Origin of the sequence: Arthrobacter sp. NPDC056493 (assembly GCF_042795115.1) — a bacterium.
Lineage (GTDB): Bacteria > Actinomycetota > Actinomycetes > Actinomycetales > Micrococcaceae > Arthrobacter.
In genome coordinates this window covers 1-55,247 of sequence record NZ_JBHTSL010000026.1, presented here as the reverse complement: position 1 = coordinate 55,247, position 55,247 = coordinate 1, and the positions used below count along the sequence as shown (strand labels likewise).

The following is a 55,247-nucleotide window of genomic DNA, read 5'->3' as shown; positions in this document are numbered from 1 at the left end:
GCAAGATCGCCACCTTTGAGTCCACCGGCGAGGTAGTCGAGTAGCATGCCTATTGCAACCCCCGATACTTATGCCGAGATGATCGATTCCGCCAAGGCGGGCGGCTTCGCGTTTCCGGCGGTCAACGTCACCTCCTCCCAGACCTTGAACGCGGCTCTGCGCGGCTTCGCGGAGGCCGAGTCTGACGGCATCGTGCAGGTTTCCACCGGCGGTGCGGCGTACTGGTCCGGCGCGTCCACGAAGGACATGGTTGCCGGTTCGCTGGGCTTCGCCGCGTTCGCCCGCGAGGTGGCCAAGAACTACGGCGTCAACATCGCCCTGCACACCGACCACTGCCCGAAGGACAAGCTGGACGGTTTCGTGCTGCCGCTGCTGGCCGCCTCGGAGGCCGAGGTCAAGGCCGGCCGGAACCCGCTGTTCAACTCGCACATGTGGGACGGCTCGGCCGAGACGCTGGGCGAGAACCTGCGGATCGCCCGTGAACTGCTGGCACGCACCGCCGCGGCGAAGATGATCCTCGAGGTCGAGATCGGCACGGTCGGCGGCGAGGAAGACGGCGTCGAGCACGAGATCAACGAGAAGCTCTACACCACCGTCGATGACGCCCTGGCCACGATCGACGCCCTGGGCGCCGGCGAGAACGGCCGCTACATCACGGCCCTGACGTTCGGGAACGTGCACGGGGTGTACAAGCCGGGCGGGGTGAAGCTGCGCCCTGAGATCCTGAAGGACATCCAGGCCCAGGTGGGCGCGAAGATCGGCAAGGAGAACCCGTTCGACCTGGTGTTCCATGGCGGTTCGGGTTCCTCGGACCAGGAGATCGCGGACGCGGTGTCCTACGGCACCATCAAGATGAACATCGACACGGACACCCAGTACGCGTACACCCGTCCGGTGGTGGACCACATGTTCCGCAACTACGACGGCGTCCTGAAGGTCGACGGCGAGGTCGGCAACAAGAAGACGTACGATCCCCGCGTCTGGGGCGCCTCCGCCGAAGCCGGCCTCGCCGCCCGGATCGTGGAAGCAACCCAGCAGCTCGGCTCCGCAGGAAAGACCCTGTAACTGTCGGACCAGAACACCTTGAAAGCGATCACATGAGCACTGCACCATCATCAATCAATGGGCGCGAAGCCGGGCCTGCCTATCGGGTCCACATAGGCACCGATCACGCAGGCCTCGATTTGAGCCGGACACTGCAACAGGAACTCACCAGCCTGGGGTTTGACGTGGTGGACCACGGGCCCAGCGAGTACGACGCGCAGGATGACTACCCGGCATTCTGCATCAGCGCGGCCGAGGGCGTCGCCCTCGACCTCCACAACAACCGGCCAAGCCTTGGAATCGTCATCGGCGGCTCGGGCAACGGCGAACAGATCGCCGCGAACAAGGTCAGGGGGATTCGCGCCGCGTTGGTCTGGAACGAGTCAACTGCACGCCTGGCCCGGCAGCACAACGACGCGAACGTCATCGCCCTCGGCGCCCGCGAACACACGCCGGAGGAATGCCTCAAACTCGCTGTCTTCTTCCTCCAGGAGCCCTTCACGCAGGACTCACGGCACAGGCGGCGCATCGCGCAGATCGCCGACTACGAAACCTGCCTCACACCCCTGGCATGCGAGGCCAGCCGAAGGGACGCACTGGCACGGATGGACCGCAACGCCGGAGCCCAGAACGCGATTTAGCTGGCCGATACCCGGTAGTGAAACCCCAGCCGCTCTTCACAGGCCCAGGCTTCGTAGGACGCCGCCTTCTCGAAAAGGCGGCGTCCTTCTATCGTTGAGCGGATCCATAGGATCCCGCCGTCGTCCGTGACGTCGTCGACCATCCCGTTGCAGACGGGAACGCCATGCGCGCGAATCTCCACGCTGGCGCCGCTAAGGAGGCCCCAGTCGTCAATGCGCCGAAGGTCCATGCCGGTACTCCGGTTGTAGGAAAGGTTGGAAGAGAACGACGACGGCGGTCACCGCACGTAGTCGGCTCCCGTGATGTCGATGGTCGCTCCGGTCGTGTGGCGGGAGCGGCCCGACGCCAGGAAGGTGATCACCTCGGCGACGTCCTCCGGCGGGGTGACCTCGCCCAGCGGCAGGCCGCTGAGCATGGGATCGTCGGGGGAGATGTGCGCGGAGATGTCCGTCGCCACCCAGCCCGGCGCAACGGCGAAGGCGAGGATGTTCTCCCGGCCGTAGCCGCGGGCAATGCCTTTGGTGAGGGCGAGCAGCCCGCCCTTGGCGGCGCCGTAGGCGAGGTGTTCGGCGTCGTCGCCGCGGTGCGATGAGCGGCTGGCGACGTTCACGATGATGCCCCCGCCCCGTTTCCGGAACCCGAGGATGGCTTCGCGGCAGAGGTCGGCGGGGGCCAGCAGGTTCAGCTCATAATTCGCCTGCCAGCCTTGCTGCCAGGTGCCGCCGTCCTCGATCTCGGATGCCAGCCACGCCCCGGCGTTGTTGACCAGGACGTCGATGCCGCCGCGCCACTCAGCGGCCTCGGCCCAGACCCTGCGCCGCGCGTCGGGGTCACTAAGGTCGCCCTGCACCAGCTTCACGCGCGCGCCGAGCCGGTCAGCTGTTGCCTGGGCAGAGTCCTTGTCGTTGCCGTAGTGGAGGACCACGTGGCCACCCTCCCGGTGCATCGCCTCGACGGTGGCGCGGCCGATGCCACGGGACCCGCCGGTGACGAGGACAGTCTTCCCGGCCAGCATCCCTGCGCCGGTAAACACGCTCACGCCACGGCCTGCGCGCCGGTGATCTCGATGACAGAGCCGCAGATGTACGGCGCCTCGTCCGAGGCGAGGAAGGCCACGAGCGCGGCGACTTCCTCGGGCTTGCCGATGCGCCCGAAGGGCACGAGTGCGTCCAGGTCGGCCACCGTGCGGCCGTTGCGGGTCAGACCGGATTCGAGCATGGGCGTGTGCACCTCGCCGGGGGCGACGGCGTTGACCCGGATGTTGTTCGGGGCGTAGTCGCGGGCCAGGTTCTTGGTGAAGGCCACGACGGCAGCCTTGGACACGTTGTAGGCGATGTGTGCCGGTGCGGGGTAGAGGCCCCACTGCGATGCGGTGTTCACGATGGCGCCGCCGCCGGCTTCGATCATGTGGGGGAGGACAGCCCGGCACAGGTGGAAGAGCGAGTCGACGTTCACGGCGAAGGAGAGGTCCCAGTCGTTCTCCGTGAGTGAAAGAAGGTCCCCGCGCCGGTTGACGCCGGCGTTGTTGACCAGGACGTCGAGCCGGCCGCGGGCTTCGATGATCTTCTGTACGGCAGCTTTCGAGGCCTCGGGGTCGAGGAGGTCAAAGACCAGCGGCTCCGCGGAAAGGCCTTCGGCCACGAGGGCGTCGGCCACGTCTTTGGCGGCGCCCTCATTGACATCGCAGACGAAAACATGGGCGCCTTCGGCGGCCAGGCGGCGGCCGATGGCCGAGCCGATGCCTCCGCCTGCCCCGGTGACCAGTGCGGTCTTGCCGTCAAAGCGTCCGGTGAGTGCCGCCGTCGTCATTAGTTCTGTCCTTCCAAAGTGAAGATGGTGCGGTGCCAGTCTTTGGCTTTTTCACCCGTGAGGTCGAACATGACGTGCTTGACCACGGTGTATTCATCCAAAGAGTACGTCGACATGTCTTTGCCGAAGCCGGACTGCTTCAAGCCGCCGTGGGGCATTTCGCTGATGATCGGGATGTGGTCGTTGACCCAGACTGCTCCCGCGCGGATTTCGCGGGTGGCGCGCAGGGCACGGTAGACGTCCTTGGTCCAGGCGGAGGCGGCGAGGCCGTAGGGGGTGTCGTTGGCCAGGGCGATGGCTTCGTCGTCGGTGTCGAACGGGGTGACGGCCAGGACGGGGCCGAAGACCTCGTCGCGGAAGATTTCGCTGTCCGGGGTGGCGTCGGCCACGAGGGTGGGCCGGTAGTAGGAACCGTCGGCTAGCTCGCCGTCGTGCTCCCTGTCGGGGATTCCGCCGCCGATGACGCGGGCGTAGCCGCGGGCCCGTTCGACCATTCCCGCCACGGTTTCCTGGTGCTTGCGGGAGACGAGCGGGCCGAGGTCGGTGGCGGGATCTGACGTGGCGCCGAGTTTCACCTTGGCGTAGAGGTCCGCGACACCTGCGATGAATTCCTCGTAGACGGAGCGGTGCACGATGGCGCGGGTTGCGGCGGTGCAGTCCTGGCCGGTGTTGATCAGGGACCCGGCGACGGCGCCGTGGATGGCGGCTTCGAGGTCGGCGTCATCGAAGACGACGAAGGGTGCCTTGCCGCCGAGTTCGAGGTGCAGGCGCTTGGCGGTGGTGGCGGCGGCTTCCAGGACTGTGCGGCCCACGACGGTGGAGCCGGTGAAGGAGAGCATGTCCACGTCGGGGTGGCGGAGGAGTTCGGCTCCGACGGTGGAGCCGCGGCCGGTGATGACGTTGATGACGCCGTCCGGTACGCCGGCTTCGGTGGCGACCTGGGCGAACAGCAGGGTGGTGAGCGGGGTGATTTCGGCGGGTTTGAGGACGATGGTGTTGCCGGCGGCGATGGCGGGCAGGATCTTCCACGCGGCCATCTGCAGGGGGTAGTTCCAGGGTGAGATGGAGCCGATGACGCCGATCGCCTCACGGCGGATGGAGGAGGTGTGGCCGGGGGAGTATTCGCCGGTGGCTTTGCCTTCGAGGTTGCGGGCGGCTCCGGCGAAGAAGGCGATGTTGTCAATGGTGCCGGGGACGTCGAATTCGCGGGTGAGGCGGATCGGTTTGCCGGCCTGGCGGGACTCGAGCTGGGCGAATTCCTCGGCGCGCTCTTCCATGAGCGCGGCGAACCTGGTGAGGACGGCCGAGCGTTCGGCCGGGGTGGCCCGGGACCAGGCCGGGAACGCGTCTTTGGCGGCCTGGACGGCGAGATTGACGTCGTCGCTGCCGGCGAGGGTGATGGTGTCCACGGTGGTTCCGTTGGACGGATCGATGACGTCCACGGTTTGTCCGGTGGTGCCGTCGACGAGCTTGCCGTTAATGAACTGGCTCACAACTCCTGCTTTCAGTTGTTTCGAAGATTTTGGTGCGCGAGGTGGCACTTGACGGCAATGTTGCGGGCGGACACTGCCATGAAATGCCATCTCGCGGGGGAGATTACGAACCCGGTGCCCAGATGTCGCCCACGGTGTAGCCGGCGGGGAAGGGGTCGGTGGGGTCCAGGACCCATTGCCCGCCGCCGGTGACCCAGCCCCGGCCCGTGACGGTGGGGAGGACCGCGTCCCGGCCGCCCACCGTGGTCGTGCCGGTGAGGCGGCCGATGAATTCGCTGCCGATGATGCTGTGGTGGGAGAAGTCTTCCCCGATCCCGAGCTGGCCGCGGGCGTGCAGCGCGGCCATCCGGGCGGACGTGCCGGTGCCGCAGGGGGAGCGGTCCAGCGCGCCGGTCCAAGTGGCGGGGTCGGACGGGACGAGCTTGCCGTTGGAGAGGACCACGGTGTTGCGGTCCTGCCGGCCGGGCACTCGGTCGCCGGTGTGCAGCATGACCAGGTTGACGCCGGCGATGAGCGGGTTCTCCGGGTGGCTGACCTGGATCTGCTCCAGCGCGGCCATCTTGATCAGCGCGCCGGCGCGGGCGAGTTCCTTGCCGTTGTCCGGGTGCAGGTCCAGCCCGACGTCGGCGGCCCGCGCCTGGGCGAAGAACTGGCCGCCGAACACGACGTCGACGGGAACCGTTCCGAGTTCGGGCACCCGGAGCGGAACGTCCAGTTCGACGACGAACGCCGGGACGTTCACGACCGTGACCGAGAGGACCTTGCCCTCATGCATCTTCGCGACCGCCTGCACGGTCCCGACCGCGGTGTCGATGGTGACCACTGTTTCCGGTCCGCGGACGGGGACGATGCCGGCCTCCAGCACCGCGGTGACGGCGCAGATGGTGTTGGACCCGGACATGGGGGTGAATCCGCCCTGTTCCAGGACGACGATGCCGAAATCGGAGCCTTCGTTCACGGCGGGCAGGATGATCACTGCGCAGAGGCCCGGGTAGCCGCGCGGCTCATGGAGCATGAGCCGGCGCAGCCAGTCCAGGTTTTCCTTGCAGTACTGCAGCCGCTCCACCATGGTGTCGCCCCGGACGAGGCCGGCGGCGTTGGTCAGGATCCGCCCGGGCTCGCCTTCCGCGTGGACCTCGATGGCGTCGAGGGCGAGCCTGCCGGTGGAGCGGGTGCTCATGCTGCTACTGCCGGGAGGACGCCGGCGTTCTGCAGGATGCCGGCGAAGCGTTCGCGCTCTTCGGCGGGCAGGGGAAGGATGGGCAGGCGGGCAGGTCCGACGGGCTGGCCGATGAGTTCCAGGCCTGCCTTGATGCCGGCGACATAGTTGACGGACTCGAGGAAGTCGCTGATGGCCCAGAGGTGCTTCCACAGTTCGCGGGCGCGGTCCAGGTCCTTCTGCTCGGCGAGGGCTTCCCAGAATTCGACGGCGAGTTCGGGCACCACGCCGGCGGTGCCCCAGACGGAGGCTTCGGCGCCGGAGGCGATGCCGAAGAACGTCAGGGTGTCCCAGCCGTTGAACGCTTTGATGCTGTCGGTGCGGGCGGCGAGGAGCTCGGCCAGGGCGATGGCGTCGTCGGAGGTGTTCTTGATGTAGTCCACGCCGTCGATGTCGCCCAGTTCGGCGAGTTCGGCGGCGGTGAGGCGGACTCCGGTGACGCCGGGGATGTTGTAGTACATCACCGGGATGGAGATGGAACCGGCCACCGCGGAGAGGAACGCCTTGAGGGTGGTGAGGTCCAGCGGGTCGTAGAACGGCGGGACGAGCATGATCGCGTCGGCCCCGACGGTTTCTGCGTGCTGGGCCAGGTCGATGGCGGCCTGCGTGGAGAGTGCGCCGATGCCTGCGACGACGGGGATGCGTCCGTCGGCGCCCTTGACATAGAGCTCGATCACGCGGCGGTACTCGTCAGCGGAGAGCGTGGTGAATTCACCGGTGGAGCCCGTGGGAACGAGTCCGTGGATGCCGGCCGAGACCAGGCGTTCCACCTGGTGCGCCAGCGCTGCTTCGTCGATGGCGGCCCCGTCCTCGGTGAACGGGGTGGTGACTGCTGCCAGGATGCCGCGGAGGTCCTTCTTGGTGCGTGACATGTTGTTCCTTTCGGGAAATTTTTTAGGTTTGGGGAGGCTTTAGGCCGCGTGGGTGCGGGGGAGGAAGCGTGCTGACGTGAAGGGCAGCAGGGCGGGGTTCTTCTTGCCCTGCAGGATGAGGTTGGTCAGGGCTGCGGCGCTGCCCGGGGCGAGGGTGACGCCGAGCATGCCGTGGCCGGTGGAGACGTAGGTGTTGGCCAGGCTGCCGAGCGCTCCGATGACGGGCATCCCGTCAGGGGTCATGGGGCGGATGCCGGCCCTTGGTGTCACCGGTTCCGTGGGCGGTTCCCAGCTCCTGAAGTAGGTGCGCGGTGCCCGCAGGATCGCATCGATGCGGACCTGGTTGATCTTCTCGTCCAGGCCGCCGAACTCCATGGTTCCGGCCAGCCGCAGCCGGGCGTTGAACGGGGTCACGGCCACCTTCGCATCGGAGAGGTTCACCGCGCCCTTGAGGCCGTAGGCGGGGACTTCGAGGCTGTAGCCCTTGCCCGGACGTACCGGGATGGGTGCCTTGAACAGTTTGGAGAGCGGCCCGGTCCAGGCGCCGGCGGCGAGAACGAACCGGTCGCCGTCGAACTTTTGCTCACCGCTGTGCACAGCGGTGACCGCGTTTCCGCGGAACGTGACCCGGTCGATGGGGGAGTTCTCGACGATCTGCACGCCCATCTCCACCAGCCGCTTGTGCAGGGCGGTGACCATGGCGCCCGGATCGACGTGCCGTTCCTGCGGGAAGTAGATGCCGCCGTAGACGGCGTCGGTGAGCAGCGGTTCGTGGTTGCGGACGTCGTCGCCCACCAGAACCTGCGGGTCCAGGTCGAAGGACTTGGGCAGGTCCAGGTTGTCCAGGTGGTGTTCGAGGTTTTCCTTCTGCGTGAAGGCCATCAGCAGGCCCTCGCTGTGCATTTCGAAGTCCATGCCGTCGGCACGGTACTCGTCGAAGGTCTCGATGGTGTGCTGCGCCAGGCGCAGGTGCCCCTCGAAGCCGGCGCGCTGGTCCTGGAAGTTGGACCGCCGCCACATGTTGAACATGAACTTCAAAAAGTCCGGCTGTACGGATGGCTTGATGTAGAGCGGGCTGTCCGGCCGCAGCATCCACTTCAGGGACTGAAGAACGACGCCGGGACCCGGCACGGGTGCCGCCTCCGCCGGGACGATCCACCCGGCATTGACCTCGGACGCGCCCAGGCCCGTGGCCCGGGCATCGATGACGGTGACGGTCTCGCCCTCCCGGGCGAGGTGGTAAGCCTGCGTCAGGCCGATAACGCCGCCGCCGATTACAACGGTATGCACTGTGATTCCTTTCTTGGTCCGCTTTTTAACCCAGCCAGGCTAGAAACGGACGGCGTCCACGAACTTCTTGAGGTCTTCGTTGTCACACTTGTCGAATGCGGCTTCCGGGGTGGCGTTGACGGCGATTTCACCGTTGTGGAAGAACACCACGCGGTCGGCGGCCTTGGAGGCAAACGCCATGTCATGGGTCACGAGCGCCACCGCAATGCCGTCCTCCTCCTTCAACCGGCGCAGCACATCCAGGACTTCGGCCGCGACGGGCGGGTCAAGGGCAGAGGTGATCTCGTCGCACAGCAGGAGTTTGGGCTTCATCATCAGGGCCCGGGCGATGGCGACGCGCTGCCGTTCACCGCCGGAAAGCTGGGTGGGCTTGCTGAGGATGTGGTGTGCCATGCCCACCTCGGCCAGCGCCGCTTCGGCCCGGTCCCGGGATTCCTTTGCTCCGGTCCCGCGGACCTTGCGCGGTGCCAGGACCAGGTTGTCCAGCACATTCATGTGCGGCCACAGCGTGTAGGTCTGGAAGACCATGCCGACTTCCGAGCGGACGCTGTCCCACTCCTTGGTGCGTTGCTGTTCGGTGAACACGGTCTTGCCGTCGACGACGATGTGGCCCTCGTCGGGGTCGGTGAGGCCGGCGAGGGCGCGCAGCAGGGTGGACTTGCCGGAGCCGGACTTGCCGATGATGACGGTAATGTCGCCCTTGTTCATCTCGAAGTCCACATTTTTGAGGATCTGCCGGGGGCCGAAGCTCTTCTGGAGGCCGCGGGCCTCCACCAGGACCTGCCCGCAGCCGGCGCGGCCTGCGGTCTGCTCCAGAGTTGTCACCGGGGTGCCCTTCTGTTCGCTTCCATCATTGTCCTTCTGCTGGCGGCTGGAAAGCTGCGTGCCGGGTGCGGAGTGGCTCATGCCGGCACCGCCGTCCGGTCGTCTGTAGTCCGCGGTTCTGCGGCCCGGGAGCCGGGCGTCCGGGAGCCCGGCATCATGCGTGAGACGAGTTTCCGGGGCGGCGGGGCGCCCATGCCGGAGCTGTTCTGCATTCGGCGTTCCAGTGCGCTGGTTGCCAGGGATACCGGGAAGGCGATCGCGAAGTAGACGAAGGCCGCCAGCGTGAAGACTTCCAGGGACCGGTACGTCTGCGAGGAGATGGTGTTGGAGATGAACATCAGGTCCGCGACGGCGATGGTGGAGACGAGCGCCGTGTCCTTGAACAGTGAGATGTTCAGCGAGAGGATCACCGGCAGCTGCTGGCGCAGGGCCTGGGGAACGATGATGTAGCGCAGCTGCTGGAAGCGGCTCAGCTGCAGCATCCGCCCGGCCTCGACCTGTTCCACGGGCACCGACTGGAATCCACTGCGGTAGGCCTCGGCCATGAAGGCCGTGAGATTGGCCGTCAGTGCGATGACTGCCGAGACCTCGCCGGGAAGGGTGACGCCGGTCAGCGCCGGCATGGCGTAGAAGATCCAGAACAGCTGGACCAGCAGCGGCGTGCAGCGGAAGATCTCGATGTAGGCCTGGGCGGCCCAGCGGATGACCTCGATTTTGGACATGCGTCCCACGGCCACGGGGACGGCGAGGACCATGCTGATGACGACGGTGATGAGGGTGATCTGGAGGGTGATTCCAAGGCCCTGCATCATTGCAGGCACTGCCCGGGCAACCACGTCCCAGTCGAAGTTGTAGTTCATGATGTCTTGGCTCCTTGCCGGGTGACTTCTTGCCAGATCATTTCTTGGCAGGTCACTACTTCTTCAGGTCGCCGAGGTTGTCCACCTCGAAGTAGTTGACCTTGGTGTAGGCCTGGGCGAGCTTGCCGCTCTTCTGTGCACGCTCGATGGCGATGTTGACGATCTGCATCGAGCGGGCGTCGACGCCGGCTGGCACACCGTACGCGGCGGTGCCCGAGTAGATCTCCGGATCCGGGACGACGATCTTCAGCGTCTTGTCTGCCTGGGCCTGCGATTCAGCGGTGGGAAGGTCCGTGAATTCGGCGACCGCGCGGCCGGCCTGGATGGCGGAGATGGCGTTCGAGTAGGAATCCATGGGCATGATCTTGGACGTCAGGCCCTTCAACGTGGCTTCCGGAGCTGCGCCCTGGGCGGTAGCGATCTGGCCGCCGCTCTGGATGATCTGGTCAGAGGTGGTGTGTGGCGAGGTGGCCTTCACCACGAACACGCCGGGGTACTCGTAGACGGGGTTCGTGAAGGAGATCGCCAGTGACCGCTCCACGGTGTAATCGAGGTTTGCTGCGAAGTCGTAGCGGTTGGCCTGCAGGCCGGCCACGATGTTCTTCCATTCCGCGGCAACAGGCACCAGCTTCACGCCGAGCTGCTTGGCCAGTTCCTCCAGCGGAATGAGGTTGGGTCCGCCCAGTGTGCCGTCGGCCTGCTGGACGGTCATGGGCGGAGCGATGGCAACGCCGACGCGGAGTTCGCCGCGCTTCTTGATTTCCTCGATGAACGTGCCCTGCGCCGAGCCGGTGGAAGCGGCGGCGCTGTTGCCGCGGAAGCCGCTGCCGAAGAAGCCTGCGGTTGCGGACAGTACGGCGATGTCGAGGACAGCAAGGACGATCTTGCTTGTTTTGGTCATTGTCTAAACCCTCTTTACGGGAATGGGGTTACCGGGCTGGCGGCGGCATCAAGGGGCCGTCCGCAGCTCGAAGGAATTTTTGTGGCCGGCGGCGGTGGGCTGCCGGTCGGGGAGGTGAGGGGCGGCGTGAGTTCCGGGCCGCCGTCGTGGTTTGGTTGTTTTATTGTCAAACAATCTGCGTGCTGGTTCAACAGTAGCGCTGTGACCCCGGCCACGTCCAGTACTTTTTTCGCGGGCCCTGAACCCGCAGCATTAAATGTCAGACCCTCCCCCTAGCCTGAAAGTGTCCGGTAGGAAGAAGTGCCGGCACTTCTTCCGGGAGGGGGAGAGGCGTGGAGGTCCAGGCATTCGTCACCGACGATGAGACGTGGATTCCGGCTGTCGACTTCACGGACCGGGAGGATTCACTGCTCGCCGGCACCGTGAGCGTTCCGCTCGCCTCCTTCCTCACCGCCGACGAAGCACTCGGCGTGGTGGAGTCGACCGACCGGCTCATCGCCTGGGCAACGGGCGTGAAAATGGGGGCCCTGGCGCGGGTCGAAGAAGCGATTGGCGAGGAATCGCCCCGGCGGCAAGAGAACCAGCCGGTACGGTTCGGTGGGGACGAAACGCATGCGCTTGCTGTCACGGAGGTGTCCACCGCCTGTGCCCTCTCGGAAGGCACGGCCGCGCGTTTCCTGAACGACGCAGCGGATCTGACCACGGCCCAGTGGGAGGTCCTTGAGGCGGTCCAGGCAGGCGAGATTACCGAAGCGCACGCCCGGGTTATCCTCGATCAGGCCCGCTCCCTCCCCGCAGAGCAGGCCGAAAAATTCGCTACGGTTGCCCTGCGGCGAACGCGGACACGGCAAGGCCGCCGCCGCACAACGTCCGAATTCCGCGCATGCCTGCGTCGGCTGCGGGAGAGCCTGCACCCCGAGAGCCTCGCGGCCCGTAAAGAGGCTGCCCAGCGTGAGCGCGGCGTTTGGTTCTCGGCCGAGCCGGACGGCATGTGCACGCTCTCCGCCTTCCTCACTGCGGACGTCGGGATGGCCATTTTCAATGGGCTCGACCGCGATGCGCGGCAGGCCAGCGTGCGGGCTGCAGAGCTCAGGGGCCTTCCCGGGCCGCGCCCTGATGCTGAACCCGGCACACTGTCGGAGCTCCGCGCTGATGCGCTGGCCTACCGCCTTTTTGGTGGGTCTGACGGGCTCTTGGGCGGATCCGGCGAGCTTCCAAACGGATCTGACGAGTCGGGAACCGGGGCATTTCGCGCCCAGGTCGTGCTGACCATTCCCGTCGGTTCCGTCCTTGCCGGCAACTTCGTTCCCGGTGACGGTGCTGTTCCCGGTGGCGGTGCCGAATCCGCCGACGCGGCCGTCGCTGCTGTCCTCGAATCGGCCCGTCTTGAATCGGCTGGATTTGAAGCGGCCGAATTCGGAATGGCGGAACTCGAAGGGTACGGCCCCATTGACGCTGCCACGGCCTGGCGCCTGGCGGCCTTGGCGCCCACATGGCAAACGCTCTTCACGGACTTCACCACCGGCCAGGCCTTGGGCGTTGGGCGTGCGTCCTATCGCCCGCCGAAGGCGCTGCGCCGGTATCTGCATTGCCGTGACGGGACCTGTCGGTTCCCGGGGTGCACCCGGCGGGCCGCCGCCTGCGAACCCGACCACACGATCGAGTGGCAGGACGGTGGCACCACCGACGCCGGCAACATGGCAATGCTCTGCCGAAGGCACCACGCGCTGAAGTCCATCGGCGCCTGGGGCTACCGGCAGTCGTCGCCAGCCGGAGACCTTGAATGGCATTCACCCCTGGGCCGGAATTACACGACTGAAGCTGCGAACGTTGGCAGTGCTGTCTACCCGCTCCAGCAGCCAGAACCACCGCCGTTCTAGGTGACGGCGGTTCTGAGTTGGCGATGGTTCGGGAGTGGCCCGGTCCAGGTGCGCCCCAAGTCAACGTGCGCCCCGGTCCGGCGTGGCTCAGTCCTGAATCGGCTCAGTCGAGTGCGAAGACCTGGCCGGTCTGGATGCCCTCAACGGACTTCACATAGGCGCGGCCAACCTCGTCGGCGGGCACCTGCGAGAATCCCGGGAAGAACTCGTGGTAGCCGGAAGCCTCGGCCAGGACCGTGGGGCTCACGGCGTTGATCCGGATTCCCCGGGGCAGTTCGGCGGCGGCAGCCATCACGAACGACTCGAGCGCGCCGTTGGCCAGTGAGGCTGCGGCGCCAGTAAGGATGGGCTCGCGGGCGAGGACTCCGCTGGTCAGCGTGAAGGAGCCGCCGTCGGAGATGTACTGCTCGCCGAGTTGCACCAGGTTGACCTGGCCGAGGACCTTGTCCTCGAAGCCGGACCGGAAGTCCTTGTCTGTGAGCTCGGCGAGAGGCTTGAACGGAACCGAGCCCGTGCAGGAGATCACGGCGTCCACTGTGCCTACCTGGTCGAACATGCGCCGGATCGAGTCAGGTTCGGCGAGGTCCACGCTGACGTCGCTCGAGCGGGAGGCCTCGATGACCTCGTGCCGTCCTTTGAGTGCTGCCACCGCGGCGGAGCCGAGCAGGCCGTTTGCGCCGACAATGAGGATCTTCATGGGTAGGTTCTCCTTCTGCTTCTGGTTGTCCAGCTACTTTTGCTTGTCCGGCTACTTTTGTTTGTCCAGCAGCGCGATGAGTTCCTTGGCGCTGTCTATCGTGTGCTCGGTGAAGGCCTTCCTGATGACCTCAAGGTCCTTGGTCCGGATGGCCCTCACCAGCTTCTCGTGAACGCGGTGGGCGCGGACGGGATCTGCGCGGGTGGCCTGGTCCTGGGCGAGGATGATGGTCACATGGGCCTCGGTGACGGGCCAGAGACGCAACAGAAGCGCGTTCTCGGATGCGGCCCATAGCTTGCGGTGGAAGGCCACGTGGCTTTCATGCCGCACCACCGGATCGGGGTCCATCTCCACGCGGCTGTACTCGGCCCAGCTTTCCTCAACCATTCGCATGCGGCGACCGGTACCGTCTTCGATGATCGCGGTGACCGCGAGCATGTCCAGGGCCATGCGGGTATTGGCGAGGTCCATGATGGCGGCCGTATCCAGGGAGGCCACGCGGAGCCCGCGGTACGGCTCCTGAATCAGGAGGCCCTCCTGTGCCATCTGGTTGAGTGCCTCGCGGACCGTGGGCCTGCTGACGTTGAGCCATTCGGACAGCTGGACTTCCGTCAGCTTTTCGCCGGGCTTGATGGTGCCCAGCACCACGGCGCGGCGGATTTCATTGACCACCCCGTCCCGCCGGGAAACGGAGGCCACGGGTGACATTCTCGCACGCAGGGATGTCGGCTCGGGTGACAGGTGCGTTTCCGACATGCGCTTCCCCAATTGCTAGGTTCTGGTCTGCCTTGTTTTGCAGATTGTCAGACAAGCCTAACCGCTAAACGCGCGCGCGTAAATGGGGTGGCGGGGTTATTGCGGCGCGGTTTTCAGCCACAGGGAGGGCGAGCCGCCGACCGCCGGCATGACGCTGCCCTGCCCCACAAACCTCGGGGCCGGCCCGGTTGCAGCCGACGTGGGTTCTGCAGGTCCGGCCCCGACCGAAGCGGACTGCAGTGGGTACCACCACCCGGTCTGCGGACAGTGTTCGCCGGTACGCACGGCGACTGCAGCCAACACGGAGGCGGCAATTGCTGTGGGCTGCGCGGCGGTGGCGGCGGCGGTGGCAGTGGTGGGGAAGCGTCGTTTCATGCGGACTCCTGGGTGGGCGTGCTGGTGACACTCACGGTAGGGCCGGGCACGCCGTCGTCGGGCCTGTACATATGTCGATGCGCAAGCGGCGAGCTTGACAAATGTTGGGCGCGGGACGCCGCGCGGTCCAATTACCGTGGCTAACAAGCCGCTCCGGCGCCCTGCCAATAAACGCCCCTGCCATCAAATCCTGAAAGCGAGAAGAAGCGTGTCAGAGAACAGCGTGTCCGAAAACCAGGAACTTCCCGTACTGTCCCACTGGATCGGGGGAGAAGAAGCCCTCTCCTCCGGTGACCGCACCGCGCCGGTCTTCGACCCCGCCAGGGGGATCGAAACCAAACGTGTAGCGCTGGCCAACGCCGCCGACATTGAAGCCGCGATCTCGTCGGCCCACAAGGCCTTTCCTGCGTGGCGGGACCTCTCCATCACCAAACGCCAGCAGATCATCTTCCGCTTCCGCGAGCTCCTGAACGAGCGCAAGGGCGAACTGGCCCAGATCATCACCGCCGAGCACGGCAAGGTGCTCTCCGACGCGCTCGGCGAAATCACCCGCGGCCAGGAAGTGGTGGAACTGGCCACCGGCTTCCCGCACCTGATCAAGGGCGAACACTCGGAGAACGTCTCCAGCGGCGTCGATGTCTACTCCACCAAGTCGCCGCTGGGCGTGGTCGGCATCATCAGCCCGTTCAACTTCCCCGCCATGGTGCCGCTGTGGTTCCTGCCGATCGCCATCGCCGCGGGCAACGCCGTGGTCCTCAAGCCCAGCGAAAAGGACCCGACGGCGGCCAACTGGCTCGCCGAGCTGTTCAGCGAGGCGGGGCTGCCGGACGGTGTCTTCAACGTCCTGCACGGCGACAAGGAAGCCGTCGACGGCCTCCTGGAGCACCCCGACGTGAAGGCCATCTCCTTCGTCGGCTCCACCCCGATCGCCCAGTACATCTATGAGACCGCGGCCCGGAACGGCAAGCGCGTCCAGGCCCTCGGCGGCGCCAAGAACCACATGCTGGTGCTGCCTGACGCCGACCTTGAGCTGACCGCCGACGCCGCCATCAACGCCGGCTTCGGTTCCGCCGGTGAGCGCTGCATGGCCATCAGTGTGGTGGTCGCCGTCGAGCCGGTCGCCGATGAACTGATCGAAAAGATCACCTCCCGCATGGCCACGCTCCGCATCGGCGACGGCCGCCGCAACTGTGACATGGGCCCGCTTGTCACCCGGCAACACCGCGACAAGGTGGCGTCCTACATCGACGTCGCGATCGAGGACGGCGCCAAGGTGGTGGTGGACGGCCGCGGCATCAACGTTGACGGCGACGAGAACGGCTTCTGGCTCGGCCCCACCCTCATCGACGACCTCCCGGTCACTTCCCGCGCCTACACGGAAGAGATCTTCGGCCCCGTCCTGGCCGTGGTCCGGGTCCGCAGCTACGAGGAGGGCCTGGACCTGATCAACTCCGGCGCCTTTGGCAACGGCACGGCGATCTTCACCAACGACGGCGGAGCGGCCCGCCGCTTCCAGAACGAGGTTGAGGTGGGCATGGTGGGCATCAACGTGCCCATCCCGGTCCCCGTGGCCTACTACTCCTTCGGCGGTTTCAAGGACTCGATCTTTGGCAGTTCCAAAGCCTACGGCCTGCAGGGCTTCCAGTTCTTCACCCGCGAGAAGGCCATCACCTCCCGCTGGCTCGACCCCAGCCACGGCGGCATCAACCTCGGCTTCCCGCAGAACTAACAAGTCGGCCAGGGAACTGAATAAAAGGACAGGGCTTCCGGCGCACATTCCGCGCCGGAGGCCCTGCCTCTTTCAAACCCTTCCTCAGGTCCTGTCGGGTTTCCCCAAACCCTTCCTCAGGTCCTGCCGTCAAACGACTAACCCTTCCGCGATTGGGTTTCTTCCAGGAACTGCACCGCGGCGAACAGCTCCAGCCGGTCGCGCATGCCATCCAGGTTCAGGCCCAGGATCCGGCCGGCGGCGTCTACCCTGTTCCGCAGCGTGTGCCGGTGGACGCCGAGGCGGCGGGCGGTCTTGTCCCAGACGCAGTCGTTGGCGAACCATTCCCGGACCGTGGCCAGCAGTTCCGTCTGCTCCGCCTGATCGTGCGCGACGAGCGGCTGCAGCAGTCCGCGCGCCACGGGCCCGGCCTTTTCCTCGCGCAGCAGACCCAGCACCCCGCCGTCGGACAGTTCGGAAAATTCGACGGCGGCCCTCCCCAATTCTGTAGCGCGCCGCAGCGCGCGGCTGGCTTCCTCCAGGGCGCCCGGCAGTCCGTCAATCGTCGTTTCGGAGGAGACGCCGCACGTGCCGTGGCGCTGCATCAGCTCCAGGACTTTGTCCTGGTGGGCGCGGCCCGAGAGGATCACCAACAACTCACCGCGCACGGCGTAAAAAACGGCACCGCGGTAGTCATCGGCCAGGAGTTCCAGCGCTTCGAGGAGGTTGGGAGCCGGATTCTCCTGCCGTGAGGCGGTCACGAACAGCGGATCCCGCGGCAACTGGCCCCACACCTGACGCGCCGTTTTAACGGCCACGTCGGTGCTGCCCGCCAGCAGCTGCTCGAAGACGCCGGCACGGAGGTGCCTGCGGGCAGTATCGAGGGTGCGGGCCTGCTCGAGTGCCAGGCTGGCCAGGCCGATCACGCTGTTGACGATGTCCGCCCGTGCCGGGTCCAAAGGCTCGATGGCTCCCAGGGCAAGCGCGCCGCGGAGGCTGCCCTTGCGGCCAAGGGTCTGCAGCGTCACCGACTGGCCCCCGATCTCCAGATACGAGGCGGAACGCGTCCCCAGGTCCAGGGCAGTGCGGACCTTCGCCGTGACGTCAGAGGCAATGTCGGAGGGAACCGGACGGTTTCGAGGCATCCGGACGTAGTTGCCGGCAGCGTCATAGAGTGCCACCCAGCTGTGCAGTTGGCGTTCCAGCTCCCCGAGAATCGAGGTCAGCCCGTCCGGGCGGAGGGCTGCGCGGGAGATGGCCCGCTGTGCCTGCAGCGACCATTCCGCCCGGGCATGTTCTTCTTTGGCCAGATAGTCGGCCACCATGCGGATGATCGCGATGAACGGTGTCCGGTCGGGGACTTCCAGCAGCGGCAGCCCGTGTTTCCGGCAGGCTTCTTCCAGTGCCGGCGGCAGCGTTCCGTGGATCACCTGCGTCGCGAACCCCAGGCCAGCGATGCCGTGCCCCACCAGACGCTCCACGTACTCGCCATAGACGGAGCCGGTTGGCACTGCCGGTGAGGGTCCCACGGTAGCCGCGTCCGCCGTCGTCGTCTCCGTCAGCATGGCGTCCACGGGGAACTGCGTGCCGTCGGTGAGCAGCAGCTGCCCGGCGTCGAGGAAAGGTGTGGGGTCCGCCAAATCGGAGCTGTGCACCCAGCTGATCGGGTCGTCGAGCTGGGGAGCCCCGGCGTCTGGCACCACGAGGCGGAGCTTCAGCGCACGGCTGCGGAGGAGGACGTTCAGGCTTGGCGGCATGCCGGACCCCTAGGGATGTGAAAACGTCGAACGGGCTTGTGCTGATTGTACAAAGGTATATGGGGCCGCGGCGGCCGGGAACCGGATGATGAAGGAAGTCCCCAAACCATCCATCGAGAGGAACCGTCATGGTCGCCAGCCAGGCAACACTGGACTCCGCAGTCACCAACGCCGCAGCCGCCAGCTCAGCCGTCAGCAGCGCTGTCTCCAACGCAGACGTCGTCGCCCTGGACCGGGCCAACGTCTTCCACTCCTGGTCGGCGCAGAAGTCCCTCAACCCGATGGCCATCGCCGGCGGATCCGGCAGCACGGTCTGGGACCACGACGGCAACACCTACCTGGACTTCTCCAGCCAGCTGGTCAACACCAATATCGGGCACCAGCACCCCAAGGTCATCGCGGCCATCGCGCAGCAGGCAACCAGCCTGGCCACGGTCGCCCCGGCCCACGCCAACCACGTCCGGGCCACTGCGGCTGCCAAAATCCTGTCGCACGCACCGGCCAATATGGAGAAGGTTTTCTTCACCAACGGCGGCGCGGACGCGAACGAGAACGCCATCCGCATGGCCCGCCTCCACACGGGCCGCGACAAAGTCATCTCGCGCTACCGCTCGTACCACGGCAACACCGGCTCGGCGATCGTGGCCACCGGCGACTGGCGCCGCATCCCCAACGAATACGCCCGCGGCCACGTCCACGTCTTCGGCCCGTACCTCTACCGCTCCGAGTTCTGGGCGGAGACACCGGAACAGGAAACCGAGCGCGCCCTGCACCACCTGCGCCGCGTCATCCAGGCCGAGGGCCCGCAGTCGGTCGCTGCCGTCCTGCTCGAAACCGTCCCGGGCACCGCCGGTATCCTCATCCCCACGCCCGGCTACCTCGAAGGCGTCCGGGCGCTGTGCGACGAGCACGGCATCGTGATGATCCTGGACGAGGTCATGGCCGGCTTCGGGCGCACCGGCGACTGGTTCGCGCTCGACGCGTTCAACGTCACCCCGGACCTCATCACCTTCGCGAAGGGCGTGAACTCGGGCTACGTCCCCGTGGGCGGCGTCATCATCTCCGGTGAAGTCGCGGCCACCTTCGACGAGCGCGTCTTCCCTGGCGGCCTCACCTACTCCGGCCACCCCCTCGCCGCGGCCTCCGTCGTGGCGTCGATCGAGGCCTTCGAGGAAGAGGACATCGTGGGCAACGCGGCCCGGATCGGCCGCGACCACCTTGAGCCTGGCCTCCGTGCGCTTGCCGAGCGGCATAGCGTCATCGGCGAGGTCCGCGGCCGTGGCGTCTTCTGGGCGCTGGAGCTGGTTCAGGACCGCGCCACCCGGACTCCGGTTCCCGCGGAATACATGGGTCGGCTCAAGGCCGAACTGCTGCGCCTTGGCCTGCTGCCCTTCATCGCGGACAACCGCATCCACGTCGTCCCGCCGGCCGTCGTGACGCCCGGGGAAGTGGCCACGGCCCTGGACATTTACGACCAGGCGCTCACCGCCGTCGTGCTCTAACCCTTGCGAGTTTTTGTCCAGATATCGCGACTTGCGGGCGGTTTAGAGCCCATTATCTGGACAAAAACTCCGCTAGCGGGAGTTGTTCGGGGCCTCGCGCCGCAGGGCCGCGGAGTATGCGTAGGCCGCGTTGCTCCAGACCACAAACACGAGAGGTGCGGGCGCCAGGGCCACACCCAGCACGGGCTGCAGGACGGCCGCCGACGCGATGATGCCGAGCAGCATCAGCATGGCCAGGCTGAGGTACCAGCGCTGGAGGCTGAGGTACAGGGACGCCCTGAGGATGCCTTTCAGCCCCGCGTCGGGCAAAAGTACGACGCCGGCAATCGCCGTCACTGCCAGGCTCACCGTCACGGCGGCTGCTACGACGATCAGAGGCACCAGCACGGCAGCCGCCGGCATGGCCTGGACAATCGCCAGATCCACGCCGAGGAACAGCAACACAGCTACGGCGCCCAAGCCGAGCGACGCGGCCCGCTTGAAACTGCGCCTGTATCCCAAGAGGAAGGCGGCAACCGGCGTGACCGCACCGCCGTCGTCGTTCAGTGAGCGGAAGGCCTCGAAGATGCCGGCGAGGGACGGCGCCACGGTGACCGAGAGCGCCAGGAAGAAGGGCCAGGCGGCCGCGGGGTCGGCCACCAGGGCGAGGCAGAGCACCAACGGCGCGTTGGCCACGGCCAGCAGGACGTTTCCGGCCAGGAAGGTGTAAACGAATCCGAATACGGTCCCGAAGGTATGGAATCCCGGTCCGGCCCAACGGCTTGACCGATGCTGGTCGGCCTTGTGCTGCTGCCCGCCCAAGGTGGTCATCCCTTCATCCCGCTCGTCGCGATTCCCTGGATGAAGTAGCGCTGGCCGATCAGGAAGATGATGAGGATCGGGATCACGGAGATCACAGAGCCGGTCATGATCATGGCGTATTCGGCGTCGAACTGGCCCACGAAGGACCGCAGCCCCAACTGGACCGTCCAGAGCCTGTTGCTGGTGAGGTAGATGAACGGGCCCATGTAGTCGTTCCACGTGTTGACGAACGTCAGCAGCGCCAGGCTGGCCAGCGCAGGCTTGGACAGCGGCAGGATCACCCGAGCCCAGATGCCATATTCGCTGAGGCCGTCGATCCGGGCGGCTTCGCAGAGCTCGTCCGGAATGGTCATGTAGTACTGGCGCATCAGGAACACGCCAAAGGCGCCGAACGCCTGCAGCAGGATGAGGGCATTGAAGCTGTTGGTCAGGCCCAGCTGCTGCATCATGATGTACTGCGGCACCATGTACGCCTGCCACGGCACGGCGATGGTGCCGATGTAACCCAGGAAGAGCACATCGCGGCCGGGAAACCGGACCTTGGAGAAGCCGTACGCCGCCAGGGACCCGGTGAGCACCTGCAGAACCGTGATGATCACGGACAGGTACAGCGAATTCTGCAGGTAGCCCAGCATGGGGATCCGGGACCAGATATCCGTGTAGTTGCTCCACACGAACTCAGAGGGGATCCACTGGATGGGAACCGTGAGGACCTGGTTGTTCTCCTTCAGCGAGGAGGAGACCATCCAGATGAACGGCACCATGAGCGCCAGGACCAGCACGGCGAGCACGCCGTAGATGATGGCGTTGGTGGTCCGGACCTTACGTTCCCGCCTGGAGCGGTTCGACCCTTTCATACGGGAACGACGGCGGTCCACCGGTTCCGGCGCCACGTTGCCCGCCGCGAACGGCGCCTCGGCTTTAAGGTCTTCGGCCGTGTTGGTCATCAGCGTTCCCTCCGCTGTTGGATCTTGAATTGCAGGACGGTGACCGTCAGGACGATGAGGAACAGGACCAGCGAGATTGCCGACGAGTAGCCGAACTTCCCTTCGCCGATGCCCTCCTGGTAGATGAGCTGCGAGAGGACGGTGGTGGACCGTCCGGGACCGCCGTTGGTCATGACGACGATGAGGTCGAACACCTTGAAACTCGAGACCGTCAGCATGACCACCACGAAGAAGGTGGTGGGCCGCAGCGACGGCAGGGTGACGTTCCAGAAGCGCTGCCAGGCGCTGGCGCCGTCCACTTCGGCTGCTTCATAGAGTTCGGCGGGGATGGCCTGCAGGCCGGCCAGGTACAGGACCATGTAGTAGCCCATGTCGCGCCAGACGCTGGTGATGATGACGGCGGGGAGGGCCCAGTCTGAGCTGGAGGTCCAACCCGGCGCTTCGGCTATGCCGATCGCGTGCAGGAACTGGTTGACGGGGCCACTGTCCGGGCTGAACAGCATGTTCCAGACGACGGCGACCGCCACCAGGGAAGTGATGTACGGGAAGAAGATGGCCACCCGGAAGAAGCCGATGCCCTTGAGCTTGCGGTTCAGCAGCATCGCGAGGACGAGGGCCAGGGCCATGGTGAGGGGCACGTGGCCGAGCGCGTAGACCACGGTGTTGCGCAGGGCCACCCAGAACGAGTCGCTGGCAACCATTCGCTCGAAGTTCTTCAGCCCCACCCACTTGGGGGCGCTGAACGAGGTCCATTCCATGAAGGACAGGGCAAACGCGGCGAGGACGGGAATGAGCGTGAAGGCCAGGAAGCCCAGGAAGTTCGGCAGGATGAACGTCCAGCCGATCAGCGTGTTGCGCCTGGCCTGCTTCCGGTTGCCGCGGCTCTGCACGGGGGCGGAAGCCCGGGTGATTGTTTCTGTAGTCATGGTTACTTCAGGACTTCGTCCTTGACGCGCTTGCCCATCTCAGCGATGCCGTCAGCGACGGAGCGCTCGCCGACCATGATGAGGTCGTGCTCCTGGTTGAGGATTTTGTCCGTGGCTGCGGACTTGTCGCTCACCGGCATTTCGAGGGTGGTCTGATCCGGCGTGAAGGCCTTCTTGGAGAGAGCGTCGGTGGGCAGGCCGTCCAGCTTGAAGTACTCCGCCGTTACTGCGTCGTTCTGAAGGGCCGGCACGACACCGATCTTGGAGATGGCCTTGGCGCCCTCTGCGCCGGCTGCCCACTCGATGAACTTCTTGGCCTCATCGGAGTGTGCCGCGTTCTTGTTCACCGCGAACGCGGTGGGGGAACCGAACGTGCTGACCTTGCCGTTGGCGTCCTTCTGCGGCAGCGGAGCCAGGCCCCAGTTGACGTTGGTCTTGCCGTCCTTTTTGGCCTGCAGGATGCCGGCGATGTACCAGGTCCCCATGGGCATCATGGCTGCCTGGCCGGTTTCGAACATGGTGCGGTAGCTGGTCTTCTGGCTCTTGGCCGTGCCGAAGTCCAGGGTGGCACCGCTCTTCTGCAGGTCCAGTGCGGTGTTGTACTGGTCCTCGAAGAAGCCGTAATCGCCGCTGATCTGGTCCCCGCCGTTCTGCGCAGCAGCGATGGCCTGGACCACTGACCGCCAGATGTGGTGGTAGGTGCCGTAGACTTTCTTGCCATCCGCCGTGCTGGTGAGTTTCTTGGCGATCTCCGAGTACTTCTCCCACGTCAGGTCCTTGGGATCGTCGATTCCGGCGGCCTTGAACAGGTCCTTGTTGTAGTACAGCAGCCAGAAGTCCTGCCGGTACGGTGCGGCAAAGTACTTGCCGTTCATGTCGAAGGCGTCCAGGCTGGCCAGGTGCTCCTTGCCCACCGCGTCCACCACGCTGCTGATCTCCTGCAACTGGCCGTTGTTCGCGTACCGGGCGTAGTCGATGACGTTCTTCATGGTCAGCACGTCAGTGGTGTCGCCGCCGGCCAGCATGGTGGTGACCTTCTGCGGGTAGTCGTCGGCCAGGATGTCGACGGGTTCGATGTCCACGTTCGGGTGGGACGCTTCATAGCCGTCAAACAATGCCTTGAACTCCGGCGTTCCCTCGTAGTTCCACACGGACACTGTGAGCTTGGTCTTGCCGTCCTGGCTGCCCGTTTCCGCGGGGCCGGCGGCGCCGGCGCATCCTGTCAGTCCAAGTCCGGCGGTGACGGCGAGGGCGATCGCCGCGAGGGTAGTGCGCTTCATTGCGGTTCTCCTAGGTAGGGGATGGTCCGCCGCTGCTGCGGCGAGGTCTTTCGGGTGGTTGGCTCAGGCGCTCAGGCCGAGGTCTTCGGATACCACCTCTGCCACCAGCGCCTGTCCGGTGAGGTAGCGTTCGAGGTCGTCCAGGGCGGCGTCCGACATCCTGCGGGTCTCTGTTCCCAACGATCCTGCGATATGCGGGGTGAGCACAACATTGGGCAGGTCATACAGCACTGATCCTGCGGGCAGGGGCTCGGGTTCGGTGACGTCGAGGATGGCATGCAGGCGCCCGGCGGCGCACGCTGCCTCCAGGGCCGCGGTGTCCACCAACGAGCCCCGGGCGGTGTTGATGAGGGTGGCGTGGTCCTTCATGGCTGCCAGCTCCCGGGCGCCGATCATGTTCCGCGTCTCCGGCAGGGCCGGTGCGTGGACGGTGACGACGTCCGACACCGGCAGCAACTCATCGAGGCTCACCAGCCGCCCGCCCGCGGCCGCCACTTCAAAGGGGTCCGCATGCGGATCAGACACCAGGCAGGTGACATCCTGCAGCTGCTGCACCAGCTGCACCACGCGGCGGCCGATGCGGGAAAAGCCGATAATCCCGATGGTGCGGCCAATGTTGCCGAGTTCGCCGCGGGACGTGGAATAGGACCAGTCCTCACGGGAGGCGCGGGCATCATTGGTGAGGAACTGCGCCTTCTTTCCCGCCAGCACAATGGACGCGAAGGTGAACTCTGCGACCGGGATGGCGTTGGCGTCGGCGCCGTTGGTGACCAGGATACCGCGTTCCCACAGTTCGTCGCTGACGAAACTGCGCACGGTACCGGCGCAGTGGAACACCGCGCGGAGCTGCGGCATGCGCCCGAGCCTTTCCCCGTCCAGCCGGGGCACGCCCCAGCTGGTGAGCAGGATTTCCACTTCGGACAGCTGCGCGGCGAGTTCCGGTGCGTCGAGGCTGTCGGTCCAGAGCTGTCCGTCGAGGTCCACCAGGCCGGCAAGCCGCTCCAGCCGCGAAGCATCGAACTGGTCCGCCATGGTTCCGCTATTCATGACCAGCAGTGCCTTGGGCTTGCGCGTCATTAGTGGGTTCTCCCTTCTTTTTCTCGTGCCAAAGGCCAGCTTTTTGCGCCGATCCCTATGGCTTGCATCACGTTCGATATTCATTAGATACTCATGAAAATAAGAACTCAATCAGGCAAATCATGCTTGATCACAAACGATCACATTCGATCATCACCCGCATTTGAAGTAGCCCAGCGGGGATCCCAGACCAAGGAGCAGGCATGGCGGCAGGACAGGAGAGGGCGGCTGTACCCGCTGGGGCGGGTGCTGCCAGCAGCGTGCAGGCTTTCCCCCTCGCCGGCGTTTGGGGGACAGCAGCTGAACCCTCCGGGCTTCGTCCGGCTCTGGATGGCGCGAAGGGCAGGCTGACTGTCAGGCCGTCCTCCGAACGCCATGCCTGGCTGGCCATCCCGGACGAGGCTGTCGCAAGCCTGGCCTCTCAGGCAACCGCCGAGCGGGGATCGCCCTGGCCGCAGCCCCTTGTCTCCCACTACGCGCGCTACTTCCGCGACGGCAACAGGACGGACTACGAAGGGCTGGTTGCTGCCAGGCAGCAGCGGCTCACGAGGGCCGTCATCATGGCCGCACTCGCCGATGGGGCATTAGGCGACGGGCCAGAGGTTGATGCGGCCCCGGACAGCCAGCCAGAGGGCAGCGTCGCGTGGCTCGATGAAGTCATCGACGGCGCCTACCTCCTGTGCGAACAGAGCTCCTGGAGCTGGGCGGCGCACGACGACGTCGGGGACCGCAGCGGGCACGTGGTGCCGGACCGTGGAATGCCCTTTCTGGATCTGGGGGCCGGGGAAGTGGCTGCCCAGCTTGCCTGGCTGGACCTGGTGCTGGGCGACGCCCTGGACGGGCGTGCCCCCGGCCTGCGGAAACGCATGAGGGAGGAAGTGCTGGAGCGGGTGGTCCAGCCATTCCTGGACAGGATGGACTGGCACTGGCTGGGCCTCGACGGGGACGTGCACAACTGGAACCCCTGGATCCACTCCAACATCCTGGCCGCGGCCGTCATCCTGGTTGAGGAACCGGGGCTGCGGGCGGCCACCGTGGCGCGCTGCATCGAAGGGCTGGACCGCTTCCTGGCTTCCGTGCCCGCGGACGGAGCCATCGACGAAGGCTTCGCCTACTGGTGGAACGGTGGAGGGCGTGCGCTGGAGGCGCTGGCACTCCTCGAGGAGGCCACCGGCGGAGCGCTGAACGCCGACATCCCGGTCATCCGGGGGCTCGCGGCGTTCCCGCACCGCATGCACCTGGGGCACCACTGGTTCCTCAACGTTGCCGACGGCCCGGCCCGGGCTCCCCGCAACCTCCCGTGGGACATGCTCGGCCGGTGGGCTGACCGGTTGGGCGATGCAGACGCGGCCCGCCACGCCCGCGCGTTCGAAACGACCCGGCCGGATGCGGCGTCTGGCCTGGGCAGGGTGCTGCATGCCCTGTTCCGCCTCGCCGCCGACGAGGCAGCCGCCGGAAAGACCCCTGCGGTGTCGCCGCCGCTGACAGGTTTCACCTACTTGGATTCCGTGCAGATCATGGTGGCCAGGGAAACGCCAGGCGCGCCCACGGGGCTGACGCTGGCGGCAAAGGGCGGCCACAACGGCGAACACCACAACCACCGTGACGTCGGTTCCGTGGTCGTCGCGGTCGACGGCGTTCCCCTCCTCGTCGACGCCGGCCAGCCCACCTACACCGCCGAAACGTTCGGTCCCAACCGCTACTCGATCCGGGCCATGCAAAGTTCCTGGCACAGTGTTCCCGCCCCCTTCGGCCTGGAACAGGGAACCGGGGCGGAATTCGCCGCAAGTGTCCTGCACCATCCCACCGCGGAGGAGCCCCGCCTGGTGCTGGACCTGGCGGAGGCGTACGGCATCGGCCCGGCCTCGAACTGGATCCGTTCCGGCGCGCTCGACCGGCCGGGATCACGGGCGGTGATCGCCGACAGCTGGTCGCTTGCGGACCCGCCTGCGTCCGGAACGCCCGACGTCGTCATCCACTATCTCCTGGCCGGAACCGTGCGCCTGGGGCCGCCGGGCACGGCGACCGTTTCGGCGTCGGGAATCCCGGACGCCGGCAGCCCGGACCCCGGCGCCCGGCGGGGAGCGAAGCTGACCTGGGACCCGGCGTCGGCCGCCGTGGAGGCAGACGAATGGGCCTTGGACGATCCCCTCCTGTCCGACGTCTGGGGCGCCCGCCTCACCCGGCTGCGGTTCAGCATGCCGGCCCAAAACCGCGCCGCAGGCGCATTCACCCTCACCGTGGAGGCAACACCATGAGCCCGGAGCAGGCCACCGAAGCCAACGGCAAAGCACTCTTCTCCCTGCAGCGGCGCGAGCGGCTCATGGAGGAACTGCGCGCACACGGCGCCATCACCGTCCGCGACGTGGCCGCCAGGCTGGGCGTCAGCGAACTCACCATCCGCCGGGACGTGAACATCCTCGCCGACGAAGGGCTCCTCTCCCGGGTGCACGGCGGCGCCACCCTGCCCAGCCCGCTGGACCGCACAGCTGCCGGGACCCGCCAGCACGCCAACCGGCACTGCATCGGCATGGTGGTGCCCTCGCTGGACTACTACTGGCCGCAGGTCATTGCCGGCGCCCGCGAGGCGGCGGATGACCTGCAGGTCCGGATCGCCGTGCGGGGTTCCACGTATGACGCCGCCGACAACCGGCGGCAGGTCCAGGCCCTGCTGGACACGCAGAACATCGACGGGCTGATCGTCGCACCGACGATGACCGGGCCGGCCGGCCAGGAACTGCTGCGCTGGCTCAACTCCCTGCCCATTCCCGTGGTCCTCGCCGAGCGGCGCTCGCCGGCCGAAATTCCCGCCCACCGCCTCGAATGGGTGGCAACCGACCACGCCTTCGGCGCCGGCATGGCCGTCCGCCACCTGTGGCAGGAGGGCCACCGGAAGATCGGCTGCATGACTGATTCGACCAGCCCCACCAGCTCGCATGTGGTGCGGGGGTGGCAGCAGGCCATGGCCGCCCTGAAAATTCCGGTCGAAGCCTCCGTCAGCGAGGATTCGGCGGGCATCCTGGGCGCCGACCGGGATGAGCACTTCGACAGGATCCTGCAGCTGTGCCGCGAGACCCAGACCACCGCCATGCTGGTCCATTCCGATACGCAGGCCGTGGCCTTCGTGCAGCACTGCGTGGACCGCGGCATTGACGTGCCCGGAAGCATGGCCGTGGTGGGGTACGACGACGAGGTAGCCTACCTCGCCGAGCCCGCGATCTCGGCCGTCCGCCCGCCCAAACGGTACGTGGGCCTGGTAGCCGTGCAGCTTGTCGCGTCGCGGCTCTCCGAGGGCCGGAACCGGCCTGTACACCGGATAGAGCTGAACCCGGACCTCATCGTGCGCGAATCCTCCGTAGGCGGTCCGCAGCTGGCGGGCGACTACGCACTGGAGGACTCGCTGTGAGCGGACCCGGCGCCGCCGGCCCCGATGGCAACCGGCCCGCCGCACTGCTGCTTACCGGAACCGGCCGCTACGCGGACCCCTGGCACCCCTTTCCGGAAACGACGGCGGCCCTCGCACGTTTGTTGACGGAGGCTGGCATCGAGGTGCGGGTGGCCGGCGACGTCGATGACGCCCTGGCGCGGCTGGACCCTGCCGACCTCTGGCCGGATCTGCTGGCGGTGAACGTGGGCCTGCCCAGGGACGGCCGGGCTTCCCCGGGAACGGCTGCCGCAATGCGCGGGCTGGAGCGGTGGGCGGCGGCCGGTCGGGCCCTTCTGGCCTGCCACGTCAGTGCGACGAGCTTTGTGGACTGCCCGGCCTGGGAGGACGCACTCGGCGGCCGCTGGGTCCGCGGCGTCTCCATGCACCCGGAGTACGGGGCCGCAAAAATCCTGGTCCAGCGCGATTCCGGTCCGCTTGCCGAGGGTATTCCGGACTTCGAGCTGGACGACGAACGCTACAGCTGGCTGCGAACGGGCGCGGACATCAACGTCCACGCCGTTCATTTACATGACGGCACGTCGCACCCGCTCCTCTGGTCCCGCGCGGCCGGCAGCTCTCGGACCTTCTACGACGCCCTCGGCCACGACGCCGCCTCCTTCAATTCACCCGAGCACCTGGAAATCTTGCGGCGAGCCATCGCCTGGCTCGTCCCGGATGCCGGCACACTTCAACCCCTTAGGACCCGATGATGCCTCCCAGCACCCTGGTGCTCCCTGCCCCGGACACCCGGCTCTCGCCCTACACTGGCCTCACCCGCGACCACTGGTGCAGCTACGCCGATTTCCTGCTCCGCTCCGCCCACCGCTACGCCACCGACAACCACGCGAACATCCACCTTCCCGGCCCCGGCAGCGCGTACGGGCCCCGCAGCGATTCGCTGGAGGCCTTTGCCCGCACGTTCCTGATGGCGTCCTTCCGGATGGCGGGCGATCCGGAGAACACGGGCTGGCTGGCCGAATGGTACGCGCGGGGCCTGGACGCCGGAACCAACCCCGCCTCGCCGGACCGCTGGCCCACGCCCGGGGAGCTGGACCAGGCCAAAGTCGAGGCAGCATCACTGGCCGTGGGCCTTGCCCTGACGCGGGAGATCCTCTGGGACAAGATGCCGCAGCGGGTCCAGGAACAGCTGGTGGCCTGGTTCGAAACGGTCATCGGCGAAGGGTATCCGCCCATCAACTGGGTCTGGTTCCAGATCGTCGTGGAAACGTTCCTGGCGAGCGTGGGAGGACGCTCTTCCGACGAGGACATCGACGCCGGCCTCGCGGTCCACGACTCCCTGTACCGCGGCCACGGGTGGTTCGCCGACGGGCCGGAGCGGGCCTACGACCACTACGTGGGCTGGGCCTTCCACGTGTACCCGCAGCTGTGGGCGCTCATGGCGCCGGAGGACCCGCGGGTAAAAGCCCGCCGGGCGCTGGACGGCGGCCGGCTGGCCGACTACCTCGACGACGCCGTGCACCTGGTCGGTGCCAACGGCTCACCGCTCATCCAGGGACGCAGCCTGATCTACCGGTTCGCTGCGGCGGCCCCGTTCTGGGTGGGCGAGCTGTCCGGGCACACGAGGCTCAGCCCCGGTGTCAGCCGCCGCGCAGCGTCCGGAATGCTGGACCACTTTGCGGGCCACGGCGCCATCACCGGCGACGGGCTCCTGTCCATCGGCTGGCACGGGGAATTCGCCGGCATGAAGCAGTCCTACTCCGGCGGCGGTTCACCCTACTGGGCCTCAAAGGGCATGCTGGGCCTGGCCCTGCCGGCAGACCACCGGGTCTGGACCGCGGCCGAGGAGCCGCTTCCGGTGGAAGTTGGCGATACCAGGAGGCTGATCGCGGTGCCGGGCTGGCAGGTGGACGGCACAGTATCCGACGGCGTGGTCCGGATCCGCAACCACGGCACCGACCACGCCAACGCCGGGGACACGGTCACCGACTCGCCGCTGTATGCCCGGCTCGGGTACTCCACCCACACCTTCCCGGACCTTGGGTCCGAATCCCTGGACAACGCCGTCGTACTGGTGGACGACGGCGGCCGGCTCACCCACCGCACGGGCTTCCGCGCCCTGGCGCTGTGCGACGCCGGGGGACTGCTCGTGGGCGCCTCCGGCGGTGCGTCGCACTGGATCAGCGTGGACGCCGACACCGGGGCCGACCACGGCAGCGGCGTCAGCGGAAATGCGGCACCAGGCCCGGAACTGACCGTGGTCTCGGTGACGCGCGGCCCCGTGGAGCTCCGGCTGGTCCGGGTGCGGGGAGCCGCGGCGGGCAGCACGGCGCGGCTGCGGATTGGCGGCTGGCCGGTCGACGACGTGAGTTCGCTGAGCAGCCGGGTGCGCGGCGTGCCGGGCTGGGGCTGCCCCCTCGATGAGGCGGGCACGGTGGTGCGCAACGAGCCGCACCCGCTGGGGCAGCGGTTCTCCGTCCCGTGGGTGGGCACCGCCGGCCCGGCGCTCGACGGCGACTATGCCGCCGTCGTCGGCCTCGGCGGTGACGGGACAACGGAGGCGCTGGACGGCGTCCGCTACGTGCCGGGCAGCGGAGGCGAAGACTCCGGCCGGTTCGACTTCGCCGGCGGTTTCTCGGTGGACGTTGCAGCCATCTGGCGCACAGCGGGCTGAGTTGGACCCCAGCAAGCGCGAACGGACACTTGACCCCCGGTAAATCCAGGGCTCAAGTGTCCGTTCGCGTGCAAGGGTGCGTGCAGCTACCGCGCGGGGGCTCAGCCGCCCGTCGGCAGCCCGTAGACGGAGACCTCCTGGAGGCCGCGCGCCCACGTTGCCCGCTGGTTGTGCACCACGTCCCAAACGTCAAAGACGTCCACCTTGACGTACCGGTAGGTGCCGGACAGGGCATGGCTCTTGAAGCCCACGAGGTTGTTCTGCCGGTTGTCCACCGCCTCGGTCCACGTCACGCCGTCGTTGCTGACCGAGACGGCGTAGCGGTGTGCGGCGTCGGAGCCGCCCACGGTCCGGGCCGAAATGTCGATCCGGTGCAGGTCATACGGCTGCTCAAGGTCAACGGTCCAGGAGAACGGCACCTTGTCGCTCTTGTAGTACTCGGAGACGCTGTCCCAGGGATCGAGGTCGTGCGAAACGCCGTCATTGGCCACGTCCGCGCCGTACCGCTGCGTGGCCGTCTGGACCTCCGACGTCACACCGCTGGAGGTCGCAGGTTTCCCAAGGGAGAGAAGCCGAGTGTTCGGGGCCTTGATCTTGCCAGCGCTGAGGTTGATGTCCAGTTCCGGCACGTAGGACAGGCTCATCTGGCCGTTAGTAATCGCCAGCGGAAGCCACACATAGTTTGACTGCACCAGGGCCTGCGGATTCCAGCGGTCGCCAAGGTAGACGTACTGGTGCTTGCCGTTCTTCCCGATATCGAGGATCTGGGTCGGCTGGCTATGGAAGGTGGTGTTGTCTCCAACCGGCTTCTGGTCCTCCCACTTACTGGGATCGGAGATGTCCGTGGTGCGCGTGTACATGGCCTGGTTCGGGTACCAGCCTGACTGCTTGGACGTGATCATGTACGTGTAGCCGCCCTCGCGGATCAGCGCAGGTGCCTCCCGGGACTGGCCCACGAACATCGGGTACTGCGTGGTGGGGATGACGTCGGTGTAGTCGGCGGTCAGCTGCCAGACGCGCAGGTAGATGTGGTCCTGGGCGGTGACGAGATAGGCCTTGCCGGTCACCGGATCCTGGTAGAGCGTGTAGTCGCGGGACCCGAAGCCCATGTTTTCGCCCGTCAGGAGCGGGTCGGGGTCCTTGCCGTCCTGCGTGTAGTGGATGGTGGTGCCGCTGCTGGTCGCGTACAGCCGGACCTGGCTGATTGGGTCAGGGTAGCTGCCGCCCGGAACGGAGATCACCGGCGGATAAACCGGAACCTCTTCGTCCGCCGCGGCAAGGCGGTAGCCGGCCGTGGTCACGGGACTCTTCTCGGAGCCGCGCACTGCGATGGCCTTCACCGTCTTGGCCTTGTCCAGGCGGATGGGCGTGCCGGGGGTGTAGGCGGCCGAAGCTGCCGGGTCCGGTTCGGTGCCGTCCGTGGTGTAGTAGACGGTGGCGTCCGTTGCGGGCGGGGTGATGAAGGCGTTGTCCTGGCCGTTGGGATTAACGACGGCGGCGCCCCCTCCGGTGGGCTGGGCGGGCCCGATGACGGGGGCCTTTAGTTCCGCCGCGCGGCTGGCCCCGATGTTGTATTCGGCAGTTGCCACCGGCGACTGCTGCTCCGTGGGGTAACCGTCCTTCATGACCACCGAGGTTGCCTTCAGGGTGGTGTCGAAGCTGACCTCGGACAGGTTCTTCACCGCCGCTCCGGAGGCCACTGTGGCCGGGTAGTCGGCTTTGGCGGGTGTGCCGTTGGGCTGCGTTTCGCCGACCACGGCGCCGACGCCGTCGGCATTTCCCGCTCCCGGGCGGAAGTGGCCCTTTGCGGTAACCGTGTACGGTCCCTCGATCTTGTCCGCGGTGGCGACGACCACTTCCGACGCCGCATAGCCGTCGAACATCTCGTAGTGGCCCCAGAGCACGAACTTCTTTGTGGCCTCGTTGTACAGCAGCTTGGGCCGCTCCACCTTGCAGTGTGCCAGCACCTTGTTTCCATTGGTGTCCAGCGTCTCCGGGCTCAGGGCCGCGCCCACGTACTCCCAGTTTTCCAGGTCCGTGGTCTTGTACATGTTGACGCCTTTGAAGGTGGCCCGGTTATGGGACTTGTCCTCCCCAACCCAGTAATAGACGCCCCCATGCTTGAGCGTGAACCCGCCGTGGGCATCGATGGGGTTGCCGTGGGTATCCAGGTACGGCTGCCCGTTCGGGATGGCTGAGTACATGTTCTTTTCCTGCGCCGTTGCCGGGGCGGCGGCCGCAGTGGCGCTGGCCGGCACGGTGCCGGTTGCGGCCGCTCCGGCCAGGAACGCTGCGGCGGTGGCGAGGCAGACCGCCCGCCCGATGGTCCTGCGTCTTTGCATGGTTCTCCTTTGATCGACCTGTGCTGGGGCTCAGGCCAGATTCTTAGGAAACGTCCGGCACGGCAACAAGATGGGCGTGCTTGGTCGGGCTTGATCAGGGTCGAACGCGCTGCGGAGGTGGTTGAGCCTGTCGAAACCCGGCGCGAACTGGCAGCTAATGCCCTCAAAACGGGGATTTGCGGGCGTTAGCTGCCAATTCGCGCTGCGGAGCGAGGCTTAAGTGCTCGTTCGCGCTGAGTGGGGTGCTTCGCCTAGGCCGTTGCCTGGTCTTCGTCGGGGTCAGCTTCCGCGTTGAGGCCAGCCTGGAGAGTGTGGTCGATCTGCGCGGCGTCGATGAGCTGCGTCATGGCCACGTGGATGTCCTCCGCCTGCGCGCGGGTGAGGCCGAGCTTGGCCAGCATGGTGCCGGGCACACCCAGGGCCTTATCGCGGAGAGCGGTTCCCTCGGGGGTCAGGCCCACGGCAAGGGAACGTTCATCCCCGGGGACGCGGCGGCGGGTTACGTAGCCGCAGGCCTCGAGACGCTTGAGCAGCGGTGAAAGTGTGGCCGGGACCAGCAGGAGGGCGTCGCTGATCTCCTTGACGGAACGCGGGCTCTTTTCCCACAGCGCCAGCATGACCAGATACTGCGGATGGGTCAGGTTGAGCTCCTGCAGCACGGGCCGGTAGGCGCTGATGACGGTGCGCGAAGCGACAGCCAGAGCGAAGCAGAGCTGCCGCTCGAGCAGGAGGTCTTCGTCGCTCCCAGAAGGGGAAGTCATGAAGCCATGATATCGAAGTGGCAAATCCGCTTACGGAAACATGGCGAGGAACAGGAACGCGGCGAACAGCACCAGGTGGATGGCCCCCTGCAGTCGGGTGGCGCGGCCTGGCACAACGGTGAGTGTTCCCACGATGACGGTCAGCAGGAACAGGACTATTTGCGTGCCGCCGAGCCCGAGCGTCAGAGGTCCCTGCAGCCAGATGCTGGCCACGGCGATGGCGGGAATCGTCAGGCCGATGCTGGCAATCGCCGAACCGTAGGCCAGGTTGAGGCTGATCTGGATTCTGTTCCGGGAGGCGGCCCGGGTGGCGGCGAGTCCCTCCGGCAGCAGCACCAGGAGCGCGATGACAACACCCACGAAGGACTCCGGGATCCCGGCCCGAGTGACGCCCGCTTCGATGACCGGGGATACGGTTTTGGCCAGTCCGACGACGGCGACCAGCGCCGCGCACAGCAGCGCGAGGCTTGTGTAGGTGGCCCGGTTGGTGGGGGTGGGGCCATGCCCGTCGTCCTCGCCGTCGTCGGGGGACACGACAGGAAGGAAAAAGTGGCGGTGGCGAACGGTCTGGGTCAGCACAAACACGCCGTAGAGGGCAAGCGACGCCACGGCCGCGAAGCCCAGTTGCAGGGGCGAAAACTCAGGTCCCGGCCGCGACGACGTGAAGGTCGGCAGGACCAGCGTCAGGGTAGCCAGTGTGGTGACCACTGCCAGGGCGGCGCCGGCTCCCTCCGGGTTGAACCGCGGAATGCCATACTTGCGGGCGCCAACGAGCAGGGCAATTCCCACGATGCCGTTGGCTGTGATCATGACGGCGGCGAAGACGGTGTCCCGGGCCAGGGAATGGCTTCCCTCGCCGCCGGAGGCGATCAGCGTGACGATGAGAGCCACTTCAATGATGGTCACGGCGACAGCCAGCACAAGCGATCCGAAGGGTTCACCGACGCGGTGCGCCACCACCTCGGCGTGATGCACGGCCGCCAGGACCGCACCTACCAGGACCACCGCGATGACGGTGGCCAACACCGGGCCGGGGGAAATTCCCCAAGTCACGGCCAGCACGATCAGGCCGACGACGGGAACGACGGCGGTCCAGGACGATCGGAGCCGGGCCAGCACAGCGCTATCTTCTCAGTGCTGGCCCTTCAGAGCTAGCCCTCTGGTACTAGCCTTCACACTCCGAGCAGTACTTCTTTCCGTCCTTTTCCCGCGCGAGCTGGCTGCGGTGGTGGACCAGGAAGCAGGACATGCAGGTGAACTCGTCTTCCTGCACCGGAACAACCTGGATCAGCAGCTCTTCGTGCGACAGGTCGGCGCCGGGAAGGTCGATGCCTTCGGCGGTGTCGGCTTCTTCCACGTCAAGCAGGGCAGTCTGGGATCCGCCCTGCCGGGACTGGATGGCCTCCAGGGATTCGTTGGCCGGCTGGTCCTCTTGGGCCACGCGAGGGGCGTCGTAGTCAGTTGCCATGGTTATTTCTCCTTCGACTGTGCGCCGGACGGCGCACATTTCGCAGGACTCAACGAGTGGGCGCCGCCAGGTATTCCCGGTAACCGGGGACGGGTTAAGGTCCCCAAAGTTTAGAGGATGATTTCGCGGGTCATGCCGAATGGAACCTTGTCGGATAGCGTGGCGGTGTAGCTCCCTGGCCTGTTGCGGGTGACCATGATCCCGTGTGTTCCGGTGAGAATGGCCGCCTCCTGAAGGCACCTGACGGCGGCATCGAGCCGCTCGTCAAGGACCTTGCGGTCGTGTACCTGGATATCGATCGTTTGGGTGGTGCTGGGCATGGGTGTCCTTTAGGCTGTTGAAAGTTTTGAGCTGTGCAGAGTTTTGGGCCGCTCGCGAATCGGCGGCAGGGCACTCCGGGCTGTCTGTGTATGCGGCGACTGCCGGATGCCAATATGTGCGGCCTGTAGGCCGCTGGTGCACCGCCCCCACGGGCTCTGATGTAAGCCTGTCCACGCGTACGGTTCGCGTGCATCATGTCGGTGCTCTGCGAAAAATTAGACCGTGCACCCAAAACTTTTGTCAAGAGACTCGGCAGCGGCCCGGGCGCGCTGATGGTTCCCATTCGGGTTAGGCTGTTCCGTGCTTCGTCTGAAACGCCTTGCGGTTCTCAGCCTTTTCGCGTTCTGCGCCATCACTGCGTGCGCCTTCTGGCTCCTCGGCGCGACCAGTGCGGGCGTTCCCGGGGCGGGGATGCGTGCTGCCCAGCCGGCGCCGCCGCAGGCAGCAGGCAAATTCGTGCCGCTGGCAGGCGGCAGCGCGCATGCCGTGAACATCACCAGGACTGTCGATTTGGGCTGGCTGGCCCGGACCGCCGCGCAGACGGGAATTCCTGCGCGGGCCCTTCGGGCGTACGTTGCCGCGGCCGGTATGGCGAATATCGCGGCGCCGGCGTGCAGAATCGGCTGGAACACGGTGGCCGCCGTCGGGTTTGTTGAATCCGCGCACGGCGCCCTCGGCGGTGGCCGCCTCACGGCCTCAGGTGAGGTGAGCGGGCCGATCGTCGGCCCCGGCCTCAACGGAAACGGCTTTGCCGCGATTGCCGACACCGACGGCGGCGCGCTCGATGGCGACCCGCTCTGGGACCGCGCCGTCGGTCCCATGCAGTTCATTCCCTCCACATGGAAGCTGGCGGGACAGGACGCCAACGGGGACGGCGTGGCTGATCCGCACAACATCGATGACGCTGCCCTCAGCGCGGCCGGCTACCTGTGCGCCGGCGGGCGGGACCTCACCACGGCCCAGGGGTGGAGCGACGCCATCTGGTCCTACAACCAGTCCGAGGCTTACCTCGGCCAAGTGGGCGGGAAGGCTGTTGAATACGCGGAGCAGGCCGGGCCTATTGAGTAGGCCCGGCCTGCCGCCGCAAATCGTGTTCAGTTCAGACGCGGTGCGGGGATCCCAGCTCCACAGGCTCCTCATCCATCAGATAGGCCGATTCGGAGTGCGCCGCGATGTCGATGCCACGGAGTTCGGCGGCCTCGTCGATGCGGAGACCGACCGTGATGTTGAGGACCTTGGCGATGACCCAGGTGACGGCAAAGGAATAGGCGAGAGTGGCCGCGGTTGCCACCGTCTGGATGCCCAGCAGGTCAAACCCTCCGCCGTAGAAGAGTCCGTTGACCTTGTTCGGTGCGGCGTCCGTGGCGAACAGCCCGATCAGCAGCGTTCCGATGATGCCGCCGATGAGGTGCACGCCGACGACATCGAGTGAGTCGTCGAAGCCGAGACGGAACTTCAGCTCAATGGCCAGGGAGCAGACTGCCCCGGCGATCCCTCCGATGGCCAGTGCGCCGAGGGGGCTCACCGCGCCGCACGCGGGGGTGATGGCCACCAGGGCCGAAATCAGCCCGGAAGCGGCGCCCATGCTGCTGGCGCTGCCGAGCCGGATTCGTTCCACGAGGGCCCAGGCGAGCAGGCCGGCAGCGCCGGCCACGGCGGTGTTCAGGAAGACCACCGACGCCGAGTGTCCGGCCGTGAGGGCGGAACCGGCGTTGAAGCCGAACCAGCCGGCCCAGAGCAGTCCTGCTCCGACCAGTACCAGCGGGCGGCTGTGCGGCTTGACGTGCTCGCTCTTGGGCCAGCCGGCGCTGCGTCCCAGGACCAGGGCGAGGGCGAGGGCTGCGATTCCGGCGTTCATGTGCACGGCTGTTCCGCCGGCGAAGTCGACTGCCTTGAGGTTGTTGACGATCCAGCCGCCGATCACGGAACCGTTCGCCGAGCTGAAGGCGAAGACCCAGTGGGCCACCGGAAAGTAGACCAGTGTTGCCCACAGGGCGGCGAAGGTCATCCAGGCGCCGAACTTCATCCGCCCGGCAGCGGCTCCGGCGATGATGGCAGTGGTGATCCCGGCGAAGAACAGCTGAAAGGCGGCGAACAGGGCCGGTGGTATGGCGGCGCCGGGGTCCTCGGCCAGCAGCTGGCCCATGCCGAAGTACTCCGTGGCGTCGCCGATGAGGCCGGCTCCGCCGAGGGAATTGCCGAAGACCATCGAGTAGCCGAACACCGCCCAGAGGACAGCGACGACGCTGACGCCGCCGAAGCACATCATCATCATGTTCAGGATCCGGCGGGAACCCACCATGCCCCCGTAGAACAGGGCAAGTGCGGGGATCATCATGCACACCAGGGCACTCGCGGCGAGAATCCAGGCAACATCTCCAGAATTCATGGGACTCCAATCAGGGAGGGAACGGGGAGGAGTGACGTGAAACTATGATTCACCGCAGTGAACCTTTCCGGGTTTCGGCCCGGTTAACTTCCCGTTGCGATCAGCGCCTCCTGCCGTGCTTCAGATTTAACAAACGGTGCGCACTTTTGTAACATCGGTTTGGCTACTGTGGTTCAACAACGTTTCACCGCAGGTAACACCGAACCGAACAGGACAGTTCCGATGACAAGCCTCGCAACACCTGAAGTAGCAACGGAGCCCGTCGTTTCGCTGGAAGCCGACCGGGTCGCCCTGGCCGATATTGCCAAGGCCCACGATGTCCGCTTTCTGCTGGCCACCTTCGTGGACATGACTGGCAAACCCTGCGCCAAGCTGGTGCCGGTTGAGGCCGCCGATGAGCTCGAGGCAGGAGTCATGGGATTCGCCGGCTACGCGGCAGGCCTCATCGGCCAGAAGCCGCAGGATTCCGACCTCATTGCCGTTCCCGACCTCGCGTCCTTCACTCCGGTGCCGTTCATCAAAGAGGGCCTGGCGCTGATCCATTGCGATCCCTATGTCGACGGCAAGCCCTGGCCCTACGCCCCGCGCGTCATCCTCAAGAACACTCTCGCCCGACTGGCCGGGAAGGGGATGCAGGCAAAGATCGGCGCCGAGGTGGAATACTTCCTGGTCAACAAGAACGCCGACGGCACCCTCAGCACGGCCGACACCCGCGACGACTCACCCCGTCCCTGCTACGACGCACGCGGCGTCACCCGCATGTACGAGCACCTCACCTCGATCTCCACGGCCATGAACAGCCTGGGCTGGGGCAACTACGCCAGCGACCACGAGGACGCCGCCGGACAGTTCGAGCAGAACTTCAACTACGCGGACGCCCTGACCACGGCCGACCGCGTGGTCTCCCTGCGCTACATCCTCAACATCCTGGCCGAACAGCGAGGCATGACGGCAACCTTCATGCCCAAACCCTTCACCGACCGCACCGGCACGGGCCTCCACTTCCACTTGTCCCTGTGGTCCGGGACGAATCCCCTCTTCCCCGGGGACGACGGCGACCGCGGCCTTGGACTGTCAGAGCTCGCCTATTCGTTCATCGGCGGCCTCCTCGAGCATGCCCCGGCCCTCCAGGCCTTCCTGGCGCCGACAGTTAACTCCTACAAGCGCACCGGCGCCACCACCAGCTCCTCCGGGGCAACCTGGTCACCGCGGAAGGCCTCCTTCGGCGGCAACGACCGAACACACATGGTCCGCGTTCCGGACGAAAAGCGGATCGAGCTGCGCTCCGGGGATGGCTCGGCCAATCCCTACCTCGCCATCGCCACCGCCATCGAGGCAGGGCTGGACGGCATCGCCAGGGAAACGGACCCGGGTGCCCCCTCCGGTCCGGGCGAAGCGCGGCCCGATGCCCACCTGCTGCCGGCAACGCTGCTCCACGCCGTCGAGGCGCTGCGCCGGGACCCGGTCATCCTCTCCAGCCTCAGCGGGAACGAGGCGATCGGCCAGTACTACGCCGATGCCAAGGAAGAGGAGTTCCTGACCTGGCACAACCAGGTGAGCGACTGGGAAATCCGGACCTACCTGACCTCGATCTGAACGGCCCCCACAAACAACCAAGAAACCAGCCCAACCAAGAGCCACCCCTAGCAAAGGACCCCCGAATGTGCGGAATCGCCGCGCTGCAGCTGCGCAACCCCCTGCTGCACTCCCAAATGGGCAGCCTGCTGTCCTCGATGCTGTGCCAGATCGTGGACCGCGGCCCTGACTCTGCCGGCCTCGCCGTGTACGACACCCCGGGCCTCGTTTCCGGCAACACCTCCACGCTGAGCCTGCTGGGCAAGGAACAGGGCCTGCCGCCTGCCGGAATCACCGCCGCGCTGGAGAGCCTGCTGCCCGCCTCCGCCGGAACGGCAGTGAAGGTGGTGGGTGACACCACCTTCGTCAGTTCCGCCGTCGACACCGAACTGCTCGCCAAGGCAGTGCGCGAAACCCTCCCGGACTCCACCATCATCGGCCGCGGCGAACGCGTAGCCGTCATGAAGAGCGTGGGCCATCCGATGGAAATCGCCGCCGAACACGGGCTGGAGGCCATGTCCGGCAGCCAGGGACTCTCCCACACCCGGATGGCCACGGAGTCGGCCGTGACCGCCGGCGGTTCCCACCCGTTCTCCGTGGCCGACGACCTGTGCCTCGTCCACAACGGCTCGTTCTCCAACCACGCCACCATCCGGCGGGACCTGCTGCGCGAAGGCGTGGCGTTCGACTCGGACAACGACACTGAAGTGGGCGCCCGCTACATCGCCTCCCGCTTGAAGCAGGGCGACACCCTGGAGGAGGCGCTGACCAACCTCGGCAAGGTGTTCGACGGCTTCTACACGCTCGTCGTCACCACCGCCGACAGCATGGCCGTGGTCCGCGACCCCATCGCCTGCAAGCCGGCCATCATCGCCGAAACCGACGACTACGTGGCCATGGCCTCGGAGTACCGCGCCCTGGCATCCCTGCCCGGCATCGAAACCGCCCGCATCTTTGAACCGGAACCCGGAAAGGTCTACACATGGTCACTCTGACAGCACCCGAGACAACAGCAACCACAACCACAACTGACCTCGCCGGCAGCCCGGTCCGCGACCTCAACCAGGCCCTGCACGATGCAGTTGACGGGCAGTCCTGGACCGTCGAAAACCCCGGCGGAAAGCACAGCCTCGCCGTCGGAATCGACGCGGACATCGAGGTCACCATCAACGGCCATGCCGGTTATTACGCTGCCGGGATGCACCAAAAAGGCGAGGTGACCGTCAACGGCAATGCCGGCGTCGGGCTCGCCGAGAACATCATGTCCGGCAAGGTCCACGTGAAGGGTGACGCCTCGCAGTCGGCCGCGGCCACCGGCCACGGCGGCCTCGTGGTGATCGACGGCAACGCCGGAGCCCGCTGCGGGATCTCCATGAAGGGCGTGGACATCGTGGTGGGCGGCAACATCGGCCACATGTCCGCCTTCATGGCCCAGGCCGGCCGGCTGGTGGTCTGCGGCGACGCCGGGGACGCCCTCGGCGACTCCATCTACGAGGCCCGCATCTACGTGAAGGGCTCCGTTGCATCCCTGGGCGCGGACTGCATCGAGAAGCCGATGAAGGCCGAGCACCTGGAGGAGCTGGAAGGCCTGCTCGCCGCGGCCGGGCGCACCGAAAACCCCGCGGACTTCAAGCGCTACGGCTCGGCCCGGAACCTCTACCACTTCAGCGTCCACAACTCGACGTCTTACTAAAGGACAACGCCATGACCATCACCTCCCTGGGCGCCCCGGCCCTCCCCGCACGGCAGGTCGAAGAACTGGGCCTGCGCGAATCAGCCACGTTCGACCGCGCCACCATCGCCGACATCCAGCGGGCCGCCGCCACCGGCGTCTACGACATCCGCGGCTGGGGAGCCAAGCGCAAGGTCCCGCACTTCGATGACCTGCTCTTCCTCGGCGCTTCCATGTCCCGCTACCCGCTGGAGGGCTACCGCGAAAAGTGCGATACCGACGTCGTCCTCGGCGACCGTCACGCGAGCAAGCCGCTGCACCTGGAGACGCCTGTGACCATCGCCGGGATGAGCTTTGGCGCACTGTCCGCCAACGCCAAGGAGGCGCTGGGGCGCGGCGCCAGTGAGGTGGGCACCTCCACCACAACGGGCGACGGCGGCATGACCCCCGAAGAGCGCGGGCAGTCCAAGCACCTCGTGTACCAGTACCTGCCATCGCGCTACGGCATGAACCCGGACGACCTCCGGAAGGCCGATGCGATCGAAGTGGTCCTCGGCCAGGGCGCCAAGCCCGGCGGCGGCGGCATGCTGCTCGGCCAGAAAATCACCGAGCGTGTGGCCGGGATGCGCACCCTGCCGGTCGGCATCGACCAGCGCTCCGCCAGCCGCCACCCGGACTGGACCGGACCTGACGACCTGGAGATCAAAATCGGCGAACTGCGCGAGATCACGGACGGGAAGACGCCGATCTATGTCAAGATCGGCGCGTCCCGGCCCTACTACGACACCGCCCTGGCCGTGAAGGCCGGAGCCGACGTCGTCGTCGTCGATGGCATGCAGGGTGGCACCGCCGCGACGCAGCAGGTCTTCATCGAAAACGTCGGCATCCCCACGCTGGCTGCCATTCCGCAGGCCGTGCAGGCACTGCAAGAGCTCGGCCTGCACCGCAAGGTCCAGCTCATCGTCTCCGGCGGTATCCGCACCGGAGCCGACGTGGCCAAGGCCATGGCCCTCGGTGCCGACGCGGTGGCCATCGGCACGGCAGCCCTGATTGCGCTGGGCGACAACGATCCCCGGTACGCCGCCGAATACGCCGCCATGGGATCGGCGGCAGGCTTCTACGACGACTTCCAGGACGGCAGGGATCCCGCCGGAATCACCACCCAGGACCCGGAGCTCTCGTCCAGGCTGGACCCCATCGCCGGCGGACGGCGCCTGGCCAACTACCTCCGCGTCCTGACCATGGAAGCCCAGACCATCGCCCGGGCGTGCGGAAAGTCGCACCTGCGCAACCTCGAACCGGAGGACCTGGTGGCCCTCACCATCGAGGCGTCGGCCATGGCACGCGTTCCGCTGGCCGGCACCAGCTGGATCCCCGGAGCCGGCTGATGGCAGAGACCTCAGAGTATGTGCCGGCGGGCGCCGGCCCGGCCGGGACCGCCACGGCATCCGTAGCCGCTCTTCTGCGGGACATTTCCGACGTCGGTGCTGACTCCCGCCGCGGCGGCTTCTCCAGGCCGGTCTTCTCTTCCGCAGAAACCGAGCTCCGGAGCTGGTTCGCGGAGCAGGCCGAACGGCGCGGGCTGGATGTCCATACTGACGGGAACGGCGTCATCTGGGCCTGGTGGGACACGGCAACAGGCACCCGCCGGGACGCCGTCGTTACCGGCAGCCACCTGGACTCGGTGCCCGGCGGCGGCGAGTACGACGGGCCGCTGGGCGTTGCGTCCGCGCTCGTCGCCGTCGACCTCCTGAAGAGCCGCGGGTTCCGTCCCCGGCGGCCGCTGGCCATTGCCGTCTTCCCGGAGGAAGAGGGCTCCCGGTTCGGCGTCGCCTGCCTGGGGTCACGGCTGCTCACCGGCGCGCTGGATCCGAACAAGGCCCGCAACCTGAAGGACGCGGACGGCAACACGTACGCCGACGTCGCCGCTGCGAACGGCCAGGACCCCCGGTTCATCGGCGCCGACCACAGGGCCCTCAGCCAGCTGGGCATGTTTGTGGAGCTGCACGTCGAGCAGGGGAGGGGGCTTGCCGACCTCGGCCGGCCGGTGGCCATCGGTTCCTCGATCCTGGGCCACGGCCGGTGGAAGCTGTCAGTGCACGGCCAGGGAAACCACGCCGGAACCACCCTCATGAAGGACCGCAGGGACCCCATGATTGCCGCGGCCAGGATCATGATCGGCATTCGGGACACCGCCGCGAAGTACCGGGATGCGCGGGCGACCGTGGGCCGGCTCCAGCCCGTTCCCGGCGGCACCAACGTCATCGCCTCCCGGGTGGACCTGTGGATCGACGTCCGGCATCCGCGTGACGGGGTCACCGCTGCCTTGGTGGAATCCATCCACCTCAACGCCCAGGTGATGGCGGCGGAGGAAAACTGCACGGTGACGTTCGGCGTCGAATCCCTGAGTCCAACGGTGCACTTCGACGCCGGCCTGCGGGACCAGCTTCAGGTGATACTTCCGGAGGCGCCGGTCCTGGACACCGGGGCCGGCCACGACGCCGGTGTGCTGGCCGGGCACATTCCCACGGCCATGCTGTTCGTACGGAATCCGACCGGGATCTCGCACTCGCCCGAGGAACTGGTGGAGGATGCCGACGCCGAGGCGGGTGCGGAGGCGCTGGCGGATGCCCTTGCGGGGCTGCTGGGAACTGCCAGGGTGCTCGGATCCGGTCTGCAGGCTCCGCCTATGATGGCTTGATGACGGATCAGGCTGGCGAAGCGAGGGACATGGCCGCGGAGAATACCCACGACGGCGTGGCCGGCAAGCTGGAACGGATCATTGCCGGCCAGGTCCGCCATTACCGGACGGCGAACGGGCTTTCCGCGTCGGAGCTGGCCTCACGGACCGGCATGTCCAAGGCGATGATCTCCAAGATTGAAACCGCCAGCACGTCCTGTTCCCTCACCACGCTCCAGCGGCTGGCGGACGGGCTGAAAATTCCGGTGACCGCGCTTTTCCGTGGCGCGGACACGGACCGGGACGCAACCTTCACCAGGAACGGCCAGGGCAGCCTGACGGTGCGCAGCGGAACCCAGCACGGGCACGAATACCGGGTGCTGGGGACCCTGAAGGGGCGCACCGACGCCATTGAGCCAACGCTGGTGACACTGACCGACGCGTCCGACGTTTTCCCGCTGTTCCAGCATCCCGGCACCGAGTTCATCTACATGCTGGCCGGGAAGATGGTCTATGGCCACGGCGCCTACGAATACACGATGGAACCCGGAGATTCCCTGCTCCTGGACGGCGAAGGCCCGCATGGCCCGCTGGAGCTGCTGGACCTGCCCATCCGGTTCCTGGCCATCGCGGCGAAATAGCCTTAGTCCGCGAGGATCTGGTAGAGGGCCCGGCGGGTTTCGTCGATCTTTTCCATCGCGGCCGCACGCTGTTCGTCGGTGGCAGCGAACCGGAACTGGTGGATGACGCCCATGAGCTTTTCCACGCTCTGGTGGAACGCGGGTCCGGATTCCTCGGCACTGGTGTTCCAGGCGCGGTCCAGTTCCTCGGCGTGGTCAGCCACATATTCCCGTCCCAGGTCGGTGAGCGCGAATTCGGTGCGGCGGCCATCCCCCACCGGTGCAATGAGCTCCTCATCGACGAGCTGCTGGAGCGTCGGGTAGACGGATCCCGGGCTGGGCCGCCAGGCGCCGGACGACTTCTCGGCGATGGTCTTGATGATTCCGTAGCCGTTGGACGGGGCTTCCGCGAGGAGGGACAGGATCGCGGAACGGACATCGCCCCTGTTGGCCCGGCGTGAACCGCCGGGGCCGAAGCCCGGGCCAAATCCGCGGCCGGGGCCAAACCTGCCGTGTCCGTGCGGTCCGCGCCGGCTCCTGCCCCGCTCGAAGCGTCCCGCCTCAGGCCCGGCATCCGTAAATCTGCTGTGGTCGTGAATGCCTTTCATGATGGCATCATCCTTCCGTTGAGTGTGCTCGCTTCAACCCGAAGCGATACTCAACGATATATCGGTACATATCGGCCGTCAAGGGTTTTTGGCGCGCCTGGATGCCCGGGAGCGGGGAGTTTTTGTCCATTTGTCGCGGGTTGCGGGGGTGTTTGAGGCGATTATCTGGACAAAAACTCCGGGGAGGAGGCAGGATTCTCCGGCAAGTACGACGGCGTCTTCCGGGGCAGGCGAATGCCGCGCCTTAAGCTCCGCTCCGGCGGCTCACCATCTCGTTGATCCAGATTGGCGCGAAGGGCGAGGTGCAGTTCGGCGGGGTCGGGTAGTCCTTGAGCACTTCCAGCCGTTCGCCGATGTCGATGGCCCGGGCGCGGTGGCCTGGATGCTCGATGCCGATCTGGGCCAGGGCGTGGTTCATCGCCCACTGCAGGCGGTCCGGTGCGTCCTTCATGTCCGCCTCGATCGTGTCCAGGAGCCCGGACAGGTCGAGCCCCCCGGGCTTCTTCGCCACCCGCTCCGTGGTCAGGGCCCAGCCGGCACTCGCGACCACCTGGTCCGGATCGCCGGTCCAGGTGATGCGCAGCTCCTCGGCGTGCGGGCTCTTCTTCACCACGTAGTTCACCAGCCAGTCATGCACCTTGGGTGCCCGGGCCTGGCGCAGCATGGTGTCCAGCTCCTGCAGCTCGAAGGCCTTTGGCCGGCAGATCAGCAGTGACAGCAGGCGCGCTGCGGTGTCATCCGTGGCCCACAATTCACGGGCCAGCTGGTGCTGGGTCTTGAGCCGCTTCGCGACCGCGCGCAACGCGGACAGGTTCACGCCGTGGTCGTCGCCGCGCTTCCGGTTCGCCTCGCGCATCTTCGGATCCTCCAGCGCAGCCAGCTCGGCCGTCACCGACTCAATTGCTGTCTCCGCCATCACCGCTCCTGCTCGCCGGCCGCCCTCGGTCGTATTCTACGGTCGCCGGGTGAGCGGAGTGCGTGTTCACTTGCCGGACGGCTGCGGTTCGCTTCCGGCACTTAGCCTGTCCCGGGAAAACCAATGGACAGACTCAAGGAGAAGCCATGCGATCAATCAAACGCCGTGCCCTGGCCGGTGCAGGCGCGGCCCTGGTGGCGGGGTCACTGCTGGCTCAGCCGGCACTCGCCGCAAACGACAATGCCGCCACGAAGGGTACCTTCAGCTTTGCCGTCATCGGCGACGTACCCTACGGCGACGCCGAGTTCCAGGCGTTCCCCTCCTACATCCAGGACATCAACGCCCACCGGGAACTCTCCTTTGCGGCGCACCTCGGAGACATCAAGAGCGGCTCCACCCAGTGCACCGACGAGTACTTCGCCGCGATCCGGAAGAACTTCGACACGTTCACCCTCCCCCTGGTCTACACGCCCGGGGACAACGAATGGACCGACTGCCACCGGACGAACAACGGCGCCTACAACCCGCTCGAGCGGCTGGACCAGGTCCGCGAAACCTTCTTCCCTAAGCCGGGCACCACGCTGGGAACCCCGATGAAGATCAGCTCCCAGGACCGGCTGGGCTTCCCCGAGAACGTGAACTTCAGCAGGCACGGCATCGCCATTACCGCCGTGAACATCACCGGCAGCAACAACGGCCTGCTGCCCTGGTCGGGGCTCGGCAATGCCGCACCCACCCCCGAGCAGGCGGAGGAGGTCCGGGACCGGACGGCCGCGGGCATCAGGGAACTCAGCCAGACGTTCCGGAAGGCCCGCGAGAACGACGACCGGGCCGTCGTCGTCATGACCCAGGCGGACATGTTCGACCCGACCGTCACCGCCCCCACCCAGGCGAACTACAGCGCGTTCACGCCGCTGGTCCAGACGCTGATCCGGGAATCGAATGCCTTCGGCGGCCCGGTGTACCTGATCAACGGCGACAGCCACGTGTACAACCAGGACCACCCGCTGGAAGCGGGCTCCCCCTGGCTGGACTTCTATGGGCAGGACGCGGCCGCAAAGAACCTGACCAGGGTCACGGTTGACGGATCGGACAATGCCAAGGACTGGCTCAAGGTCACCACAACCAAGCCAGGCGCACCCGGCGTCCTGTCCTTCGAGCGGATCCCCTTCACCAGCCCCGCACCGTAAGCCGGAAAAGCACCAGGGGTCTACGCGGAAGCGTGGCTGGCCGACACTGTTGGTGCGGGTGCCAGCAGCATGGTGGAGGTGTCGATGCGTTCGTCGGTGTCCTGGCCGTCGACGAGCGCGGCTGCTTCCTCGTGGCTGGCCACAACCGGCACGGACCCGAGGAGGGGGCGTGCGGCTGATTCGCGCATCTTCAGCAATGCCAAGAGGGCGACGGCGGAGAAGAACATCACGTAGAAGGCCGGTGCGTAGGAGTTGCCGGTGACCTCGACGAGGATCTGGCTCACCAGCGGCGTCGTGCCGCCGAACAGCGAGATCGCCAGGTTGTGCGTCAGGCCCACACCGCCGTAGCGGGAAGCCGTGGGGAACAGCTCGGACATCGCGGCACCGGTGAGGGCCAGGAAGAACGCGCTGGGCAGCGAGACCATGAACAGGGCCAGGTACAGCGACCAGACTTCGCCGACGTGCATCAGCGCAAACGCCGGCAGGAGCAGGACGAGGTTGCCGACGGCGGCGACGGCGTAGACGGGGCGGCGCCCGATCCGGTCGGACCACCGCGCCACCACCGGCACGATCAGCGCCTGGAGGAGAAGGATCACCACTGTGGCCACCGCCGTGTACACGGTGGCCATGCCCACCTGGGTCTCCAGGTAGGTCGGCATGTAGCTCGTGACCGTGTAGGACGAAGTCCCGTCGGCCGCGATCAGGGCAATGCCGACAAGGATCTGCGGCCAGTACAGCCTGACGATGTTCGCCAGGTTCTGCCGGACAAAGATCGGGTTGGTGTTTTCCACGTCCGCTTTCTCCTGCGCCGCCTCGAAGCTCGGGGACTCGGGGATGCGCTTGCGCAGGGAGATGGCGAGCAGACCCAGCGGAAGGGCCAGCAGGAACGGGATCCGCCAGCCGCCGTCGAGCATTGCCGTCTCGCCCCACACGGAGGTGGTGATCATGGTGGTGACCGCGACGACGGCAGCGCCGGCCGCGAAGCCCAGCTGCGAGCCCGTGTTCAGCAGCGCCGTCCAGAAGCCCCGGTGCCGGTCAGGCGAGAACTCCGCGACATAGGTCGCGGCGCCGGAGTACTCGCCGCCGGTGGAGAATCCCTGCAGCATCTTCAGCAGGTACATCGGAACGAGCACCCACAGGCCCACCTGCCCGGCGGTGGGCAGCATACCGATGATGGTGGTGGCCGAGGCCATCAGCGCCATCGTGAAGAAGAGGACCTTGCGGCGTCCGATCCTGTCCCCCAGGGGGCCCAGGACCATGCCGCCCAGCGGCCGCACGATGAACGAGACCGCGAAGCCCAGGAGCGTCACCAACAGGCCCGTCCGCTGGTCCATGCCCTCGGTGAAAACGCTGGTCATGGTGAGTGCCAGGTATCCGTAGATCCCGATGTCGTACCACTCGATGAAGTTGCCGACCCCGGCGCCGATCTGGGCCTTGCGAAGGTCACGCTTGTCGACGACGATGCAGTCTTCCGTCCGCAGCCGGCGGGAGGTCTTGGGTGCTGTTGGGAGTTGTGTACTCGGGTACTCGGACATCTTTGTCTTTCTTTTGCGAGGGAATCCCGGCAGGGTCAGCGCGCAGGTGACTGAAACGCTGGTGGGCCACTGATCTAGTCAGCCCTAACCTGCAGCGGTGTAGTCAAAGCTGACCTCTCCCCACCCTTCGAAACGGCCGGTGATGCGGGTGCCGGGAACCATCCTGGCTGCGGCCAGGCAGCTGCCCGGCAGGATCAGCTGACCGGCCTTCAGGGTGATGCCGTACTCGGCGATCCGGTGGCATAGCCACACCAGGGCGGAAATCGGGCTGCCGTAGATCGCGGAGGTGTTTCCCTCGGCCACGACCTCCCCATCGAAGGTGATGACACCTTGCGTGTCGGAGAGGTTTACTTCGTTGAGGGTCCGCGGCTGGCCGCCAAGGATAATGCCGGCACTGGAGCCGCTGTCAGCCAGCGTGTCGAAAATGCCGATGTTCCAGTCCCGGACCCGCGAGTCGATGATCTCCAGGGCCGGCACCACGAAGTCGGTGGCGGCAATGATGTCGGCAACGGTCACATTGGCGCCGCCCACGTCGCGCTTGAAGACGAAGGCCGGCTCAAGTTCGATATAAGGCTCAATGAATTCGCCCTGTGAGCGGGGCAGGTTTTCCGGGTAGAACTGGCTGGCGAGCAGGTACCCGTAGTCGGGTTCATCGACGCCGAACTTTGCCTGCATGGCCTTGGCGATGTTTCCCAGCTTGAAGCCTGCGACGCTGTCGCCGGCGGCCACCTGGCGGCGGATCACTTCCTCCTGAACCCGGAAGGCGTCAGCGACGGTGGGCCCGTCTTCAGGGCGGATCAGGGTGTCGACGGGAGTCCGGTTCGCCTTGGCGTCAAGGATACGGTCGGCGGTTTCGAGGATGTTAATGGGCATGGTTCTCTACCTTTCGGTGCGGGGTGCGCTGGTTACCGAGGTGCCAGATGGTCATGGAGGCAAGCTTGTTTGGCGTTCATTAGTTGAACGGCGTATTTATCTATTGAACACTAAGGTAAAGTGGTGCGAGACACATCGTCAAGCCCCTCCCGCTTCGAGAAAGGAAGCGAAGCATGAAGATTCCCGGTGAAACGAGCAGGCCGAGCCCTCTCAAAACACCCGAACTCAACCTCACGGACCACGGGCGCCGCGGGGTCTGGATCGACCTGCAGGACCCCGCCTCGATCGAGCTCATCTGTGCGGAGGGTCCCGACTGGATCGGGATCGACGGGCAGCACGGGCAGCCGGAGCTCCCGGACTTGCTCGGGCTCATTGACGCGGCCAACGTGTTCGGCGTCCCGGCCATCGTCCGGGTGCCGGGACACGACGTCGGCGGTGCCGGACGGGTGATCGACGCCGGTGCCCAGGGCATCATCTTTCCCACGGTCGAGGACGGCACAGCGGCATCCACGCTGGTCTCGGCATGCCGCTTTCCGCCGCGGGGCGGCCGCAGCTTCGGGCCGGTCCGGCGGTCCCCCCGGTATGCCAAGCCGACACCCGGTGTTCCGGCTGACGATCCGCTCGCCATCCTCATGGTGGAGACGCGGGCCGGCTATGAGAATCTCGACGCCATCCTGGCGGCCGGTCCCGACGGCATCTTTGTGGGACCCTACGATCTCTCGCTGAGCCTCGGCGTTGACTTCGACACCCTGATCTCCGCAGACCCGGACGGAATCCTGCGCGACATCGCCCAGCGGTGCGCGGACGCCGGCGTTCCGGCAGGCATCTACTCGGGTTCGCCCGAGCTGTCCGCCGCACCGATCAGCTGGGGCTACAGCTTCATGCCCATCGCCTCGGACTACTCCCTGCTGTCCACCGCCACCCGCGGCGTCCTGGCTGATTACGCCGCGCGGTACCGGACCGTGAGCCGCTAGACCGGGCACGCACACGAGCCAAGACCTGGAGGAGTAAGCGTGGAGCTGGAAGGCAAAGTCGCCTTGGTCACCGGTGGTGGCCAGGGCATCGGACGCGGCATCGTTGACCGGTACCTGGAAGAGGGGGCGCAGGTCGCCGTCGTTCAGCGCCGGGAACTGGGGGAGGGGTTGCTGGGCCACCAGGGCGTCCTCGGCATCCAGGCCGACCTTGGCGACCCCGCGGCTATCAAGGAGGCTGCCGACCGCACCGCAGGGCATTTTGGCGGCATCGACATCCTGGTCAACAATGCCGGCATCATGTTCGAGCGCAGCGTCGCTGACATCAGGCTGGACGAATGGGACCTGATGATGGCCGTCAACTTGCGTGCGCCGCTGTTTTTGGCCCAGGCCGCCCTGCCCCACATGCAGCGGCGGGGCGGCGGAAGCATCGTCAACCTGGGATCCATCGAAGGGCTTTCGGCGAATCCGCTCCACGCTGCGTACTGCGCGTCCAAAGCGGGCATCCACGGAATGACGCGCGCCATGGCAGTGGATCTGGGCAAGGACGGCATCCGCTGCAATGCCATTGCCCCCGGGTGGATCGACTCGGAGTTGAGCGCGACCTACCTTGAATCCCAGCCGGATGCAGCCAGTGCGCGTGCGGCGCTGGACCGCCTGCACCCCGTGGGCCGCGTGGGCCGCCCGGCCGACGTCGGGGATCTGGCCGTCTTCCTGGCCAGCGACCGGTCCAGCTTCCTGACCGGAGAAATCGTGGTGCTCGACGGCGGCAGGACGGCAAAGCTGCCGCTGCCCTTTTAGCGGGCCTACTTTCTCTCAGACAGGCCGTCCGCCGGCATGGACTAAGGTCAAAGCAACACATCCAGAAAGGCGGTCCCTGCCGGCCCATGAGTGCGCCCGGATACCTTGCGGCTTCGATACCCCCGAGAATGGCCATGGCCGGTTCCGCCGTGGCGATCCCCATCCTGGCCGTGCAGCAATTGCACGATGTAGGGATCGGCGGTGCGCTGGTGGCCGTGTCCCTTGGCCCGAGCGTCCTCGCCGCACCGCTGGCGGGCGCCGCTCTCGACAGGGCCCGGCGCCCCGCTTTGCTGGTGGCCGCTTCCGGAGTGCTCACGGCCATGGCTTTCGCCGCAGCCGCGCTCCTCGGCCAGCTCCCGCTGCCGGTGGTGTTCGCCTGCCTGGCCGTGGCCGGGGCGGCCTCGCCCTTCTATATGGGCGGGCTTTCCAGCTACGTCGCCGATGTGATCCCCGGCGGGCGCCGGGCGTTTGCCTTTGATGCCCTTTCCTACAATGTCTCAGCCGTCGCGGGACCCGCCTTCGTGGCTGTCATGGCCGTGTTCCTTCCAGCCCCAGCCGCGCTCGCGGTGCTGTCCGCAACCGCCGCGGCAGGCGCCGTGAGCGTCAGCGTCATCGGACTGAAGTCGCATTCCGCGCCCAGGGTTTCACCGTGGCAGGCGGTCGCGGCCGGGCTGCACCGGATCTTCAGCCACCGCCCCCTTGCCGTGGTCACCGCCGCTTCCACGCTGAGCCAGCTTGGCCAGGGCGGGCTGGCCATCGCCGCCATTGCCCTCTCGATTGAACGGATCGGTTCACCGGGCGACGGCGCGCTCGTGGTGACCTCCTTCGCCGTCGGCAGCCTGCTGGGGGCGCTGTACGAGACAGTCCGTCCCGCACGGGCCCGGCCGCACGCCGTCATGATGGCCGGATTCCTCGCCACCGGCCTGCTGACCGTCGGCGCCGCCGTCGACATTGGGACGGCCTGGACCGTCGTCGCCATCGGCCTGTCCGGCGTCTTCACGGCGTCCACCGCTGCCGCGATGCTGTTCCTCCGCAACCATCTGAGCCCGCCCCATCTCCGGTCCCAGGTCTTCACCGTCGGGGCCGGCCTCCGCGCCAGCGCCTCAGCCGGCGGCGCGGCCCTGGCCGCCTCCGCCACCGGATTCGGCGGCGCACTCAGCCTGGCGGCGGTTGGGGTTGTCTGGGTGGCATCCGCCGCGCTGATGGCCGCCTACCCCAGGGGCGTCCAGGCGGAAGCGTAAGCGGCACCGCAGAACGGCACGGAAACACCCGATATAGTGGAGGGCACTATGGACGACCCTCCTTCACATATGCCCTGGCCCCTCACCCATTTGACCGGCACGCCGGTCAGCACGGGAGAGGGGCGCCCCCAATGAATGACTGGATCATGATCGGGATCGGCCTGATCCTGACAGTCGGTACCGGATTCTTCGTCGCATCCGAGTTTGCCCTGGTCAATCTTGACCGCAACGACCTGGAAGCGCGCCAGGCGCGGGGTGAGAAACGCCTTGCCCCCACCATCAAAGCGCTGAAAATCACCTCGACGCACCTGTCAGGTGCGCAGCTGGGCATCACCCTCACCACCCTCCTGACCGGGTATACCTTTGAACCGGCCATCAGCAAGCTGCTGAGCGGTCCGCTGACGGCGGCGGGGTTCCCGGAGGGCCTCGTGCCCGGCGTCGGTGCCGTCGTCGCGATTTTCATCGCCACCATCTTCTCGATGGTGATCGGCGAACTGGTGCCCAAGAACTTCGCGCTGGCACTGCCGCTGGCCACCGCCAAGGTGGTGGTCCCGTTCCAGGCCCTGTTCACCACCGTGTTCAAGCCCGTCATCCTCCTGTTCAACAACACTGCGAATGCGGTCATCAGATCCTTCGGCATCGAGCCCAAGGAAGAACTGTCGGGTGCCCGCAGCGCCGAGGAACTGAGCTCGCTGGTCCGCCGCTCCGCGCTGGAAGGCGTCCTCGACCTGGACCACGCTGCCCTGCTGCACCGGACACTGCGCTTCTCCGAGCACAGCGCAGCCGACGTCCTGACCCCGCGCGTGCGGATGACCGCCGTGAACACCGATGACACGGCCGAGCAGGTCATCGCGCTGGCCAGCTCCACCGGCTATTCGCGGTTTCCCGTCATCGGCCGGGACCGGGACGACGTGCTCGGCGTGCTGCACGTCAAGCAGGCCTTCGCCGTCGCGCTTGAGGAACGCGCCAGCGTCCTCGCCGCCGACCTGATGATCGAACCGCTCATGGTCCCCGAATCCATGGGCGTCGATTCCCTCCTGGTGCTGCTCCGCAAGCAGGGCCTCCAGGTGGCCATCGTCTCCGACGAGCACGGCGGAACGGCCGGCATCGTCACCCTGGAAGACCTGGTGGAGGAGATCGTGGGTGAACTGGAGGACGAGCACGACCGCGCCCGCGTGGGCGTGGTCCGGACCGGCCGCTCCATCACCTTCGACGCCTCGCTGCGTCCGGATGAGCTCCTGGACCGGACCGGCATCGCCGTTCCCGACGGCGAGGACTACGACACCGTGGCAGGGTTCGTCGCGGACCGGCTGGACCGCATCCCGGAACTCGGCGACGAGGTGGCCATCGACGGCGGCACGCTCCGCGTGGAGCGGGTGGCAGGCGCCCACGTCGGGCGCCTGAAATTCACGCCGGAGGAGACGGCCGAACCGCCCAAGAGCGCGCACGACAGGATCATCGAGACCCTTACACAGGAGCTGACCCATGAGTGAGTACCTTCCGGGCATCATCTGGCTCGCCGTTCTGCTGGTGGTCAACGGCTTCTTTGTCGGCGCCGAGTTTGCCGTCATCTCCGCCCGCCGGTCACAGATCGAGCCGAAGGCGGAGGCGGGCAGCAAGGCCGCAAAAACCACCCTGTGGGCCATGGAGCACGCCACGCTCATGCTGGCCACCAGCCAGCTCGGCATCACCGTCTGCTCGCTGGTGATCCTGAACGTCTCCGAACCGGCGATCCACCACCTGCTGGAGATCCCGCTGGGCCTGACGTCCCTGTCCGGCGAGGCGATTGGCATCATCGCCTTCGTGGCGGCGCTGCTGCTGGTGACCTTCCTGCACGTGGTCCTCGGCGAGATGGTCCCCAAGAACATCTCGTTCTCGGTCCCCACCCGCGCAGCGCTCATCCTTGCCCCGCCGCTGGTGATGGTGGCGCGCGTGTTCAAACCGGTGATCTGGACCCTGAACGGCATCGCCAACTCCATCCTCCGGCTGTTCCGGGTGGAGCCAAAGGATGAGGCCACCAGCGCCTACACCCTGGACGAGGTAGCCAACATCGTGGAGCAGTCCACCAGGGAGGGCGTTCTGACGGACAATACCGGCGCCCTCACCGCGGCCCTCGAGTTCACGGAAAAGACCGTGGCCGACGTCGAGGTTCCCATCGCTGAGATGGTGCTCCTGCCGGCGTCGGCAACTCCGGCGGACATCCAGCGGGCGGTGGCCGAGCACGGTTACTCCCGCTACATCCTGACCGACGGCGACGGCGACCCCTCCGGTTACCTTCACCTGAAGGATGTCATGGACCTCACCACACCGGAGAAGTTCAGCCGGCCCGTGCCGGAGAAACGCATCCGCCGGCTTGCCTCGACGTTCCGCGGCAGCGAACTCGAGGATGCCCTCGCCACCATGCGCCGCACCGGCGCGCACGTGGCCAGGGTCTTCGACGCGCGGGGGGACACCACCGGCGTGCTGTTCCTGGAGGACATCATCGAGGAACTGGTGGGCGAGGTGCAGGACGCCACCAGCAGCACCTAGCCCCTGCAAACAAAACCCTGGACACAAACCGGTCC

Annotated in this window: 52 protein-coding genes (1 of these 52 running past the window's edge); 23 read left to right on the top strand and 29 right to left on the bottom strand. The window is 66.7% G+C overall.

Annotation, left to right across the window (positions count from 1 at the left end):
• The 3 genes in view from ACFQ50_RS12415 to ACFQ50_RS12405 are tightly spaced (at most 32 nt apart) and all read left to right on the top strand, a layout consistent with a single transcriptional unit that may run on beyond the window.
• Window positions 1-44, top strand: partial view of a ribose-5-phosphate isomerase gene (locus tag ACFQ50_RS12415; RefSeq protein WP_377995842.1) — the end only. Its footprint begins 430 nt before the window's first position; 44 of the gene's 474 nt are visible here — the last part of the coding sequence; its start codon lies beyond the left edge, outside the window; its stop codon occupies window positions 42-44.
• A gap of 1 nt (window position 45) precedes the next feature.
• Window positions 46-1,065, top strand: coding sequence for a class II fructose-bisphosphate aldolase (gene fbaA, locus ACFQ50_RS12410; RefSeq protein ID WP_377995841.1), 1,020 nt, complete (start codon window positions 46-48; stop codon window positions 1,063-1,065).
• Between the two features lie 32 nt (window positions 1,066-1,097).
• On the top strand, window positions 1,098-1,685 hold the full coding sequence (locus ACFQ50_RS12405) for a ribose-5-phosphate isomerase (protein ID WP_377995840.1): 588 nt from the start codon (window positions 1,098-1,100) through the stop codon (window positions 1,683-1,685).
• Here ACFQ50_RS12405 and ACFQ50_RS12400 read toward each other — a convergent pair.
• The 10 genes from ACFQ50_RS12400 to ACFQ50_RS12355 all read right to left on the bottom strand — a co-directional run bounded on the left by ACFQ50_RS12400 (window position 1,682) and on the right by ACFQ50_RS12355 (window position 10,955).
• Window positions 1,682-1,915: a hypothetical protein gene (locus ACFQ50_RS12400; protein ID WP_377995839.1), complete on the bottom strand. Its 234-nt coding sequence runs from the start codon at window positions 1,913-1,915 to the stop codon at window positions 1,682-1,684. The genes ACFQ50_RS12405 and ACFQ50_RS12400 overlap by 4 nt on opposite strands.
• 48 nt (window positions 1,916-1,963) lie before the next feature.
• Window positions 1,964-2,725, bottom strand: a complete 762-nt coding sequence (locus ACFQ50_RS12395) for an SDR family NAD(P)-dependent oxidoreductase (RefSeq protein WP_377995838.1) — start codon at window positions 2,723-2,725, stop codon at window positions 1,964-1,966.
• On the bottom strand, window positions 2,722-3,495 hold the full coding sequence (locus ACFQ50_RS12390) for an SDR family NAD(P)-dependent oxidoreductase (protein WP_377995837.1): 774 nt from the start codon (window positions 3,493-3,495) through the stop codon (window positions 2,722-2,724). The genes ACFQ50_RS12395 and ACFQ50_RS12390 overlap by 4 nt, the downstream gene beginning before the upstream one ends.
• Window positions 3,495-4,988: a gamma-aminobutyraldehyde dehydrogenase gene (locus ACFQ50_RS12385; RefSeq protein WP_377995836.1), complete on the bottom strand. Its 1,494-nt coding sequence runs from the start codon at window positions 4,986-4,988 to the stop codon at window positions 3,495-3,497. The genes ACFQ50_RS12390 and ACFQ50_RS12385 overlap by 1 nt, the downstream gene beginning before the upstream one ends.
• A gap of 103 nt (window positions 4,989-5,091) precedes the next feature.
• Entirely contained in the window at window positions 5,092-6,168 is a 1,077-nt protein-coding gene (locus tag ACFQ50_RS12380) for a proline racemase family protein (protein ID WP_377995835.1), read from the bottom strand.
• The gene (locus ACFQ50_RS12375) at window positions 6,165-7,079 is read right to left on the bottom strand and encodes a dihydrodipicolinate synthase family protein (RefSeq protein WP_377995834.1); all 915 of its coding nucleotides are present in this window, start codon (window positions 7,077-7,079) and stop codon (window positions 6,165-6,167) included. The genes ACFQ50_RS12380 and ACFQ50_RS12375 overlap by 4 nt, the downstream gene beginning before the upstream one ends.
• 39 nt (window positions 7,080-7,118) lie before the next feature.
• Window positions 7,119-8,369, bottom strand: coding sequence for an NAD(P)/FAD-dependent oxidoreductase (locus ACFQ50_RS12370; RefSeq protein ID WP_377995833.1), 1,251 nt, complete (start codon window positions 8,367-8,369; stop codon window positions 7,119-7,121).
• Between the two features lie 39 nt (window positions 8,370-8,408).
• The gene (locus ACFQ50_RS12365; RefSeq protein WP_377995832.1) at window positions 8,409-9,275 is read right to left on the bottom strand and encodes an amino acid ABC transporter ATP-binding protein; all 867 of its coding nucleotides are present in this window, start codon (window positions 9,273-9,275) and stop codon (window positions 8,409-8,411) included.
• Window positions 9,272-10,054 (bottom strand): amino acid ABC transporter permease, encoded by a 783-nt coding sequence (locus ACFQ50_RS12360; protein WP_377995831.1) that lies wholly within the window; start codon window positions 10,052-10,054, stop codon window positions 9,272-9,274. Before ACFQ50_RS12360 ends, ACFQ50_RS12365 begins: the two co-directional genes overlap by 4 nt.
• Before the next feature lie 55 nt (window positions 10,055-10,109).
• Window positions 10,110-10,955: a substrate-binding periplasmic protein gene (locus ACFQ50_RS12355; RefSeq protein ID WP_377995830.1), complete on the bottom strand. Its 846-nt coding sequence runs from the start codon at window positions 10,953-10,955 to the stop codon at window positions 10,110-10,112.
• Window positions 10,956-11,287: 332 nt separating this feature from the next.
• Between ACFQ50_RS12355 and ACFQ50_RS12350 the strand changes: the two genes are divergently transcribed.
• Window positions 11,288-12,835 (top strand): DUF222 domain-containing protein, encoded by a 1,548-nt coding sequence (locus ACFQ50_RS12350; protein ID WP_377995829.1) that lies wholly within the window; start codon window positions 11,288-11,290, stop codon window positions 12,833-12,835.
• Window positions 12,836-12,938: 103 nt separating this feature from the next.
• On the opposite strand, the gene ACFQ50_RS12345 is transcribed toward ACFQ50_RS12350, so the two are convergent.
• The 3 genes from ACFQ50_RS12345 to ACFQ50_RS12335 form a co-directional block, all read right to left on the bottom strand.
• Complete coding sequence (locus ACFQ50_RS12345; RefSeq protein WP_377995828.1) at window positions 12,939-13,532, bottom strand: short chain dehydrogenase; 594 nt, start codon at window positions 13,530-13,532, stop codon at window positions 12,939-12,941.
• 51 nt (window positions 13,533-13,583) lie between these two features.
• Window positions 13,584-14,240, bottom strand: a complete 657-nt coding sequence (locus ACFQ50_RS12340) for a GntR family transcriptional regulator (protein WP_377995846.1) — start codon at window positions 14,238-14,240, stop codon at window positions 13,584-13,586.
• Window positions 14,241-14,384: 144 nt separating this feature from the next.
• Complete coding sequence (locus ACFQ50_RS12335; RefSeq protein ID WP_377995827.1) at window positions 14,385-14,663, bottom strand: hypothetical protein; 279 nt, start codon at window positions 14,661-14,663, stop codon at window positions 14,385-14,387.
• Window positions 14,664-14,871: 208 nt separating this feature from the next.
• On the opposite strand from ACFQ50_RS12335, the gene ACFQ50_RS12330 reads away from it, so the two are divergent.
• Window positions 14,872-16,392: a CoA-acylating methylmalonate-semialdehyde dehydrogenase gene (locus tag ACFQ50_RS12330; RefSeq protein WP_377995826.1), complete on the top strand. Its 1,521-nt coding sequence runs from the start codon at window positions 14,872-14,874 to the stop codon at window positions 16,390-16,392.
• Window positions 16,393-16,529: 137 nt separating this feature from the next.
• Here the strand turns inward: ACFQ50_RS12330 and ACFQ50_RS12325 are convergent, their stop codons facing one another.
• On the bottom strand, window positions 16,530-18,128 hold the full coding sequence (locus ACFQ50_RS12325) for a PucR family transcriptional regulator (RefSeq protein ID WP_377995825.1): 1,599 nt from the start codon (window positions 18,126-18,128) through the stop codon (window positions 16,530-16,532).
• A 128-nt stretch (window positions 18,129-18,256) separates the two neighbouring features.
• On the opposite strand from ACFQ50_RS12325, the gene ACFQ50_RS12320 reads away from it, so the two are divergent.
• Entirely contained in the window at window positions 18,257-19,630 is a 1,374-nt protein-coding gene (locus ACFQ50_RS12320; protein WP_377995824.1) for an aspartate aminotransferase family protein, read from the top strand.
• Window positions 19,631-19,702: 72 nt separating this feature from the next.
• Here the strand turns inward: ACFQ50_RS12320 and ACFQ50_RS12315 are convergent, their stop codons facing one another.
• From ACFQ50_RS12315 to ACFQ50_RS12295, 5 genes are all read right to left on the bottom strand, one after another.
• Window positions 19,703-20,440 carry a DUF624 domain-containing protein gene (locus ACFQ50_RS12315; RefSeq protein ID WP_377995823.1) on the bottom strand — a complete coding sequence of 246 codons (738 nt, stop codon included), beginning with the start codon at window positions 20,438-20,440 and terminating at the stop codon, window positions 19,703-19,705.
• Entirely contained in the window at window positions 20,437-21,378 is a 942-nt protein-coding gene (locus ACFQ50_RS12310; protein ID WP_377995822.1) for a carbohydrate ABC transporter permease, read from the bottom strand. Before ACFQ50_RS12310 ends, ACFQ50_RS12315 begins: the two co-directional genes overlap by 4 nt.
• Window positions 21,378-22,304, bottom strand: a complete 927-nt coding sequence (locus ACFQ50_RS12305) for a carbohydrate ABC transporter permease (protein ID WP_377995821.1) — start codon at window positions 22,302-22,304, stop codon at window positions 21,378-21,380. The genes ACFQ50_RS12310 and ACFQ50_RS12305 overlap by 1 nt, the downstream gene beginning before the upstream one ends.
• Window positions 22,305-22,306: 2 nt before the next feature.
• Window positions 22,307-23,584 (bottom strand): ABC transporter substrate-binding protein, encoded by a 1,278-nt coding sequence (locus ACFQ50_RS12300; RefSeq protein ID WP_377995820.1) that lies wholly within the window; start codon window positions 23,582-23,584, stop codon window positions 22,307-22,309.
• A 63-nt stretch (window positions 23,585-23,647) separates the two neighbouring features.
• Window positions 23,648-24,661 carry a hydroxyacid dehydrogenase gene (locus ACFQ50_RS12295; RefSeq protein WP_377995819.1) on the bottom strand — a complete coding sequence of 338 codons (1,014 nt, stop codon included), beginning with the start codon at window positions 24,659-24,661 and terminating at the stop codon, window positions 23,648-23,650.
• A 203-nt stretch (window positions 24,662-24,864) separates the two neighbouring features.
• Here ACFQ50_RS12295 and ACFQ50_RS12290 point away from each other — a divergent pair, with 203 nt between their 5' ends.
• From ACFQ50_RS12290 to ACFQ50_RS12275, 4 genes are read left to right on the top strand one after another with little or no spacing between them, the layout of a single operon-like run.
• On the top strand, window positions 24,865-26,919 hold the full coding sequence (locus ACFQ50_RS12290) for a heparinase (protein WP_377995818.1): 2,055 nt from the start codon (window positions 24,865-24,867) through the stop codon (window positions 26,917-26,919).
• A complete protein-coding gene (locus ACFQ50_RS12285) occupies window positions 26,916-28,067 on the top strand; it encodes a substrate-binding domain-containing protein (protein WP_377995817.1) in 1,152 nt (383 codons plus the stop codon). The genes ACFQ50_RS12290 and ACFQ50_RS12285 overlap by 4 nt, the downstream gene beginning before the upstream one ends.
• Window positions 28,064-28,798, top strand: a complete 735-nt coding sequence (locus tag ACFQ50_RS12280; RefSeq protein WP_377995816.1) for a ThuA domain-containing protein — start codon at window positions 28,064-28,066, stop codon at window positions 28,796-28,798. The genes ACFQ50_RS12285 and ACFQ50_RS12280 overlap by 4 nt, the downstream gene beginning before the upstream one ends.
• The gene (locus ACFQ50_RS12275) at window positions 28,798-30,720 is read left to right on the top strand and encodes a DUF2264 domain-containing protein (protein WP_377995815.1); all 1,923 of its coding nucleotides are present in this window, start codon (window positions 28,798-28,800) and stop codon (window positions 30,718-30,720) included. The genes ACFQ50_RS12280 and ACFQ50_RS12275 overlap by 1 nt, the downstream gene beginning before the upstream one ends.
• 101 nt (window positions 30,721-30,821) lie before the next feature.
• Here the strand turns inward: ACFQ50_RS12275 and ACFQ50_RS12270 are convergent, their stop codons facing one another.
• The 5 genes from ACFQ50_RS12270 to ACFQ50_RS12250 form a co-directional block, all read right to left on the bottom strand.
• Window positions 30,822-33,062 (bottom strand): family 43 glycosylhydrolase, encoded by a 2,241-nt coding sequence (locus ACFQ50_RS12270; protein WP_377995814.1) that lies wholly within the window; start codon window positions 33,060-33,062, stop codon window positions 30,822-30,824.
• Window positions 33,063-33,313: 251 nt separating this feature from the next.
• Window positions 33,314-33,823 carry a MarR family winged helix-turn-helix transcriptional regulator gene (locus ACFQ50_RS12265; RefSeq protein WP_377995813.1) on the bottom strand — a complete coding sequence of 170 codons (510 nt, stop codon included), beginning with the start codon at window positions 33,821-33,823 and terminating at the stop codon, window positions 33,314-33,316.
• Window positions 33,824-33,853: 30 nt separating this feature from the next.
• Window positions 33,854-34,942, bottom strand: coding sequence for a calcium:proton antiporter (locus ACFQ50_RS12260; protein WP_377995812.1), 1,089 nt, complete (start codon window positions 34,940-34,942; stop codon window positions 33,854-33,856).
• A gap of 46 nt (window positions 34,943-34,988) precedes the next feature.
• The gene (locus ACFQ50_RS12255) at window positions 34,989-35,291 is read right to left on the bottom strand and encodes a DUF4193 domain-containing protein (RefSeq protein ID WP_003802821.1); all 303 of its coding nucleotides are present in this window, start codon (window positions 35,289-35,291) and stop codon (window positions 34,989-34,991) included.
• Window positions 35,292-35,401: 110 nt separating this feature from the next.
• On the bottom strand, window positions 35,402-35,611 hold the full coding sequence (locus tag ACFQ50_RS12250) for a hypothetical protein (RefSeq protein ID WP_377995811.1): 210 nt from the start codon (window positions 35,609-35,611) through the stop codon (window positions 35,402-35,404).
• A gap of 301 nt (window positions 35,612-35,912) precedes the next feature.
• On the opposite strand from ACFQ50_RS12250, the gene ACFQ50_RS12245 reads away from it, so the two are divergent.
• The gene (locus ACFQ50_RS12245) at window positions 35,913-36,680 is read left to right on the top strand and encodes a lytic transglycosylase domain-containing protein (RefSeq protein WP_377995810.1); all 768 of its coding nucleotides are present in this window, start codon (window positions 35,913-35,915) and stop codon (window positions 36,678-36,680) included.
• A gap of 31 nt (window positions 36,681-36,711) precedes the next feature.
• Here ACFQ50_RS12245 and ACFQ50_RS12240 read toward each other — a convergent pair whose 3' ends face one another.
• A complete protein-coding gene (locus ACFQ50_RS12240) occupies window positions 36,712-38,001 on the bottom strand; it encodes an ammonium transporter (protein ID WP_377995809.1) in 1,290 nt (429 codons plus the stop codon).
• Between the two features lie 222 nt (window positions 38,002-38,223).
• On the opposite strand from ACFQ50_RS12240, the gene glnT reads away from it, so the two are divergent.
• The 6 genes from glnT (at window position 38,224) to ACFQ50_RS12210 (ending at window position 44,569) form a co-directional block, all read left to right on the top strand.
• On the top strand, window positions 38,224-39,597 hold the full coding sequence (glnT, locus tag ACFQ50_RS12235) for a type III glutamate--ammonia ligase (RefSeq protein WP_377995808.1): 1,374 nt from the start codon (window positions 38,224-38,226) through the stop codon (window positions 39,595-39,597).
• Between the two features lie 65 nt (window positions 39,598-39,662).
• Window positions 39,663-40,571, top strand: coding sequence for a glutamine amidotransferase (locus tag ACFQ50_RS12230; protein ID WP_377995807.1), 909 nt, complete (start codon window positions 39,663-39,665; stop codon window positions 40,569-40,571).
• A complete protein-coding gene (locus ACFQ50_RS12225) occupies window positions 40,559-41,269 on the top strand; it encodes a protein glxC (protein ID WP_377995806.1) in 711 nt (236 codons plus the stop codon). Before ACFQ50_RS12230 ends, ACFQ50_RS12225 begins: the two co-directional genes overlap by 13 nt.
• Before the next feature lie 11 nt (window positions 41,270-41,280).
• A complete protein-coding gene (locus tag ACFQ50_RS12220) occupies window positions 41,281-42,636 on the top strand; it encodes an FMN-binding glutamate synthase family protein (RefSeq protein WP_377995805.1) in 1,356 nt (451 codons plus the stop codon).
• Window positions 42,636-43,949 carry an allantoate amidohydrolase gene (locus ACFQ50_RS12215; RefSeq protein WP_377995804.1) on the top strand — a complete coding sequence of 438 codons (1,314 nt, stop codon included), beginning with the start codon at window positions 42,636-42,638 and terminating at the stop codon, window positions 43,947-43,949. Before ACFQ50_RS12220 ends, ACFQ50_RS12215 begins: the two co-directional genes overlap by 1 nt.
• On the top strand, window positions 43,949-44,569 hold the full coding sequence (locus ACFQ50_RS12210) for a helix-turn-helix domain-containing protein (RefSeq protein ID WP_377995803.1): 621 nt from the start codon (window positions 43,949-43,951) through the stop codon (window positions 44,567-44,569). Before ACFQ50_RS12215 ends, ACFQ50_RS12210 begins: the two co-directional genes overlap by 1 nt.
• A 2-nt stretch (window positions 44,570-44,571) precedes the next feature.
• Here the strand turns inward: ACFQ50_RS12210 and ACFQ50_RS12205 are convergent, their stop codons facing one another.
• Window positions 44,572-45,156, bottom strand: coding sequence for a PadR family transcriptional regulator (locus ACFQ50_RS12205; protein WP_377995802.1), 585 nt, complete (start codon window positions 45,154-45,156; stop codon window positions 44,572-44,574).
• A 244-nt stretch (window positions 45,157-45,400) separates the two neighbouring features.
• Window positions 45,401-46,072 (bottom strand): DNA alkylation repair protein, encoded by a 672-nt coding sequence (locus tag ACFQ50_RS12200; RefSeq protein ID WP_377995801.1) that lies wholly within the window; start codon window positions 46,070-46,072, stop codon window positions 45,401-45,403.
• Window positions 46,073-46,218: 146 nt separating this feature from the next.
• Between ACFQ50_RS12200 and ACFQ50_RS12195 the strand changes: the two genes are divergently transcribed.
• Complete coding sequence (locus ACFQ50_RS12195) at window positions 46,219-47,262, top strand: hypothetical protein (protein ID WP_377995800.1); 1,044 nt, start codon at window positions 46,219-46,221, stop codon at window positions 47,260-47,262.
• A 20-nt stretch (window positions 47,263-47,282) separates the two neighbouring features.
• Here ACFQ50_RS12195 and ACFQ50_RS12190 read toward each other — a convergent pair whose 3' ends face one another.
• Complete coding sequence (locus ACFQ50_RS12190; RefSeq protein ID WP_377995799.1) at window positions 47,283-48,797, bottom strand: MFS transporter; 1,515 nt, start codon at window positions 48,795-48,797, stop codon at window positions 47,283-47,285.
• 84 nt (window positions 48,798-48,881) lie between these two features.
• Window positions 48,882-49,670: a 2-keto-4-pentenoate hydratase gene (locus tag ACFQ50_RS12185; protein ID WP_377995798.1), complete on the bottom strand. Its 789-nt coding sequence runs from the start codon at window positions 49,668-49,670 to the stop codon at window positions 48,882-48,884.
• A 173-nt stretch (window positions 49,671-49,843) separates the two neighbouring features.
• On the opposite strand from ACFQ50_RS12185, the gene ACFQ50_RS12180 reads away from it, so the two are divergent.
• The 5 genes from ACFQ50_RS12180 to ACFQ50_RS12160 all read left to right on the top strand — a co-directional run bounded on the left by ACFQ50_RS12180 (window position 49,844) and on the right by ACFQ50_RS12160 (window position 55,212).
• Window positions 49,844-50,644: an HpcH/HpaI aldolase/citrate lyase family protein gene (locus ACFQ50_RS12180; RefSeq protein WP_377995797.1), complete on the top strand. Its 801-nt coding sequence runs from the start codon at window positions 49,844-49,846 to the stop codon at window positions 50,642-50,644.
• Between the two features lie 39 nt (window positions 50,645-50,683).
• A complete protein-coding gene (locus ACFQ50_RS12175) occupies window positions 50,684-51,442 on the top strand; it encodes an SDR family NAD(P)-dependent oxidoreductase (protein WP_377995796.1) in 759 nt (252 codons plus the stop codon).
• Window positions 51,443-51,576: 134 nt separating this feature from the next.
• A complete protein-coding gene (locus tag ACFQ50_RS12170) occupies window positions 51,577-52,683 on the top strand; it encodes an MFS transporter (protein WP_377995795.1) in 1,107 nt (368 codons plus the stop codon).
• Window positions 52,684-52,814: 131 nt separating this feature from the next.
• On the top strand, window positions 52,815-54,176 hold the full coding sequence (locus ACFQ50_RS12165) for a hemolysin family protein (RefSeq protein ID WP_377995794.1): 1,362 nt from the start codon (window positions 52,815-52,817) through the stop codon (window positions 54,174-54,176).
• Window positions 54,169-55,212 carry a hemolysin family protein gene (locus ACFQ50_RS12160; protein ID WP_377995793.1) on the top strand — a complete coding sequence of 348 codons (1,044 nt, stop codon included), beginning with the start codon at window positions 54,169-54,171 and terminating at the stop codon, window positions 55,210-55,212. Before ACFQ50_RS12165 ends, ACFQ50_RS12160 begins: the two co-directional genes overlap by 8 nt.
• The last annotated feature ends 35 nt before the right edge of the window (window positions 55,213-55,247 follow it).

What these genes read in the sequence shown, in the direction of transcription:
- fbaA (WP_377995841.1), top strand. Translation starts at nt 46, where the DNA reads ATGCCTATTGCAACCCCCGATACTTATGCCGAGATGATCGATTCCGCC.
- ACFQ50_RS12405 (WP_377995840.1), top strand. Translation starts at nt 1,098, where the DNA reads ATGAGCACTGCACCATCATCAATCAATGGGCGCGAAGCCGGGCCTGCC.
- ACFQ50_RS12400 (WP_377995839.1), bottom strand. Translation starts at nt 1,915, where the DNA reads ATGGACCTTCGGCGCATTGACGACTGGGGCCTCCTTAGCGGCGCCAGC.
- ACFQ50_RS12390 (WP_377995837.1), bottom strand. Translation starts at nt 3,495, where the DNA reads ATGACGACGGCGGCACTCACCGGACGCTTTGACGGCAAGACCGCACTG.
- ACFQ50_RS12380 (WP_377995835.1), bottom strand. Translation starts at nt 6,168, where the DNA reads ATGAGCACCCGCTCCACCGGCAGGCTCGCCCTCGACGCCATCGAGGTC.
- ACFQ50_RS12375 (WP_377995834.1), bottom strand. Translation starts at nt 7,079, where the DNA reads ATGTCACGCACCAAGAAGGACCTCCGCGGCATCCTGGCAGCAGTCACC.
- ACFQ50_RS12365 (WP_377995832.1), bottom strand. Translation starts at nt 9,275, where the DNA reads ATGAGCCACTCCGCACCCGGCACGCAGCTTTCCAGCCGCCAGCAGAAG.
- ACFQ50_RS12360 (WP_377995831.1), bottom strand. Translation starts at nt 10,054, where the DNA reads ATGAACTACAACTTCGACTGGGACGTGGTTGCCCGGGCAGTGCCTGCA.
- ACFQ50_RS12355 (WP_377995830.1), bottom strand. Translation starts at nt 10,955, where the DNA reads ATGACCAAAACAAGCAAGATCGTCCTTGCTGTCCTCGACATCGCCGTA.
- ACFQ50_RS12345 (WP_377995828.1), bottom strand. Translation starts at nt 13,532, where the DNA reads ATGAAGATCCTCATTGTCGGCGCAAACGGCCTGCTCGGCTCCGCCGCG.
- ACFQ50_RS12340 (WP_377995846.1), bottom strand. Translation starts at nt 14,240, where the DNA reads ATGTCACCCGTGGCCTCCGTTTCCCGGCGGGACGGGGTGGTCAATGAA.
- ACFQ50_RS12335 (WP_377995827.1), bottom strand. Translation starts at nt 14,663, where the DNA reads ATGAAACGACGCTTCCCCACCACTGCCACCGCCGCCGCCACCGCCGCG.
- ACFQ50_RS12325 (WP_377995825.1), bottom strand. Translation starts at nt 18,128, where the DNA reads ATGCCGCCAAGCCTGAACGTCCTCCTCCGCAGCCGTGCGCTGAAGCTC.
- ACFQ50_RS12320 (WP_377995824.1), top strand. Translation starts at nt 18,257, where the DNA reads ATGGTCGCCAGCCAGGCAACACTGGACTCCGCAGTCACCAACGCCGCA.
- ACFQ50_RS12315 (WP_377995823.1), bottom strand. Translation starts at nt 20,440, where the DNA reads ATGACCACCTTGGGCGGGCAGCAGCACAAGGCCGACCAGCATCGGTCA.
- ACFQ50_RS12310 (WP_377995822.1), bottom strand. Translation starts at nt 21,378, where the DNA reads ATGACCAACACGGCCGAAGACCTTAAAGCCGAGGCGCCGTTCGCGGCG.
- ACFQ50_RS12305 (WP_377995821.1), bottom strand. Translation starts at nt 22,304, where the DNA reads ATGACTACAGAAACAATCACCCGGGCTTCCGCCCCCGTGCAGAGCCGC.
- ACFQ50_RS12300 (WP_377995820.1), bottom strand. Translation starts at nt 23,584, where the DNA reads ATGAAGCGCACTACCCTCGCGGCGATCGCCCTCGCCGTCACCGCCGGA.
- ACFQ50_RS12295 (WP_377995819.1), bottom strand. Translation starts at nt 24,661, where the DNA reads ATGACGCGCAAGCCCAAGGCACTGCTGGTCATGAATAGCGGAACCATG.
- ACFQ50_RS12290 (WP_377995818.1), top strand. Translation starts at nt 24,865, where the DNA reads ATGGCGGCAGGACAGGAGAGGGCGGCTGTACCCGCTGGGGCGGGTGCT.
- ACFQ50_RS12285 (WP_377995817.1), top strand. Translation starts at nt 26,916, where the DNA reads ATGAGCCCGGAGCAGGCCACCGAAGCCAACGGCAAAGCACTCTTCTCC.
- ACFQ50_RS12275 (WP_377995815.1), top strand. Translation starts at nt 28,798, where the DNA reads ATGCCTCCCAGCACCCTGGTGCTCCCTGCCCCGGACACCCGGCTCTCG.
- ACFQ50_RS12270 (WP_377995814.1), bottom strand. Translation starts at nt 33,062, where the DNA reads ATGCAAAGACGCAGGACCATCGGGCGGGCGGTCTGCCTCGCCACCGCC.
- ACFQ50_RS12265 (WP_377995813.1), bottom strand. Translation starts at nt 33,823, where the DNA reads ATGACTTCCCCTTCTGGGAGCGACGAAGACCTCCTGCTCGAGCGGCAG.
- ACFQ50_RS12255 (WP_003802821.1), bottom strand. Translation starts at nt 35,291, where the DNA reads ATGGCAACTGACTACGACGCCCCTCGCGTGGCCCAAGAGGACCAGCCG.
- ACFQ50_RS12250 (WP_377995811.1), bottom strand. Translation starts at nt 35,611, where the DNA reads ATGCCCAGCACCACCCAAACGATCGATATCCAGGTACACGACCGCAAG.
- ACFQ50_RS12240 (WP_377995809.1), bottom strand. Translation starts at nt 38,001, where the DNA reads ATGAATTCTGGAGATGTTGCCTGGATTCTCGCCGCGAGTGCCCTGGTG.
- glnT (WP_377995808.1), top strand. Translation starts at nt 38,224, where the DNA reads ATGACAAGCCTCGCAACACCTGAAGTAGCAACGGAGCCCGTCGTTTCG.
- ACFQ50_RS12230 (WP_377995807.1), top strand. Translation starts at nt 39,663, where the DNA reads ATGTGCGGAATCGCCGCGCTGCAGCTGCGCAACCCCCTGCTGCACTCC.
- ACFQ50_RS12225 (WP_377995806.1), top strand. Translation starts at nt 40,559, where the DNA reads ATGGTCACTCTGACAGCACCCGAGACAACAGCAACCACAACCACAACT.
- ACFQ50_RS12220 (WP_377995805.1), top strand. Translation starts at nt 41,281, where the DNA reads ATGACCATCACCTCCCTGGGCGCCCCGGCCCTCCCCGCACGGCAGGTC.
- ACFQ50_RS12215 (WP_377995804.1), top strand. Translation starts at nt 42,636, where the DNA reads ATGGCAGAGACCTCAGAGTATGTGCCGGCGGGCGCCGGCCCGGCCGGG.
- ACFQ50_RS12210 (WP_377995803.1), top strand. Translation starts at nt 43,949, where the DNA reads ATGACGGATCAGGCTGGCGAAGCGAGGGACATGGCCGCGGAGAATACC.
- ACFQ50_RS12205 (WP_377995802.1), bottom strand. Translation starts at nt 45,156, where the DNA reads ATGAAAGGCATTCACGACCACAGCAGATTTACGGATGCCGGGCCTGAG.
- ACFQ50_RS12200 (WP_377995801.1), bottom strand. Translation starts at nt 46,072, where the DNA reads ATGGCGGAGACAGCAATTGAGTCGGTGACGGCCGAGCTGGCTGCGCTG.
- ACFQ50_RS12195 (WP_377995800.1), top strand. Translation starts at nt 46,219, where the DNA reads ATGCGATCAATCAAACGCCGTGCCCTGGCCGGTGCAGGCGCGGCCCTG.
- ACFQ50_RS12190 (WP_377995799.1), bottom strand. Translation starts at nt 48,797, where the DNA reads ATGTCCGAGTACCCGAGTACACAACTCCCAACAGCACCCAAGACCTCC.
- ACFQ50_RS12185 (WP_377995798.1), bottom strand. Translation starts at nt 49,670, where the DNA reads ATGCCCATTAACATCCTCGAAACCGCCGACCGTATCCTTGACGCCAAG.
- ACFQ50_RS12180 (WP_377995797.1), top strand. Translation starts at nt 49,844, where the DNA reads ATGAAGATTCCCGGTGAAACGAGCAGGCCGAGCCCTCTCAAAACACCC.
- ACFQ50_RS12170 (WP_377995795.1), top strand. Translation starts at nt 51,577, where the DNA reads ATGGCCGGTTCCGCCGTGGCGATCCCCATCCTGGCCGTGCAGCAATTG.
- ACFQ50_RS12165 (WP_377995794.1), top strand. Translation starts at nt 52,815, where the DNA reads ATGAATGACTGGATCATGATCGGGATCGGCCTGATCCTGACAGTCGGT.
- ACFQ50_RS12160 (WP_377995793.1), top strand. Translation starts at nt 54,169, where the DNA reads ATGAGTGAGTACCTTCCGGGCATCATCTGGCTCGCCGTTCTGCTGGTG.